Origin of the sequence: Candidatus Formimonas warabiya (genome assembly GCF_002777255.1) — a bacterium.
Classification (GTDB): domain Bacteria; phylum Bacillota; class Dehalobacteriia; order Dehalobacteriales; family Dehalobacteriaceae; genus Formimonas; species Formimonas warabiya.
On the sequence record NZ_CP017634.1, the window covers coordinates 2,537,402 to 2,595,072 of the forward strand.

Sequence of the window (57,671 nt, forward strand, 5' to 3'; positions counted from 1 at the left end):
ACAGATTGGCGATGGATTCCGACATTTCTTCCGTGGTTGTTACAGTCACTTCCAAATAATTCAAATTAAGCACCCCTCCGCAGCCTGTCGATAAACTTCGTCTACCTTGCCGGTTGCCCGTTTTTTACCTGTTGCGCCTGGTAGCCGAAGGTTTTCGAACAGGCTAAATTCGCCTCCACTTATGTATAAAAAGTAAGAAAGGGGACCGGCTGCCGAATACATTTTGTATCCGATCAAGTCCCCATCATGTTACCCCATAAATGCATCTTTTACTTTATTAAAGAATCCCTTTCCTTTGTCGGACTGCTGGTCTCCGGAAAAGTGAGAGCCAAAATCCTGGAGCATCTTTTTCTGCTCTTCCGTAAGATTGGTTGGGGTCACCACGCGTACCTTCACATGTTGATCCCCCCGGCCGTATCCCCGAAGCTTGGTAATCCCTCTGCCCCGCATGCGGAAGGAAGTTCCCGTCTGGGTCCCTTCCGGTACCGTCAGTTTGATCTTGCCGTCCAGGGTGGGCACTTCCACCTCACAACCCAGTGCGGCCTGCACAAAAGAAATAGGAAACTCGCAAATCACATCGTCATTCTCTCTCTTAAATACTTGATGGGACCGAACGGTCAGATAGACGTAAAGGTCTCCTGGAGGCCCGCCCAAAGTCCCGGCTTCCCCTTCGTTGGAAATGCGCAGCCGGGAACCGGAGTCTACGCCGGCAGGAATCTTCACGTGGATTTTGCGTTGTTTTTTCACTCTGCCGCTGCCCCCACAGTGTTTGCACACCTTTTCAATAATCGTCCCTGCGCCGTGACAGCGGTGACAAGTCTTCACGGTCTGAAACTGGCCGAAGGGTGTGGACTGGGCACTCTTTACCTTACCACTGCCCCCGCAGAGGGGACAGGTTTGGGGACGGGTACCCGGTTCGGCGCCGGAACCCCCGCAGACCTCACAGCTTTCCATACGGGGAATCTCCACATCCTTTTCCACCCCAAAAGCAGCTTCTTCAAAAGAAATGGACAAGTCCAGACGCAGATCGGCGCCCCGTTGGGCGGCAGGACGCTGGCCGGCTCCGCCGCCGCTAAAGCCGCCGCCGAAAAACATATCAAAAATATCCCCGAAACCGCCGAAATCGGCTCCCCCGCCAAAGCCACCAAAATCAAAGCCCCCGCCGTTTGCGCCCGCATGACCGAACTGATCGTAGCGGGATCTTTTCTCCGTATCGCTTAGAACCTCGTAGGCCTCATTAATTTCCTTGAATTTTTCTTCCGCGGTCCTGCTGTCCGGGTTTAGATCGGGGTGATACTTTTTGGCCAGTTTTTTATAAGCCTTTTTGACTTCGTCTTCAGATGCAGTCCGGGGTACCCCCAGGACCTCATAATAATCTCGTTTACTCATGGGACCACCTTCCTGGCGGCTTATTTTTTGTCATCGTCCATTACTTCGTAATCGGCATCAACCACGTTATCCTGAGGCCCGTGTCCCGGATTGGCTGTCTCTTGGCCCTGGGGCCCGGCCTGGGCACCGGCTTCTTTATAGATACGCTCGGATATCTTATGAAGTGCCTGAGATAAGGCGTCTGATTTTTGTTTAATTTCCTCCGTATTATCCCTGGTCAAGGCCTCTTTTAAAGCGTCTTTGGCCCGTTCCACTTCTCCTTTTTCCGCGTCCTGTACTTTGTCGCCCAGGTCTTTTAAGGTTTTCTCCACCTGGTAAACCATGGCATCGCCCTGGTTGCGGGCTTCCACAGATTCTTTTCTCTTTTCGTCTTCCTGGCGGAACTTATCCGCATCTTTCACCATGCGGTCAATTTCTTGGTCGGAAAGTCCGCTGGAGGCGGTAATGGTAATATCCTGCTGTTTCCCGGTCCCTAAATCTTTGGCACTGACGTGAACAATACCATTGGCGTCAATATCAAATTTTACTTCAATTTGGGGAATGCCCCGGGGAGCGGGAGGAATCCCGGTGAGGGTAAACCTGCCCAAAGTCTTATTATCCGCAGCCATTTGCCGTTCCCCTTGCAGGACATGAATCTCTACGGAAGTCTGACTATCTGCCGCCGTGGAGAAAATTTGGCTCTTGCTGGTGGGAATGGTCGTGTTGCGTTCAATCAGCCGGGTAGATACCCCTCCTAAAGTTTCAATGCCTAAAGACAAAGGCGTGACATCCAAGAGAAGAACATCTTTCACTTCTCCTGCCAGCACCCCGGCTTGAATGGCTGCACCGATGGCCACACATTCGTCAGGGTTAATTCCTTTATGGGGCTCTTTGCCGAGCAGCTGCTTAATGGCAATCTGTACGGCCGGAGTTCGGGTGGAACCGCCTACCAGGAGCACCTTATCGATTTTATCCGGCGAAAGACCCGCATCGGACAAAGCCTGCCGGGTGGGACCCATGGTCTTTTCCACCAAATCAGCGGTCAATTCATCAAATTTCGCCCGGGTTAAGGTGATATCCATATGTTTGGGACCTTCCGAAGTAGCGGTGATAAAGGGTAAATTGATGTTGGTGGTCAAAACACCGGACAATTCATGCTTCGCTTTTTCCGCCGCTTCCTTTAAGCGCTGGAGCGCCATGCGGTCCTTGCTTAAGTCCACGCCTTCCCCTTTTTTAAATTCTCCCACCAGGTAATCGATGATCCTCTGGTCGAAATCATCGCCGCCCAAAAAATTGTTCCCACTGGTAGCTTTTACTTCAAAAACCCCGTCGCCCAATTCCAGAATGGATACATCAAAAGTACCGCCCCCCAGGTCGAAAACCAAAATTGTCTGATCCTCTCCCTTGTCTAAGCCATAAGCCAGAGCGGCTGCCGTAGGCTCATTAATGATTCTTAATACTTCCAATCCGGCAATTTTCCCGGCATCTTTCGTGGCTTGACGCTGGCTGTCGGAAAAATAAGCGGGAACGGTGATCACGGCTTGGGTAACCGTTTCTCCCAAGTATGCTTCCGCATCCCCTTTCAATTTTTGCAGAATCATCGCGGAAATCTCTTGAGGCGTATAGGTTTTATCTCCGATCTTCACATCATGTTTCTTGCCCATTTGTCTTTTAATGGAGATGACCGTCCGGTCTGGATTCGTCACGGCCTGTCTTTTTGCCACCTGGCCGACCAGTCGCTCACCGGTATTGGAAAAAGCAACCACCGAAGGAGTCGTCCGGCCGCCTTCCGCATTGGGGATGACCACCGCTTCTCCGCCTTCCATCACGGCAACGCAAGAATTGGTCGTCCCAAGATCAATTCCTATTACTTTACCCATTGTATGTACCTCCTTTTAAAAAGTTCATATTTAAAATGCTAATTTGCTCCTATTTTACCACTTTCACCATGCTGGGCCGAATCAGTTTTCCTTTTAATCGATACCCTTTTTGCAGTTCCTCAACTATGGTATCTTTTTCCTGCTCTTCGTCCTCTATTTGCATCACCGCCTCATGGCAGTTGGGATCAAATTTGCATCCCAGGGATGCCACAGGTTCAAGTCCCTCATTGGTCAAAACCTGTTGGAGCTGGCGAAAAATCATCTCCACCCCATCTAAAAAACTTTTTACTTCTCCGCCGTCTTTGGCAGAAGTTAAAGCCCGCTCAAAATTATCCAGCACAGGGAGCAGCCGGGTAATCACACTTTCAGAAGCATATTGGAGCAGATCTTCTTTTTCCAACCGGGTGCGCCGGCGAAAATTTTCAAAATCTGCCTGGAGCCTCTGCATCACATTAACCAGTTCTTTTTTCTCCGCTTCCAGCTTTTCTACTTGGGCCTGCCAATAGGGGGAGTTTTCCCCCTCCGCACAGGTATCTTCTGCCTCTTTGCCTTGATCGTCCGGTTCAGTTTCCTGAGCGATACCCTCATTCGCTTTGGCTTCATCCGGTATGTTTTCCCCGGATATATTCAAGTTTTCCTGCATATTTTCAGATTCAATCATATCATCCACCACCTTTACGGCAAATAGTTACTACTCACGAAAGGATTCCGGAAAACCCTTTCCCTCTTCTTCTTTTTCGGCTTTCATTTTGATGATCGTATCGATGCGCAAAATGGCCTCCGCTACTTCGGACGCAGCTTTAAAAGCATGAATTTTTACTAACGCCGGGTCTATCACTCCTAAGGAAAGCATATCTGCCACCTGTCCCGTCTCACAATTTACGGCCAAAGAAAATTTCCCTGTTTCCGCTTGGGCAGCCAGCACATCGCCCAGCTTTTCCAGGGGGTTAAAACCGGCGTTCGCCACAATTTGGGTAAAGGGCTTTTTCAATGCTTCCGCCACACAGTCCATACCATAAGCAGCCATTCCCCTCAGCTGGGGCCGGTTTTTTTCCACTTCTCGCAAGGCGGCCAATTCAATCGCGCCGCCCCCGGGCAGTACCCCGCCCTGGATGGCCACCTGGACGGAAGCAGCCGCATCCTTGGCAATACGCTGTCTTTCTCCCACCACCTCTTCGGTGGCGGCTCCTACCTGAATCGTCGCCATGGGCTTTCCCCCGCCGGAAGCAATTAATACCTGGCCTAATTTTTCATCTTCATAAACCCGGCGCGCGGTGCCCAGATAATGGATCAGTTCCGCCGGCTCTTTGCGAAGTCCCGTTCGCTTCAGGGTCCTCGCTCCGGTATGTTCGGCTGCCCGCCTCAATTCTTTATGGGACACCCGCTGCACCGTTAGAATTCCCGCATCTGTGAGGAATTCCTCCGCAAAATCATCCACACCCCGGTCCACCAATATTACCCGAACCCCTATTTCAACCATCTTCCTCAGGTTCTGTTCAAATTCCTGCCGAAGTTCCAAAAACTTGGCAAACCCCGACTCCGTTCCCAATGCTTCATCTTCTACTTCTTCCGGCTCTAAAGCATCGTCCAGGACAAGGATTTTGGCATTCTCTATCTTTTTAGGCATTTGCCGGTTTATCCGTTCCTTATTGACAATGACGCCTAAAAATACCTTGTTTTCTGCTCCTACCGTGGAACAAATGGTATCCGCCAATTTAAAGCTTTTGTCCTGAAGTTTTTCCCTGCCGATGAGGGCGGCAGCCTCCACCACCAGGTCCGCAATATCCTCATGCTCCCGTCCGGCAATTAAAGCTACTTGTTTGAGGATGGGATCGTGGACATCACTGACCTGCCTTGCCTGGTCGCGGAACACAGTCAAAGCGATTTTGGCCGCAAATCTTAACCCTTCAATGACACGGGCCACAGGCACCCCTTTCATCACCTGCTCCACCCCGCAGCCGATTAAAGAACCGGCCAGTAGAGTGGCGGTGGTGGTGCCGTCACCAATTTCCTGATGTTGGGCTTTGGCAACATTAATCAGCATTTTCGCCGCCGGATGGCTGACCTCCATAAGATCCAGGATGGTAACCCCGGCATTGGTAATGACAACACTGCCAAACTTGTCAACCAGCATGGTGTCCAAACCCTTGGGACCGATTGTTCCTTCCACTGCCGAAGCAATGGCCCGGATGGCATTGGCATTGGTGATCAATGCCGCCAGACGTTCATCCACTTCCGCATTTTCGTTCACGTTTTTGAGGGACAAATTTTTCACCTATCTTTTCGCCATCTTTTCCAATATGTGAGACAGTTGGTCGGTGACAAATTCCACCAAGGCCACCGCCTTTGAATAATTCATGCGGGTAGGCCCTAAAACACCGATGGATCCCACGGTTTTCCCACCGACTTTATAGTCGGTGGTAATGACACTGCATTGCTTCACACCCTGGTACGCGTTCTCTCCCCCGATGGATATTTCCGTGCCGTCCCGTCCCTCCTTCTTGAGCAGGCTTTTTACCACCTGATCTTCTTCCAAGCTGGACAGAAGGGTCTTCAGTTTTTCTACATCACGAAATTCCGGCTGGTTAAACATATTTAAGGCGCCGCCCAAAAAGACCCGTTCCTCCCCGGATTCCAGCAGGACCTGTTCCATGAGCTCAAATGCCAAGTTCTTTAACTGCTCGTGATGATTCAGTTGATGGGTGATTTCCTGAAGAAGGGTTAAATTGACCTGTTCCATATTCAGTCCAAAAAGCTTGCCCTGCAAAAAATTATTGATGTCCTGAAGTTGTTGGAGATCAACCGGTTTAGTTAAGTCCATCACCCGGTGATTAATAAAGCCCGTATCGGATACGATCACTACCATCACCCGGAATAAACTCACGGGAATTAATTGAATACGCTCCAGTGTCCCTTCCCCGCGCTTGGGCACCAAAATAATCGCTGTATAATTGGTCAGTTGAGACATCAGCTGGCATGTCGCTTGGACGATGTGATCCAGTTCCGTGAGTTTCCGGCCAAAAACTTGCGTCACACTATTCATCTCACCAGGAGTGAGCTGTTCCTTTTCCATGAGACAGTCTACATAATACCGGTAGCCTTTGTCGGAAGGGATCCTGCCGGCAGAGGTATGGGGCTGCTCAATGTACCCCAGTTCTTCCAAATCAGACATTTCATTTCTAATCGTGGCCGAACTAACTCCCAGCCCGTACTTTTTTGAAATCGTTCGGGATCCAACAGGCTCTGCGGTAGCAACGTAATCCGTAATAATAGCATGCAATACTTGCTTTTTACGCTCATCCATATCAAGCCCTCCCCAACCTTGTTAGCACTCTAACTTGTTGAGTGCTAATTTCAAAATACCACCTAGGTTTGGTTTTGTCAACCCTTATGGAAGGAATTCCATAAACACTTCATTTGCCAGAAAAATTCCTTTTCTAGTTAATTTTATCTGATCTTCCGAGCAGGCAATCAGATCCAAAGCAATGAGTTTTTCCAGTTGTTTTTGATATTTTTTATTTATCTTAACACCAAAACGTTTCTCAAATTCATGGATATTTAAACCTTCCAGAAGCCGGAGCCCTAAAAAAATCGTTTCTCCTAGGGCAGTGTCGAAATCGACAATTTCGCTTTCCCCAACCGGGAATTTCCCTTCCTGCACTTCTTGAAGATACCTCTTTAATGCGGCTTGGTTTGTCTGCCGGAGATGCTGCCAGTGGGAAGAGGCGGCGACACCCAATCCCAGGTAGGTTCCATTATTCCAGTATACCCGGTTGTGCACGGAAAAATAACCGGGCCAAGCAAAATTTGATATTTCATATTGCCGGTAGCCGGATGCTGCCAGGATATCCATGGCAAGCTCAAACATGTCGGCGGAAGCGTCTTCATCGGGAACCTGTAACAAGCCCTTTTGGTATTGTTTTCCCCAAAAGGAATCCTCACCTAGTTTTAAGCCATACGCGGCGATATGCGGCACATGCAATTGGACAGCAGCATTAAGGGACCCTTTCCACTGGTCCAGGGTTTGGCCGGGTAACCCGTAGATCAGATCCAAATTAATATTCTCTATGCCGCACTGTTGGGCCTCATGGACGGCATTGCCAATATCTTGGGGAAGATGAATTCTGCCCATACGCTGAAGCAGTTGATCCTGAAACGCCTGTGCGCCAATGGATAACCGGTTAACTCCCCCTCTTTTCAATTTGGAAAAGTAGGCTCCGTCAACCGTTTTCGGATTACACTCCACGGTTATTTCCCCGTTCCGGGCCAGGGGAAAACAGTCCTGTACCTGATCGAGCATTTTCATCAGGTACTCTGCCGGGATACTGGTAGGAGTTCCCCCTCCTATATATATGGATTTTATGCCTCCTTGGATACTGTCCGCATGGGCGGCATATAATGCCGCTTCTGCTATGACGGCATCACAATATTCCTCTACCGGTAAACCGGCCAGGGGGTATGAAACAAAGTCACAGTAATGACACTTTTTGATACAGAAAGGTATGTGGATATAGACGGCTTCAATGGAGGGGCGATTCCCTGGAGTTAGATTCATAAATGTCATCCTTTTAATTGAGCTTGTTGATAAACGCCCATCTACGTTGTTGCAACTGCGCGTTCTTGCTCGACGTACGCCCGTGACTTTCTCGACAGTCTCATTTTAATTCTTTTTGATTTTCCTACTGTAACCTGTCGCTAGTCAAGGCTGTTCAGAAACGAGCATGGCTCAAGAACAAGCACTGCCGGCACCGGAGGCGTATCGTGAATACGCCGAGGATGCCGGCAGTGCGCAGTGACAACGCCAGGCGATGTTTATCAACAGCCAAATGAGGATGCCGGCAATGTCCGGTGACAACGCCAGACGAAGTTTATCAACAGCCTTACGCTAATCTATTTTCAACACCGCCATGAATGCTTCCTGGGGTATCTCCACACTCCCCACCTGCTTCATGCGCTTTTTACCCTCTTTTTGCTTTTCCAGAAGCTTTCTTTTCCGGGTAATATCGCCTCCGTAGCACTTTTCCAGGACGTTTTTCCGGAGGGCTTTCACACTTTCCCGGGCAATGATTTTATTGCCCAGGGCTGCCTGGATCGGCACTTCAAACAGTTGCCGGGGAATAAGCTGGCGTAATCTTTCCGTCAGAGCCCTGCCCCGGTAATAGGCTTTGTCTTTATGCACGATGCACGACAAAGCATCCACGATTTCCCCGTTCACCATCACATCTAATTTCACCAGATCCGATTCCTTATAGCCGCTTAATTCATAATCCAGTGAGGCATAACCCTTGGTGCGGGACTTCAGTTGATCAAAAAAATCATAAATAATTTCCGACAAGGGCAGGTCGTAAATCATCATCACCCGGGATTCGGAAATATACTCCATGTGGACAAAATTACCCCGTCTTTCCTGCGTAATCTCCATGACACTGCCCACAAACTCAGTGGGCACCATAATGGTCGCCTTCACATAAGGCTCTTCCATCAAAGCGATCTCCTGGGGCTTGGGAAGTTTTGTGGGATTGTCCACATGAATCACACTGTTGTCGGTCTGCGTAACCCGGTAATTTACACTGGGAGCCGTGGTAATTAACTCCAAGCCGTACTCCCGCTCCAATCTCTCCTTGATAATTTCCATGTGCAGCAGCCCCAAAAAGCCGCACCGGAAACCGAAACCCAGGGCGACGGAAGTCTCCGGTTCATACACTAAGGAAGCATCATTCAACTGAAGTTTGTCCAGGGCATCCCGGAGGTCGGCATAGTCATTGGTCTCAATGGGATATAAACCGCAATAAACCATGGGAGTGGCTTTTCTGTACCCGGGGAGAGGCTTGTCTGCCGCCCGGTTATAATCGGTAACCGTATCCCCTACCTGGGTGTCTTTCACATTTTTGATACTGGCCGCGACAAAACCCACATCTCCCGCGGCCAGGGTATCGATCAGTTTCAGGGCAGGGGTAAAAATACCTACTTCGGTAACCTCAAAGGTTTTTCCCGTCCCCATCATTTTAATATTTATCCCTTTGGTGACCATCCCATCGACCACCCGAATATAAGGAATGGCCCCTTTATAGGAATCAAAATGGGAGTCAAAAATCAGCGCCTTCAGAGGCGCCTGCCGGTCCCCTTCGGGAGGTTTAATCCGCTGGACAATTGCTTCCAGGATATCTTCCGTGCCCAAGCCTGTCTTAGCCGAACAAAGGATGGCCTCGCTGGCATCCAATCCAAGAATATCCTCAATCTGTTTCTTGACCCCGTCCGGATCGGCGCTGGGCAGGTCAATCTTATTAATCACCGGAATAATCTCCAGATCATGTTCCAAGGCAAGATAGGCATTGGCCAGGGTCTGGGCTTCAATACCCTGAGCGGCATCCACCACCAGCAGCGCCCCTTCACAGGCCGCCAGGCTGCGGGAAACTTCATAGGTAAAATCCACATGCCCCGGAGTGTCAATCAGATTCAAAGTATACATCTGCCCATCCCTGGCCTGATAGTTGATCCGTACCGCCTGCAGTTTAATGGTGATGCCCCGTTCCTTTTCCAATTCCATTTGGTCCAGAACCTGAGATTCCATTTCCCGGGCAGATAATGCCCCGGTATACTCCAGGATGCGATCGGCCAAAGTCGATTTGCCATGGTCAATATGGGCGATGATACAAAAATTTCGGGTAGTCTCCTGTTTTGTCGTCATTCCTGCCACCCTCTTCCTCCTGTCTGGTACTCATTCTTTCATATTATATCATTATACCATTGTATATTGCTCTTGTGCATTAATCATTTTCCCGTTTTTTTGCGAAACCTGCGCCCCAGGATGCCGGCCACCATTTCCGCCTCTTCCATATGAAAGATCATAGCCACCGCACCGAATACGATCACACCGACCGCAACAGCGAAAAAGACTTGGCCCAATTGGCTCATCTTGGTAGCGACGCCCCACAGCCCCATACTGAATTGGGCGGCATAAAAGCTTGCTGCGCCCATTAAAGCGGAAGCAAACAGGGTCTGGCCGAAGGATAAAAGAATGTGCCCTCCATCCATGGGGCCGATTTTTCTTCTTAACATGCCCAGGAGCACAATCATATTAATAATCCCGGCCAAGGAGTATGCCAAAGCCAATCCCCGCTCCTCCATGGGCCCGATGAGCAGCAGGCTTAACCCGATATTGGTCCCAATGGCGCACACACTGGCAAAAACAGGGGCCTTCGTATCATGAAGAGCATAAAAAGTCCTGCTCAGGACGTGAATGGAAGAGTAGGCAAAAAGTCCGATACAGTAATAAAACAGGGCATCCCCCGCCGCCAAAGCATCCTCATGGGTAAACTTGCCGTTTTCAAACATGAAGCGAAAAATAGGCACGCGCAAAACGGCCAGTCCCACAGCACAGGGCAGAGTGATAAAAATAACGGAGCGCAGCCCTAAAGAAGCCATCTTTTTAAACTCCTGCTTTTCCTGACGGGCGGCGTGCCCGGTCAGGGTCGGGAACACGGCCACCGCAATGGCCACCGCAAAAATGCCGATGGGCAGCTGCATTAAGCGCTGGGCATTCCGCAAGGCCGAAATCCCTCCGGCAGAAAGAGAGGAAGCCAGGTTCTGGTTGACAAACAGGTTTAACTCGCTGATGGAGAGACCCAGTAAGACCGGGACCATCAGTGTCCCCAATCGAATCACGCCCGGGTGAAAAATGTTAAAACTGGGACGGAACTTCAAGCCGATTTTCCATAGAGCAGGCACCTGAACCAAAAAATTTGCCGCAGCGCCCACGACCACGCCAATGGAAAAACCGGCAATTCCGTAACCCGGCCATCGTGCCTCAATCGTTCCTCCTAACAAAACCCCGAACACAATAATGCCCAAATTATATAAGATAGAACCCAGGGCAGGAGCAGTAAAATTCTTATAGGAATTTAAGATCCCCATGGAAATTCCCGACAGGGCCATGAAGATCACCTGCACAAACATGACCCGGGTCAAAAACACCGTCAGGTCCATGGCCCGGGGATCAAATCCGGGCACCAAAAGAACAATCAATTGGGGCGTAAATATGTATCCGATCATCACCCCTACACCCAGCAGGGAGAGCATCACGCTGACCACAATGCCGGCTACTTCCCAGCCCTCTTCCTCTTTACCCGTAGCAATATAGCTGGAAAAAACGGGAATGAAGGAAGAGCTCAAGGCGCCTCCCACCAGCAGCATATATAAAAAATCCGGAATGGAAAAGGCCGCATTGTAGGCATCGGTAATCCGGTTCTGTCCGAATTGGGCATAGATAATGATATCCCGCAGAAAGCCCAAAATGCGGGAAATCACCATGGCCACCATAATCAGCCCGGCAGCTTTTACCACTCTTGTATGATCCGGCATAATCGTACTTCTCCTCGCCCATACTTTCTGATTTTCATGTGATCGGAAAGAATCCCGCCTTTTGGGCGGGAATTCCAGGATGACTGCATCTATTATAACGCAACAAGAGGCAAGTGACCAGTGTTCAAGAGCCAATATTTGTTTTTTCCTGGTTGAACCTGTTCCATAAGATTTCTTGACACTGCCGGCTCCACCTGGCTAAATCATCACGTCCCTTATTCAAGAGGGCGCTGACGCCGGGAAAAAAGGATTGTTTCACTGTGTGCAGGAAAGCATCCGTTTTTTCCCCCACCTGTAAACTTCTCAGATAGGCAGGCACTTCCCGGGCTTTGGCGTCCAACGCACGGGCCAGGTCTTTCATCCCGCTCACATCCCATTGATACTGTGTGCCGATGGCCGTTACCGACCAAATGTTTTCTTCCATGGTGACGGCAAAAACATGTTGGGGAAACCCCGGGGCCATTTTTTGCAGCCCTTGAGCCGCCGCGTTTAATCCCAGAAATACTAAGCATCCGGTCAGGCATAAAATCTTTGCGTAGGAGGAAAAAATTCTCACCCAAAAACACCTCCTGACGGTAGTATTCCCCTTATTCATGACATTATTTATCCCTAGATTTCCTCTGAATTCAAATTATTATTGATCACACCGGCAAGCATTTCTGCCGCAAGCTCCGCTTCCTCCAGAGAATTTTCCGTAGAACCCATTTCAACGAGAATGGCATGGGGAGATACATGCTGGTTATATCGTCCGTCCTGTACCCGGACCCCTTTCAACAGACCAGGATACATTTTATCCATCACCCCGGACAATTTTTTCGCAAACGCTAAATTTTCCTGCCAGTGGGGATGAGGCAGGCGGGCATTACTACCCACAATAAACATAATTCTGCTCGCCTGTTTCCCTCCGATCTCAGCCGTGGTGCTGGCCCGGGGAATTTGGGCGTCTCGGTGCACATCAATAAATATTTGAATGGTGGGGTAATCTTTTTTCATTTGTTGGAGGGTGACCAAAGAATTGGCATAAGACTTTGCCCAGTCGGGATAATCATGAATGGTGCTGCTCAGCACGGAGGCAATGCCATATTTATTCTCCAAAGTATCTTTTAGATGCTGGGCAACCGAGAAGATCCCCCCGTTCTTTCCCTCCAATTTTTCCACTCCCTGGGTAGGAACATAGCTTTCCGCATTATGGGTACAGTAAATTCCTACTAAAGGACCTGCTCCCCGGGGAATCACCGGATCTTCCTTATTTTCTTCAACGGGGGGAAGCCCCGGTACCGGTTCGTCTTCAGGAATGTACTCCGGCTCCGCGGTTACCGGTACGGCATTAAAATAGGCAATTTGGGAGCTAAAAAAAGTCTGGGGATTTCTTAAGTCTGCCGCAGTAATATCCTGCATAGCCGTGACAAAAAAACCTCTAGATTCATCCTCTATATAATCGGGGAAATAGGAGGCTACAGGCAGTACCTCTCCCAGAATGCTTTTCCAGTCGTCACTGTACAAGCCTACAAAACGCCAGACCTGTAACATCTCGGATGCGCCCGTCTGGAGCTTGGGCAGGGTAAAAAAATTCCACGAAATGCGATTTCCTACTTCAAAGCCTACGAGAAGCAGGGCCAGAAAAAATATTGCCGTAATCAGAAGCTTGATCACAGGCAGATAACCGCTGTTTCCCCACCGCCTGTACCTGCGAATCTTCCATGTCATGTTGTCCGCCCCCTTTTAACGCATAATAAAAAATATGCACAAGCAGGATCGGATATGCTTAAAAAGGCAAAGGGCTTTCGGGATCCGGGTACCGGGATTCGGGATAAGACCAAGGGGAAAAAAGGAGCCCGCAAAGCAGAAGAGCGCAACCGTGGTTGCACTCTTCCAGATGAAAACAATTCACTTTTATGGGGCAGTTTACCTTAAAGCAGTGGGAACAAAAGCGTCGACGATCCCAATGACTAAGGCGGCCAGCAGCGACCCAATCAGGCTCACAGAAAGGTAATGGGGAATAATGAATTGGGATAAATAGATCACTACTGCTGCTGCGATAAAGCCCACTATTCCCCGCCCGTAAGGAGAAATGTTTTTACCCATCAGCCTTTCCGCAATATAGCCGAGTACTGCAATCACAACTGCAGCAATAAGGGCCCCGATAAAACCATTTACGGAAATTCCGGGTAAAAGCCAGCTAATCACCATCAACACTAAAGCGGAAACAATAAACCTTACGATTAGACCGAGCAATTTCTGTCATCTCCTTTTCTAAATAATAGATTCCTTAAAATAGAATAACCGTAAAATATGAAAATATTCACCCGAGTGATCAGGTTATTTTTCAGGTGTCCTTGCTTTTTTTTAACATACGTGGTAGAATATATCCTGTTTGAGATATCCTTGATTTGTCTTTATTATTTTTCATTTTTATATTTGTGAAAGCTTTATCTAAGGAGGTGACATCGTCATGCCGAATATTAAGTCTGCAGAAAAACGTGTGCAAATTGCCGAAGCCCGCAGAGTAAAAAATGCTGCCATAAAATCTACGGTGAAAACTGCGGTGAAAAAATTTACGGAAACTATTCCTTCCGGTGATAAAGAAAAAGCACAACAGCTTTTGGTGAATGCCATCAAGAATCTTGACAAGGCTGCTGGCAAAGGGATTTATCATAAAAACGCTGTAGCCAGGAAAAAATCAAAGCTTCAAAAAGCTTTTAACCAGGCAAACCAGGCGTAAAAATAACTTTACTTATCCGCTCAATATCAAGAAGTACATCAGGCAGAACACGACACCACTTTCAGGCCAAACCCTGAAAGTGGTGTTTTCGTAAAAAGATTAAACTGATGCATCTTCAGCTATCTGGAATTTCTCCAAATATCCCTTATACTTTAATCCATTGATACCTTTTTATGCTCTGCCTAATTACCGGGAGGAGTGAAAACGAAATGCCGGAGGTAGAAAACAAGTTTGTCACAGATATGGAATTAAAAGCAGGCATCAACGGCTTGTTTTTTTGGGCAAACCCCGCAGGGCAGGTTTTTTTCGGCAAAGACATCCTGAGCCATAAAATTAGCGATGTGATTGATACGGAATATTTAAGCATCAACTTTGGTTACCAGATCGATATGGAGGAAATCTTGTCTGACATCCTTCAAGGACGAAAGGATTTTTTTCAATTCAGGACCAAAACCCGAAGGTATGACGGCCAGTTTCTGCTTTTGCACTGGCAGTTGAGGCCGATCCGGTTTGAAGGTATTATTACCGGAATATCTTTTTTGGTACAAAATTTTTCCCAGGAGAGTACCTTTCCCGGTGCCGGTAATGATCATGGATTGGATCAAAATGGGGGAAACAGGGAAACCGACGACCGGGTGAAATGGCTGCAAACCCAGCTGCAGGAATCCCGGGAAGCTCTAACTAAGGCCAGCGAAAACCTGAACGCGAGCAACGAAAGATTAGAGTTGGCCCTGTTTTGTGCGGATGAAAGCTTGTGGGATTGGGAAATACAAACAGGCAATTTGCATGTTCATAATCAGCTGCCCGCTATGCTGGGCTACGATTTTTCCGGCACAATGCCCTTCAGCTTTTGGGAGGAATTGCTGCATCCGGATGACCGTCAGCGCGTATTGGAAGATGTGGCGGCCAATGTGGAGGGCCGTACGCCCTATTATGAAACGGAATACCGGCTGAGGACCAAAAAGGGGGATTGGATCTGGATTCAGGCCAAGGGAAAAGTCGTGGCCTGGGACAAGGAAGGCAGGGCGGTACGGTCCCTGGGAGTGCACCGGGACATTACGGAAAAGAAACGCCACCAAAAAGAGCAGGATGCCATTTTTAATGCCATTTCTGAAGTAGTGATGTATTTAGATTTAGACGGAAAGATACTTTGGGCCAATAAGGCTGCCGCTCAATCCCGGAATCTCCATATCAATGAAATTGTGGGTAAAGACTGCTGCTGGGTATGGCAGAATCATAGAAAACGAAAGAACACCTGCCCTGCCCTAAAATGCATCCAAACGGGAAAGAGTGTCAGTTCCGAAACCGCAGATGACCAGGGTAGAACATGGCTGAATAAAACTTATCCTTTACAGGATGAAAACGGGCATAATTATGCCGTTGTCCTGATCTCCCGGGATGTTACGGAACAAAAAAATTACCAGGAAAGAATTAAAGCCAGCGAAAAGAGCTATCGGCATCTTTTCGAAAAAAGCCCCATCGGTTTAATGAAGTGTGACAAGATGGGCAACATTACGGAAATCAACCGGTCTTTTTTGGATGTGCTCCAATGTCCTACAAAAAAACAGGTGTTAAAAATCAATCTTCTGGCGCATCCCCAGGAGCAGTTTTTCAACATCCGGGACCATTTAAAAATTGTATTGGAGACCGGACAATCTATGGAAGAAGAGATGGAATTTTCCTCCTTTTTAAACAAAAAAACCTGGGTTTATTACAAGATCGACCCGGTAAAAAATGAGAAAGGTCAAGTAACTGAGGCGATCATTGCCTGCCAGGACATTACCGACCGCAAAAAGTCCGAACTGGAAATACGCTTTCTTACCTTTCATGATTGCCTGACCGGCCTATATAACAGGACTTTTTATGAAGAAGAAAAAAGCAGGCTGGATGTGCCCCGGAACCTTCCCATCAGCGTTATTTCCGGTGATCTGAACGGTTTAAAACTGGTGAATGATGCTTTTGGCCATCAAAAAGGGGATGAACTGCTCATGAAAGCAGCCCAGGTTTTAAAGAAATCAAGCCGGGGGGATGACATGATTGCCCGGGTGGGGGGAGATGAGTTTGTGCTGGTACTGCCCCACACCAGCTACGAGGAGTCCCAAAAGATTTGCCAAAGAATCAGGAAGGCAAGCAAAGAAATGACTTATGATCCTATTGAGGTGAGTATTTCTTTGGGAACGGCCACCAAGGAAACACAAAATGAAGGCATTGATAAAGTAATTTCCCAGGCTGAAGAAATGATGTATCGCACGAAACTGCTGGAAAGTAAACATATTCATCAAGAAATTATTTCCGCTCTGGAGAAGAAGCTTCTCAAATATACCCATGAAAATCAGCCTCATATCGATCGATTGGTGGGGTTGTCTATTGATTTAGGAAAAAGAGTGGGGTTGGATGCGCAAGAGCTGGACCGGCTGAGGCTTGCGGCCCGATATCATGATATCGGCAAGGCGGCGATTCCTTTGAGCATTCTCAATAAGAAAGAAGGCTTAACAAAGGAAGAATGGCACTTAATGAAACAGCATAGCGAGATCGGTTACCGTATTGCCGTGAATTCCAAAATTTTTTCCGCTCTTGCCGAAGAAATTCTCACCCATCATGAAAAATGGGACGGTACGGGATATCCTACCAACCTGAAAGGGCAAAAGATCCCCTTGATATCCCGCATCATTGCTATTGCCGATGCTTATTGCGCCATGGTGGAGGGGAGACCGTACAGAGAACCTTTTTCCCCTGCCCAGGCACGTGAGGAAATCAGGAAATATGCCGGCATGCAATTTGATCCCGAACTGGTAAAAATTTTCCGGGATCTCTTTTGAAAAAAGTCCGAAGGGCTTTCCGGGATCCGGGTACCCGGTTACCGGGTACCTGGAAAAACCAATTAAAGTAAAATTGCTTCTTACTGATACCCATAATGAACCCTTCAGACCAAGTGGGAAGCAGAACGCAACAAGGATGATGAAAAAGTTATTTAAGTTCTATTACTATAAGCTCTAGCAAAAAATAAGAGCTTGTTCAGAAACCGGCTAAGGTCAGGGGACACACCCCAATGCATGAGAAATAATTGTGCGGGGAATGTCCCCAACTATTCTAGGCGCAACAAGCATTTGCAGCGAAGGCGTACCGGGCGTACGTCGAGCAAGAATGCACGGTTGTAACAACGTAGATGGGCGTTTATCAACAAGCTCTAATATTTTGCACACATTTTTAAAATAGCGGTCTCCAAAAGGGCCAGGGGTTCCCCTTTTCCCGTCTTGATCGCTACATCCGCATCCAGTAGATGGGCCAGTCCTTTCACCAGCTCATCAGGATAGAAGTTTTGGCTTTGCTGCATCCCTTTCTTAACCACATAAGGATGCAGCCCTAACTCGTCGGCCATGCGGGCTTCTCCCAGACCCTTTCTGCTTAAGACCTGAATTTGGAGCAAGATTCTGATCTGTCTGGCCAAGAGAGACAGTACTTTCATCTCCGGCTCCCCTGTTCTGACCAGCTCGCGCAGTTGGAAAACAGCAGAAGATGCTTCTCTCCTGCTCATGGCATCGATCAGGTTAAAAACACTTAAGGTACTGCTTTGACCGAGGGTTTGCATCACATCCCGGAGGGTGACTTCCCCGGCCGGTCCTACAAAAAGAGCCGCCTTTTCAATCTCATGTTCCAGTGTGGAAAGATTGTTTCCCCCTGCCACCGCCAAATAATCCAAAACCGGTTTTAAAGCTTTTTTCCCTTTCTCCTGAAAACGTTTTTCGATCCATCTATTTAATTCCTGCCCCTTGAGAGGAGCAAACTCCATCACCTGACCCACTTTTTTAATTAATTTGACCATTTTTCTTTTCGCGTCCACTTTTTCCCCGGCTACCAGCACCAGACAGGTTGAAGGGGACGGGTTGTCCAAGTAGGTTAATAAAGGGTCTAATTCCTGATCTTTGCTCTCTTCTCCGCCTCCTTTTGCCGTCGTAAACCAGGGGGCCCCCGTTACCACCACCAGCCTTTTCTCGGCAAAAACCGGCAGCACATTAGCGGAAGCGGCCACCTGAGCAGGTGAAACGACCGCCCCGTCCAATTTTTCATAGTTAAAATCTCCGATCCCTTCCGCCACCAGGAAATGGGTTAATTTCTCCAAAGCCTCTTTGATCAGAAGCGTTTCCGGCCCATAAAAAAGATAAACTAGGGAGAGTACCCCTCTTTTAATATCATGAAAAATCGGTAATTGTTCCATCAATCTTCCTCTTCTTCCCTATTTAGCTGCTTAAATTGTCCCAATTTATCCGGTCCTTGTCAAGTAACTTGACAAAGAAAGGGGTTTTGTCAGCCATCTTTGAATGTCTGAACCCGGATCTCTTTTCCATCGGTGGAAAAAGTGACGGCCCCATGCAGATCCGTACGGAAAAGGGGGATCTCCCGCTCCTCCCAATATTCGACTACCTCAGGACCCGGATGGCCAAAAGAATTTTTTCCCACACAGACCACAACCATGCGGGGAGAAACCTGTTCATAAAAAGAAGGCAAGAAACTGTTTTTACTGCCGTGATGGGGCAGTTTCAGCACATCTGCCTTTAAATCAAGGCCGCTGTCCAGCAAAGAAGTTAAACAGGCTATTTCCGCATCCCCTGTCAATAAAAAAGAAACATGGCCATAGGATAATTTTAGGACCAAACAATTATTGTTGGTATCCGCATCCGTTCCCGTAAAGGGCTGTCCGGGACTGCATACATATAGTTTAATCCCCCGGTCCAAAAAGATCTCTTGTCCCCGGGTCACCGGAACCGCCGGAACGTTTTTTCTCTCCGCCAGTTCTAAGAGAGGCTGAAGCTCGGGAGATGCTACAAAGGGCCGGGCAAAAACAAACTTGTCCACTTTTAATTCATCCAGGGTGGGGAAAAGGCCCAACATATGGTCCTCATCCGGATGTGTGAGCAGGACCAGATCCAATCGCTCCAGTCCCAGGCTTTTCAGGTAAGGAACAACAATTCTTTCCCCCACCTGGGAACCGGAGGCGTTAGGCTTTCCCCCGCCGTCAATGAGGCAGGTACGCCCGGAAGGGCTCTGGAGAAAAATACAATCCCCCTGCCCTACGTCGACAAAGGTCACATTGAGCCGGCCATTCCCGGAAACCGGCAGGGCCAGAAAGACGATGAAAATGCCCAGGGCGGCAGCCTGATAAAACTTGCCCCGTTTGATCTTACTTAAATAGGGCAGGCAGAATAGGATCCCATAAAAGACACATAGCCAAAACAAATTGGGGGTTTTCACGGTGTGATAGGACCCGGGAAGGTCTGAGATCACTTTGGCCGCCCGCCAGATTCCTTCCACAAGAATCCCCGCCCCGTAAGCAGGCAGGACAGCTAAAGGAACACTGATGATACTCAGAACAAGGGAAAAGAGCCCCAAAAGCACCACCACACCGACCAGACCGGAAGCAAGAATACTCACTATCACCCCGGCCACAGTCAATACATTAAAATAATAGGCGATAAGAGGCATTAACGCCAACTGGGCAGAGACAGCGGCCGCCAGTGCGTCCCACCAGACGCCGCCCTTTTGAGGAAACCAGTCTCTTACGGCAGGCATCAGATATACCACGCCCCCGGCCGCGATAAAAGAAAGCTGAAATCCGGCGTCAAAAAGCATCTGGGGATGAACGATTAATAAAGGCAAGGCAGCAAAAGCCAAGGCGGTATAAAAATCCTTTTTCTCGCCCAGGGAATAGGCAAGCAGCCCCATCACAGCCATGGCACCGGACCTTAAAACGGAGGGGGTAAATTCCGACAAAGCGGCATAAAATACCACGGCAAAAAGTACTAAGAACAGCCTGTTCCATTTATTCAGCTTAAACAGTTGGGCCAGAAGGAGGGTAAACAGCACCACGTATCCCACATGGACGCCGGATACTGCAAAGGCATCCATTAATCCTGTTTGAGAGAGGACATTCCGCTCCTCGAAAGAGAGGGTTCCTTTTTCGCCAAAGAGCATGCCCCCGATAAAGGCGCTTTGTTGGGGCGGGAGATTCCCCAGCACCCGTGCCATCTTTTCTTTCAGTCCAAATACCAGGGCTAAGAAAGCATGGCCCCGGTTCTCCCCCGTGGGAGTAATGGAACCGCCGTACAGGGTGCTCACGGTTGCCTCAATACCGTGTCTTTTCAAGTAGGCCGGATAATCAAACTGATGGGGGTTGGAGGGGGGCGTCGTATCCAGTACTTCTCCGGAAATGTGCAAAACGTCACCATAACGCACCTTTTCTCCGGCCGCGCAAAGCACCTGGATCTTTCCCTTGGTTCGGGGGGCACCGGCCCCTTGAAATACCTGAAAGGAAAATATTTTTCCCCCTGCCGTAGGGCTGGGCTCCCCGGCCGCCATGCCCAGGGCCTGGATCCGCTCTCCCGGGGTGAAAGGGATGTCCTGAAGCGCCAGGTAATGGACTTGCCCCCATAAAATCCCCACACAGCAGGAGAAAATAACCAGAAATCTCAGTTCCTGAGCGCGGCATAAAATATACCCGGAAAAAACAAGGGCGCCCAATGCCAAAGCAAAAGCTGCCCCTACCGGAATATGAAAAAAATTTCCCGCCCCAATCCCCAGGGCAAACCCTAACGTGTGCCAAAGAAGGACTCTTTTCATGGCACTCCTTTCTTAGATCGTAATCCGGTCCTTCAGTTTCTCGAAGGTAGCTGCGCCAATCCCGGAAACATTCTGGATATCCTCCAGGGAGGTAAAATAGCCGTTTTCTTCCCGGTATTGAATGATGGCCTCGGCTTTTGCGGGGCCGATGCCGGGCAAGGCGTCCAGCTCAGCGGCACCGGCCGTATTGATGTTGATCAGCTGGCCGGCTTCCCCATTTGAGGAAGAAGAGACACTGCTTCCCGTTTGAAGCCCGCTTTCTCCTGCCCCTGTCCCCCCTTGAGCAGGAACGATGACCTGTTCCTGATCCTTGAGCTTTTTCGCCAGGTTAATCCTGTTCAAATCGGCTTCCGGCAGGGGCAAGGCCAAATTTACGGCATCAATCACCCTGCTCCCTTCTTTCAGGTTAAAGACCCCGGGATTTTGTACCGCTCCCGAGACATATACCACCACTTCCGCCGGTTCCGCAGCCTTTTCTTCCTGGCCCCCTGGCAGATTTTCCCCGGGAGCCGGGGTGATCTCTACGGCCGGCGAGGCTGTCCGTTCCAGATATTTTCCATAAGTGACACCGGCTCCAAAGAAGAGTGCGATCATCAGGCCAAAAACAATGAAATGTTCTTTCTTTAGTTGCCCCAACATCAAAAACAGCCCTCCTCAGTATAGGTATTATTACTATACGTCGGAAAGCTGTCGAATTCCTGCCTAATTTGTTATTTTATAACAATATTTACAAGTTTATTGGGAACTGTCACCACTTTGACAATGGTTTTTCCCGTGGTCCATTGGGCCAGCTTTTCGCTGGCTAAAATCACCTCTTTCAAGGATTCCCCGTCCAAACCGGCCGCCACATCCAGCCTGTCCCGGATTTTCCCGTTCACCTGGACCACAATATTCACGGTATCCTGCTTTAGGGCTTCCTCTTCATAGGCGGGCCAGGATTCTTGATGAATGCTTCCCGTCTTTCCGGCTAAATGCCACAATTCTTCCGCAATGTGCGGAGCAAGAGGCGCCAGCATCAAGAGCAGTTTTTCCACCGCTTCCTTGATCACCGCAGGATTTCCCCCCTGCTCCCCCGTTTTATCCCTATAATTATACATGGCATTGACCATCTCCATGATGGCGCTGATCGCTGTATTGAAATTAAAGCGGATGGCGATGTCTTCAGTCACCTTTTTCGTGGTTTGATGAACCACCCTGCGGAAATCCCGGTCCGCCTGGCTGAGAGACCCGGTATCCATGGGCCCTTCCGCCTTTTGCACCACGTCCAGATAGGAAACCACCGCCCGCCAGACCCGGTTCAAAAAGCGGTAACATCCTTCCACCGCCGAATCATTCCATTCCAGATCCCGTTCCGGAGGCGCCGCAAACAGGATGAACATGCGGGCCGTATCCGCCCCATACTGGTGAATAATATCCTCCGGGCTGACCACATTTCCTTTTGATTTCGACATCTTACTGCCGTCTTTCAGGACCATGCCCTGGGTAAGGAGGTTTTCAAAAGGCTCCTCGACGGAAACCAACCCTAAGTCAAACAATACTTTGGTAAAGAAGCGGGCATACATCAGGTGCAGAATGGCATGCTCCACGCCGCCAATATACTGGTCCACATTCATCCAGTAATCTACCTTGTCCTTGGCAAAAGCCTGCTCACTGTTCTTGGGGTCACAGTACCGGAGAAAATACCAGGAAGAACAAACGAAAGTGTCCATGGTGTCCATTTCCCGGGTCGCCTTACCTCCGCACCGGGGACAGGTAGCTTCGCGAAAGGTGGGGCTGGTTTTCAGGGGAGACTCTCCGCTCGGCTTAAATTCTACATCCGTGGGCAGGATTACCGGCAGCTGGTCATCGGCCACCGGCTGCATACCGCATTTCTCACAGTAGACAATGGGGATCGGTGCGCCCCAATAGCGCTGGCGGGAAATCAGCCAGTCCCGCAGCCGATAGTTAATCACCCTTTTCCCCAGTCCCTGATGCTCCATAAAATCAGCGATCCCTTCCATGGCAGCTTCATTGGACATGCCGTCAAATTCCCGGGAATTGACCATGATGCCGGGTTCTTCATAGGCGTAGGTCAAGTCTTCCTTCTGCTCTTCCCCGGCGGGTTGAATCACCACTTTGATGGGCAAGCCGTATTTTTTGGCAAAATCAAAGTCCCGCTGGTCATGGGCCGGTACCCCCATCACAGCTCCGGTGCCATAATCCATAATCACATAATTTGTAATCCAGATGGGGATCTCTTCACCGGTCATGGGGTTGACGGCATAGGCGCCGGTAAACAGGCCTTCCTTTTCCAACTCGTTGGAGGTGCGGTCAATATTGCTCAACTGCTGGACCTTGCGGATAAAGGCTTTGACATCAGCCTCGTAGGCCGTTCCCGCAGTCAGCTTTTCCACCATCGGATGTTCCGGCGCCAGCACCATATAGGTGACGCCGAAAATGGTATCGTGCCGGGTGGTAAACACGGGCAAAGGCTCTCCGGTAGCTGCCGCTTTAAACCGGACTTCGACCCCTTCACTGCGCCCGATCCAGTTTTTCTGCATAATTTTTACTTTTTCCGGCCAGCCAGGCAGCTTTTCCAGATCGTCCAGCAAACGCTGGGCATAGTCGGTAATCTTAAAGAACCATTGCTCCAGATCCTTTTTTGCCACCACAGTGCCGCAGCGTTCACAGGCACCCTCTACTACCTGTTCGTTGGCCAGCACCGTAGCACAGGAGGGGCACCAGTTTACCGCCGCCTTCTTTTTGTAGGCCAGTCCGTTTTTATATAATTGAAGGAAGAGCCACTGGGTCCATTTGTAGTAATCAGGCAGGCAGGTAGTGGCTTCCCTTTCCCAATCATAGCTGATGCCCATGGACTTTAACTGCCGTTTCATATTGGCGATATTGTCTTTTGTCCATACCGAGGGGTGAATTCCTCTTTGAATGGCCGCATTTTCTGCCGGGAGTCCAAAGGAATCCCAGCCCATGGGGTGCAAAACATTATATCCCTGCATCGTCTTAAACCGGGCCACCACATCACCGATAGAATAATTGCGCACATGGCCCATGTGCAGGTTACCGGAAGGATAAGGAAACATCTCTAAACAATAGTATTCCGGGCGGTCAGAACTTTCCGTGACCCGGTAGATTCCTGCTTCTTCCCAAGCGTCCTGCCACTTTGGCTCCAGGGTCTTAAAATCATACTTTACATCCATATTAACCAATCCTCTCCTTCAGGTTCAGTGAAAAATAAAAAAACTCCCGCCCTTTGGGACGAGAGGATCTCCCGCGGTACCACCCACCTTGATAAGGTAAACAATCATCATTATCCGCTTCATATCTGTAACGGGCTTACCCGATGTGGATTACTCCATTCACCCACACAGCTCATGGACGAGTTCAACCGGGAAAAGGTTATTGCCTTGCACCGGCCGGCAACTCTCTAAAATCCTCCGCGGTCTACTGCTTCCATTCATTGCTCCTGTATGTTCAATTAGCCAAATTATATAAAAAATTTTGGGGGCTGTCAACAAAATGCGCCCAGCGGAATAAAATACTGCCCATGCATGGAATTCAACCCGTCTTTTTTTCTGCGATGGGAGAAATTAATTGCATCATGAATGCAACCGCTCTTTCTGCAGCGAATCCGGGTATGGCATGCGCTGCTGCCTCGCGCATTTTTCTCAATTCATCAGGCTTTTCTACAAGCGTTTTCACCAGGTCTACCAGCGCTTCATGACTGTCAACAATGCGCCCGGCTCCCATTCGGTTAATGAAAACAGCGTTTTGTTCCTCTTGCCCGGGGATGGGTTTAAAGATAATTAAAGGCAACTGCTTGGTCAGAGCCTCTGAAACAATCAACCCCCCGGCTTTGGTGATGATAATATCCGATGCCGCCATTAATTCCTCCACATTGTTTACATAGCCAAAACGCAGCACGGGATGGCGGGTTTGCTCCATCAAATCGTCCAGGGACTTAAACAGCCGTTGATTTTGACCACAGACAACGATAAACTGCAGCGGGATGGTGGTCTGCATCAGGGCGGCGCATACCTTTTTAATCCCGCTCAGAACCCCGTATGCGCCCCCCATCACCAGGATGGTGGGACGGTCCGGAAGCAGTCCCAAACGGGCGGCAATTTCCGACCGATTCAAACTACGTTCAAACTTGAGGCTGACCGGAATTCCGGTCACTTTAACCCGGCGGGGATCAACGCCTCTGGCCACCAGCTCTTCATAAACACCCTGACAGCCCACAATGTATAAATCCACTCCTTGATGGATCCACTGGCTGTGTACGGCATAATCCGTAACCACTGTCACCAGGGGAATATCCAGCACCCGGCTTAATCTTAGGCGGGCCAGAACGCCCGCTACGGTAGGATACGTACATACAATAAGATCGGGTTGAAAAGAACGAATGTATTTTAGAAAGCCTCTCTGCCCCAGTTTATTTAAGGAGCGCTGAAATAGGGAATCCGGATTCATTTTAGAAGTACGGGAATAAAATTTCCCCCACAGCCTGGGGGCATGCTTGATCATTTCCAAGTAAATGCCTTTCAGCATGGTATTAAATGTTTTACTCAGAAGTTGTCCACAGTCCAAATGAGTGATTTCGGCCGTGGGATACTCTTTCATCATTGCTTCGATAACGGCCTCGGCGGCTCGAAAATGTCCCGCACCGAATGTTGCCGAAAAAACCAGTATACGAAGGTTTCTCACCATGTTTTCCTCCTTTGTCCATCCTCAAGTGAATGCATTCCCTTCTCATCTTATTTTATGACATATGAGGCCATTTAACCAGCCCTGAATATCACAGGGCAAACCACGGCCTGCCGCCGGCGTCAAAAAAATCATCTCCCTTTACAGGCATACACTTATGATTATTTTTATTCTATTGAAGAAAGATGAAAAGAAAAACAAAGATTGTGTTAAAATTAATTTATGTTTTTGTAAGTACTTTTCTGCTCACTATGGGGGTGATGCTTTGAACAACAACAGTCAATTAGCGGGACAAGAAAATCTCACAGAAATGAAAGAAACTAAAATCATGGGTATGCCGGGAAACATTTTTTTTACCGGCCTGACAAGTTTTTTCACCGATACCTCAACCAAAATGGTCTATCCCGTTTTACCGGTTTTTTTGACTTCGGTCTTGGGAACTTCTATTACTTCCGTGTCCATTATCGAAGGAGTAGCAGAAAGCACGGCCAGTATACTCAAGGCCCTGTCCGGGTGGTGCTCGGACCGGCTGGGAAGAAATAAGTCTCTCATGATAACGGGGTACCTGATCACCGCAGTGATTACACCCTTCTTTGCTTTCGTGAGCGGTTGGTACCAGGTATTGGCTTTGAGATTTCTCGAGCGGATGGGCAAAGGTGTGCGCACTGCCCCCAGGGATAGCATTATTGCCGCCTCAGGAGGGAAAAAAAACCACGGAAAAAACTTCGGTTTTCATAAAGCCATGGATAATAGCGGGGCTATCATCGGCCCTCTTCTCGCCTACCTGATTTTAGAATTTTCCGTGCAGGGAAATGGCACCCCGACAGCCCATGACTATCGGCTTTTGTTTATTCTGGCAGCTATTCCGGCCTTTCTGGGCGTGTTAACCATCTGTCTCTTTGTCAAAGAAGCAAAAGGCAAAACCACCTGCCCGGACAGAATCAAATGGGATAGTTTTCGGAAAGATTACTATATCTTTCTTCTCATTGTCTTTATCTTCTCGCTGGGAAACTCCACAGATACCCTTTTACTTTTAAGATCCCAAAATATCGGCATCCCCGAGGCATCTGTCCCCTTGCTGTATTTGATTTTCAACACATGCTCCGTCTTATTCGTCATCCCCATGGGTGCGCTATCCGATAGAATCGGCAGGGAAAAAATCATTATCCTGGGATACCTGGTATACAGCCTGGTATACTTAGGCTTCGCCTGCGCAAACAGTAAAATCACCGTGGTCATGTTATTTGCCCTGTACGGCCTATATAGCGCCTCTGTGGACGGGGTCCAGAAAGCTTTGGTCGCCGACCTGATCGATAAACAGCACCGGGGTACCGGACTCGGCCTCTATAACGCCATTATCGGCATCACCCTCCTCCCGGCCAGTATCATCGGCGGAGTGCTGTGGAGCACGATCAATATTTCCGCTCCTTTCTTGTTTGGGATGTTTACAGCACTTTTAGCCTCTGTGATGCTGGTATTCTTCTACAGAAAACGGAGAACTTTACCTTGTTGAAAGCATAAGCGTCCATGTATTTGGTGCATGACAAAGCCGGCCAGGATCTATCCCAACCCGGGCCGGCTCTCTGAGCAAACTAGCAAATTATTTTCGGGAAGCCTTCTGCCTTAATCGTCCCTATTTTTTTCACCCATTTCACCATAAGCTTGGAGGAGACCGGGCAAAAACTGCTGCCATTCCCCTCGCTGCTCTTCCGGAACTCCTAAGCGGTCGCCAATTTTTTTACTGAGTTCCTTCCCCAAGGCTTCCGCTCTTTTCGGACCCACATTTTTTTGGCGGACCAAAAACTGTTGCATCAGCTCCACTTCTTCAAATTTCAACCTCTTTGAAGGTCCAACAGGCTTTCCACATCCCCACGACCATTCAATTCTGCCGGTAGGGCGGGAGACAAATGATGGATATCCATTTTTTGTTCCCTGATCACCACTGTCCCGGCGAGCAGATCACCCAAACGCTGATTCTTGGAAGAAAAAAAGACCAGCGTACCACCTAAAAGATAATTAGCGGGCAGACTATCCACTAAACGAAGAATGTTTCTGATCATGACTGCCATCACGGTAACCCCTTGGCCATTCTCCATCACCACACGAATCTTGCTCCACCGTTTACCGGGCGTCTGCCCGTTCCAGACCAGTTCAAAAAGGGCCCCATATCCGGCTAAAAAGAGTACCGTAAAGATGAGAAAAAGGGCCACTGTCCAGCCCGTAGCGGCCTCCTCCAAAGAGGCTAACCTGTCCCCCAGCGCAAAAAAAACCACCCCTAGAATACCCACGATGATCATGACCATAGCTTTAATCAGACTGTCCAGAATGCTGGCCAAAGCCCTGGACCCCAAACCGGCCAGTTCCAAAGAAATACTGACTTTATCTGGATTGATAATCTTCAGACGCTCTTCTATTTCTACCTGCATCATCTGTGCTCCTTTTTTCAGGATCATGCCGTCCCTGGTGAAAATAGATGACCAGCCCCAGTAAGGTTAGGACGGAAAAAGCTAGTTTTCCCACCGGTGGGAGGGGCAGAGGGGTAAAAAAACCTTCAATCGCCGCGGTGGCAATAAATAAAGGCACCACACCGGCCAAAAGGAGAAAAGCCTGTTTCCCCTTTATTTTTAAAGCCTCCACCCGGGCCAGATCCCCGGGCCGGACCACGGCTCCGGCCACCAGCAGGCCCCCGGCACCGGCCAGAATAATCGCCGTTAATTCCATGACGCCGTGAGGAAGAATTAAGGACCAAAAAATCGTCCCTTGCTGATATTCGGTAAAAAGGGCGGCTAAGACGCCGATGATCAGCCCGTTATACAAAAGCAGGAAAACCGTACCGATGCCAAATAGAATCCCCAAAGCAAAAGCCAGGGCCGCAACCTTGATGTTGTTGATCATGATCACACTGGACATCAAGGGTTTTTCTCCCGGGGCCAGAAGGTTCCTGGGCTGATCATTTTTCACCCCTTCCGCAACCGTTTGAATATCCATAGGGAGAATTTCCCTGCACAAGGAAAGATCTATTTGGTAGAGAAGGATGCCGAAAATAAAGCCAATGAGCAGAAAGGCTGCCGATGCTGCGATCCAAATCCGGTTCTCCCGAAAAAGCCGGGGAAACCCCTGCCGGAAAAAACGCCAGACGCTTCTTGCCTCTACCCCCCGTTTGCCATACAACTTTGCCTGGGCTTGGGTGACCAGGTTATTAAGATAAATCACCAATTTTGACTGGGGAAACCAGGCCTGGGCCTGGGCCAAATGGGACACCGCCCGGCGATAAAGGGGGGCCACATCCCGCAATTCCTCTTTGGTGAGGCTTTTTTCCTTTTTTCCCAACTTGGTTAAAATTTTTTCCAGCCGTTCCCATTCTGACCGGTGCTCGCTGACAAACTGTTCGGAATTCATCCCTTCACCTCTAAAGCCGCATCTGTCCCTTTAAGTCCAGATATTTATTCACTGCTGCCGCTGTCAATTTCTCCGGAGTTTCATCTACCACTACAACACCTACAGCCCTAAGCGCGGCAACGGCTTTTTCCCGGGCTCCCATTAATTCCACAGCCACTGCCTTTTCATAGACGTCCCGGGGTTCGGCGGGAAATACCCGGGCCTTTTCCCCCAGTCCTTGATCCCTGAGGCTGAGACAGAGCACCAGGTGCTTTCGGGCCAGCCGGGAAAGGTTCTGCACCAGTTCTCGGGAAACTTCCGGGTCTACCAGATCGGTAAAAAGACAGATCAAACTCCTTTTTTTCTGTCCCAGCAAAAATTGCTTCCATAGTTCCCGGTAATTTGCCTCTACCAATTCCGCCTGAAGCTGGTACATTCCATCCAATAATACCTGAAACTGCTTTTCTCCCTTTTGGGCCCGGACAAAACAGAGCATGCGGTCGGAAAAACCGACCATGCCCACCTGCTCTCCCCTCTGGAGAGCCACATAGGCCAACACCGCTCCGGCATTCACCGCATAGTCCAGTTTGGACAGTCTTCCCATCGTCTCTGTCATCATGCGCCCGGCATCAAAGAGAAAATACACCGGCTGGCTGCGATCCTCCCGGAACTCATTGGTCATGAAACGACCCATCCGGGCTGTGGCATGCCAATTAATTTTCCTGAACTCATCGCCGGTCTCATACTCCCGGATGCCATAGAACTCGGTGCCTGTAAGCAAATGCCGCTGCCGAAGCTGTTCCTTTTGCCAGGAACCATTTTTTATTTTTAACAAATGCTCTTCTCCCGAGAGCAAACTGGGATAGACCTTCACCTTTTCATTGGCAGGAGAATAATGGGCCTGACGGTAAAAAAGGCCCAGCGGGCTGCTGTAGCGGATGTTCACCCGGCCAAAAGAAAACTTTCCCCGCTTATAAGGCATTAAAGAATAGGTTACTTGGGTAGACCTGCGGGGAAACAGAACAGCAGGGACCGGCTTGCGCTCTCCCGTCAGTTCCAAGGGAAAATCGTCTTTTATTTTTATCTTTAACTGATGAGAGGAGTGGTTCTCAAAAAGCAAGGTAATCCATGTTTCTTGGCCGATGGGAAAGCGGTCCGGATATTCCCGTTCCACCAGGATTTGTTTCGGGGACGCCATCATACGCCGATCCAGAAGAAACAGTCCTGTCACTGCCCCCCCATAGATGATCCAGGCCGGAAAAAACCAGGCTTCCGAACCGAAAATCAGAATAAACAGTCCCCCAAATATAACAGCCAGCCCCCGTGGTGACAGCATCATTTCCCTACCTCACCTCGGTACCGCTACGGCATCCAGGATATTGCGGATGACCCGGTCCGCCTGCACTCCCTCCAGCTGGGCTTCCGGGCGCAGAACAATCCTGTGGCGCAGGACCGGATAAGAAACCCGCTTCACGTCATCCGGAATGACATATTCTCTTCCTTCCATGGCAGCCCAGGCTTTGGCCGCCTGAAGGAGGGCGATAGAGGCCCGGGGGCTGGCCCCATAAAGCAAGTTCCGGTGCGCACGAGTAGCATGGGTAATTTCCACAATGTAGGAAAATATCCCCGACTGGACCCGCACCTGCGCCACCTTTTCCTGTAAAACCTTCAGTTCCTCTCCCTTCAGAATCTTTGATACCTGATGAGAAACAAAATTATGCAGGCTTCCCCCTTCCTGAATCCTCTGCAGCATCATCGTCTCCGCCTCCATGTCGGGATATCCTACATTTAATTTAAGAAAAAAACGATCCAGTTGTGCTTCCGGGAGAGGAAAAGTTCCTTCAAATTCCAGAGGATTTTCCGTAGCCACCACCATAAAGGGCGGGGAAAGAGGCAGTGTTTGGCCGTCCAGGGTCACCTGACCTTCTTCCATGGCTTCCAGTAAAGCACTCTGGGTCTTCGGCGGGGTCCGGTTCACCTCATCCGCCAGGAGAAAATTGGTGAAAATCGGTCCCTTTTTTTGAAAAAAGGTCCCTTCCTGCAGGTTATAAACAGTGGTTCCCACCAAATCACTGGGAAGAACGTCGGGTGTAAACTGAATTCGTTTAAAGTCACAATCCACGATATGGGCGAGCAGCTTCACCATCATCGTTTTAGCCGTTCCCGGTACTCCTTCCAGAAGAATGTGCCCGCCGGCAACGAACAGGCCAACCAGAAGGCCGTCCATGACTTCATCCTGCCCCACAATGATCTGATGCAAGGCCTTGCGTATAGCATCTGCTTTTTCTTTAACTTGGTGCATCCTCAAAGTTCTCCTTTCTCCATCTCTCTAACTGCCGGGCCATATGCACCAGCCGTGCTTCCGTCCAGGACTGCTTGGTTTGAAAAGCCTCCGCATCCTGAAAAATTTTTGCCAAGCTGTCCGCGGCCTGGGGACGATCGCGTCTTAATTCTTTCAGGATCTCGTCTATTCCGGCAGAACGGGACAGGCCAAACCTTCTGGCCATAAACAGGCGCAGGTCTTCCGTCAAGATCCCCAGCACCAAATCCTTTGCTCCCAAAAAACGATAAAGTTCCGCCATGGATGAGCCGTAGTCTTTTTCAGGAGCTTCGGCCGCCTGGAGAGGAATCACCCGGCCAAACCGTTTGCCCCAGAAATGGAAAAGAAGAACCAGGCCCAGCATCAATTCGCCCAAAAATAAATATTTGCGGTCCCGCAGCCAGGCACCGACCGGACCCAGGGTTTCCGTCCCCATTTCAGGCCGGTACAAGTAAAGCGGTCCCCTTTCCCTTGCGCTGTCACCCCGGAAAAGGTTCAGCACAAAAATAAGATTATCTGCTTGGTCCAAATGACCATTGGTAAAAATCCGGGGCACGGAAAGAAAAAGGATTTCCCCCTTTCCCTCCTGCTGCCGAATCAACCAGGGGCCTAGATCGTCGGCGGCCAAAACCTCTCCCGGAGAGGCAGGAGCAAAACGTCCCTGGGGAGTAAGGGACAATTCCTGCACCTGGGAAAAATAGAACCGGTCCTTTCCAGGCTGCCCTTTGTGCGCCAGGTTCCCGAAAGGATATGGATCAACATGGATCTCTCTGTCCTGAAAAAAAATGTTTCTTTCGTCCCCTGCCACCAATAACCGGTTTCCTTTTTGAACCCATTCGATGAGAAAATTGACTTCTCTTGCCGATGTTCCTTCCCCAGGAAAGAAAAGGCCCGTACCCTTCTCTCCTTTCAGCTGACTTCCCATTATGAAAGGGTTCCCCAGCTCACGCATTAAGAGGACCAAGGCTTTGGTGCCGTTCTCCTCAGGACTGTCCGGAGAGTAAGGAGTCCGGGGTGAACCTGTGTTTCCCGCCAAAATAACAAATACCATTAATAAGAAAAGGCCGCCCGCCACCAGAGAAGGGTATCCTCTTTGCCAAAGACGATTAGCCAAGGCTGCTCCTCCCTTCCCAGAGTTCCCGCAGCAGGGCCTCACTTTCTTCATAATCATGGGGAGAAAAAGAAATACTGCCGTACCATTTCCTTTCAAAAAGCGCTACCAATCTTTCCAAATAGAAAAACTTTTGAGGGCACTCTCTTTTAAACTCTTCCAAGCATTCCCAGTCCGTTTTCCCGGGACGGTAGTGGATGGTCCTTTGTTCCCCCAAACGGACCAGAACCGCTCTGAAGTTTACCCGCACCGCCCTTTCCCAGTTTCCTGCAGCAGCCGCGGCTTTTGCCTCTTGATGCAGCTCTGAAGAAGAAGGTGCCGGGACCAGGTCTGCCCGTAGAGACGGCGCACCGGACCAGTGCATTAATTTTCCGCCCCTGAAAAGAAAGTAGCCCAGGAAAACCACCGCCAAAACAAGGAGGATAAAAAGGGCCAGGTAATCCAGTCCGGCCACCAAGTCCCACAAACGGCTAAAACCTCGGCTGTGAAAAATAAAAGATAGACGCTCAGACAGCCATTGGTCCAGTTTTTCTTTCCAGGCACTGAACCAGGGAAACCGGTCCCCTTGATGAAATTCCGGTCGTTTCAGAATTTCTGCCAATAATACCTTGGCCTTTTCATGCACAACTGCCGGATCAGCGCTAACCCAGGGATTACTCATCTTTCGTGTCGCCTTCAAGCCGGCCGATACTTTGTTCCAGATCCCATCCCTCTTTGCGGGCCCTCAGCTCAAAATAATAAAGGGTAGCGGCTATTACCGAATAAGGACTGACAATTACTGTCACCAGGGGAGTGAGGAAATTGGTCATCACAACCTCAACCTGGCCGTTTCCGGCAACAGATGCTGCTAGGCTCGATAGGACAACGACAATTCCGCTGGCCACACCGGTAATAATACCTACCACAATCACGAACCAAAAAGAACGCCACCAGTACCCTTTGACCAATTCTTTACTACGGCCCAGGGCCTTCGTTCCCGCTACATTTTCCATCATCACGGCCTGAGGATTGAGAAACCAGCGTACCATCAAAAAAATACCCGGAATGATGAAAAGAAGCAGCCCAAAAAAAATCCCCAAAATATAAAGCAACCCTGTTCCCACCAGGGCCCAAAACCGTCCCGCCCCCAAGCGAAAGGCCTTGCCCACAGTGACCTCCTCCTGATTGAGAAAACAATTGGTGGCGGAAATCAGGGCTGCCGTCATGAAAACATAAAAAATGCCCAAAGGAATTGCTCCAATCAGGGAAACCACTCCTTGGGTATTTTCATAAGCTTCGGTGGAATACGTCAAAGCGAGGATGCCCGAAATCAAATAGAACAAAATGTTGGCAATATTTCCCACCAAGGAAATCAATAAGTAGACTTTCAGTTTCTGCCGGAAAAGCTGAAAACTAATATCCAGAATCCTTCCCATCCCCATAGGCTCAATGACCACTCTGTTCATCATCCGTCTCCTTTCTCCTCTTTTATGCCATACCCCATGTCGAATCACCATGGGCAACCTTGCACAAATCTCCTTTAAAAAATATTTCTTTCCTTTCCGGGATATTCCTACTGTTTATTTGTCTTTTTTTTACATTCCGTTAACATTGTCCCATTTGTGCGATATCATGTCAATCATTTCGACAAAACTCATGGATGATTCTTACTTTACCTGCCGGATGGGTTTAACCTGCCCCAGTTTTTGCCCGCCTGGTGAGATGTTGCGGGTCAGATACGCCAGACATTGGCTGACCTGAAGGGGCGGGCTGAAAAAGTAGCCCTGAAATTCCAGGCAGCCCAGCCGTTTCAGCAGGTCAACCTGCTCTATGTTTTCCACATATTCGGCAATCACCTTTACCTGCATGGATTCGGCAAGATAGGTAATAGACGAAATAATATCCTGACAGCTTTTATTCATGACCACATCTTTCGTCAAAGAACCGTCAATTTTAATTTTGTCCAGGTTGAAATAGCGCATGCAGTACAGGGATGCATGACCCATGCCGAAATCATCCATGGCAATGGTGACCCCCAGCTTTTTCAAGGCAGTCAATGTGCCCATGGTCTTTTGATCCGTGGCGAAGGCCATCGTTTCCGTAATTTCCAACTCCAGGTCCCTGGGATTCAAACGGTTTTTCTGAATGGCTTCCGCTAAAACATGGGTGATAGATTCATCCTGGAGCTGGGTGGGAGAAATATTGATCGCCATGCGCAAACCGGAAATACCCTGATTATTCCATTTTCCCAGTTCGGCACAGGCTTCGGCAATTACCCACCGGCCCAGATCCCGGATCATCCCTTTCTCTTCGGCCAGAGCTACCACCAGCTGGGGAGGCACCCGGCCATATCTTGTGTGCTCCCAGCGCAGAAGAGCCTCTACGCCGGAGACGATGCCTTTTTCATCCACCTGAGGCTGATATTCAAGAAAGAACGTTCCCTTTTTCAGTGCTTCCCGAATTTCGCAAGCGAGGGAATTTGCCATGTTTCCCACTTGATCATTTCTCGACAAGAGCTTGGTAAGGTTACTGTATTCAGGATGGAGAACGGTTTTTACCAGCCTGTTGTATGCATGAAGGACATCCTTTTCTTTTTTCTGTTCATGAAGGACCACAAAGGGGTAATAGATCCCAACCCCAACGAGGATATTGCACACCTGCATCATCATCCCCCTCCAGGAACCCGTGGCCATCCATCCCCCTAAGAGGGGCGGAGTTGTCCAGTTCACCGGAGCGATGGTTACAGGTACCAGGCCAAGAGCAGTAGCGGCATAGGACAGGAGGGTCAGGATCAGCGGGGTAAGGATAAAAGGAATGAGAAAGAGGGGATTGAGCACAATAGGCAGGCCAAATACCATAATCTCATTAATATTGAAAAGTGCCGGAAGCAGTGAGATTTTTGCCAGTTTCATGGTATTGCTTTTTTTCGCCGCTAAAAATATGGCGATCAATAAACACAGGGTAGATCCTGAGCCGCCGATCAGCACAAACACATCCAGGAAAGGCTTGGTCAGAATATGGGAAGGAACTCCTCCTGTGGCCAGAGCAGCTCCATTCAGGTCTACCGCTCTCATATAAATATCCTGGGCAACCGAGTACAGCACATTGTTTCCATGCACGCCAAAAAACCAAAAAACCTGATTCAAAAGCACAAACAGGAGGGCCGAATAAAAAGGGCTGTCGATGCCGTTAAATAGTCTTTTGGTTAAATCGATCAACACCTGGTTGATATCCTGGATACCTAAATAGGAAAGCATCCAGCGAAACAAGAAAAAGAGAAATAGGGTTAAACAGAAAGGAATAATAGAGAATAAAGCTTGGGGGATCACCGGGTCCGCATCCATCAGCAAAGACTTGTACGGAATATTTAGATAGTGATGGAAACGGATAAACAACTCTACGGATAAAACGGCGACAACAATGGACAGGAAGATCCCGGTTACCCCTGCGTGCGTGGTCTGAAGACCTGATCCTTCCTGATGGATGATGATCAAAAGGGATAAAACAGATACCAGGGCCGCGATCACCGGATGAATTCTGCTGTGCTGTTCCTGAGCATAGGACCAAGCCCGGGAATAGGCGATGGTAATCGATAGGGCAAGGCCCATGACGCCAAAGGTCAGGTTCCAGACTGTTTCCCCAAATGATTTCCACCCATCTCCGAATATCAGGGCCATGCCGTTTTGGTATTGGGGCAGAGGAAAGTTGTTGATCACTAATGCCGCGGACCCCATGATAATCAAAGGAACAATCAGCATCAGTCCTCTATTGATTGATTTAACGAGAGGATTCTCTGCAATCCGGAAGGACAGATTTAAAATCATTTTGTAAAACGGCACCGGGACCACTCCACATATTGTTCATGATTCTTTCCTATATCATCCTGTCAAATCATACTTCGCCTTTTGGATGCGGTATTTTTACTACCAATTCCATACATGAAACATGATTATTATACTCATTATGACATCATCTTTCAATAAATGATCTTTAGGCATTTTTATTTGACCATTTAGGGGATGATGAGAAGGGCTTCCTGCCATTAAAAAAATCACATTTTTTGTAGTAAAGAAGATCTTCCCTCCACACCCGGCCATATTCCCGGTCCTTCATAAAACCGGCGGCAAGATGCCAGGGAGATCGAAAGAAGTCTAAAACGGGACCAAATAATTCTGAAGGATCCCGAAAACATTCCCAGTCACATTTCCGGCACGCATCCCCGGTATTGCACCGCCTGAGATCAAGATCCCAAAACCTGCCCAGGTTCTCATGGCCCCGGTAACCGCAGGGATAAGTACAGCCGTCCTTGGCATCCACATAGAAAAAATCCCTTCCGCCCCGGCAAGGCTTGCCATAATTGGCGTTGCCTTGATACTGGCGCATGAGAGCATAGAGGGAAGACCGGGGGGTAAAAATACGGATCACCTGCCGGTATTCCGGGATCACATCAAACAGGGCCTGAAACAACAAAAGCTTTTCCCCCGGGGAAAACCTGATCACCTGATCCACGGAGTTAGCCCCGTAAACCGCGGAAAGGCCTGCTTCTCCCTGGGATTCCATACTCATGGGGTAGCAGGCATTGACCATGGTAAAACCCAGATTGAGGATAAAGCGATAAAACTTGCGCAAGGCCTGCCGGACCTGGAGACGATACTCTTCCGGGTCCTGTTCCGCCTGACCGGGGGTAAATTTTTCATTCTCACCCCCCAGGTTTCGGTTGATGCCTAGATTGGCTGCGGGATAAATGCCGTATTCATGGAAAATGGGCAGAGCCTTTTCAATGCCTTTGATCACGCCGGGGAGACCCCGCATCCTTTCATGGAGGGACGGATCCGCTGAATCCAGACTGATCCAGAAGTTGCGCAGGGGTGTGCCGGCCAGTTGCTCCGCCAGCCTGTGCACCCGTCCGGAAAAGGCCTGACTGTCCGCATGCATAAAGAGGAAACCGTTTGTTCCCGTTCTAAGATAAGGAATGCCCGCTTCTCCCGCGTACTTAAGGAGTCCGATCAATTCCTCAGCAAAAAGAAGGGGTTCTCCTCCCGTAAAAGAAAGGGCTTGTACTCCTTTGGCCGCAGCGGCGTCGATGATTCTTTTGGCTGCGCCGGTATCCAGCTTGGAACGGGGAAAGCTGGCCGTCACGCGCATGCCGCACTGGGGACAGGTGGCGTTGCACCGGTCTGTATACTGGATCACGACCTGCCCGGGAACCCGGCCCCGAAGCAAGGCCAGCACAGGGGAGCAGTTTAGGGAACCACGGCTCTTGCCCATGATTATACCACCATTTGGGCGGACAGGGGGACTTCCGGTTCCGGCTTGAGGCCTCTCCCCACACCGATATAGCGCATCTGCCCGGCAAAGAGCCGGGGATCCAGGCAATTGCGCCCGTCTACCACCACATTTCCCCTCATTTTCTCCTTCAGCACTTCCGGGGTCAGTTTTTGATACAAGGGCCATTCAGTGACAATGAACACGGCGTCGGCCCCTTCCAAAGTATCCTGTACCTCGGCGCAGAGTTTCACCTTGTGGGGCAGCACAAATCTGGCTTGATCCCCGGCCACCGGATCATGGGCACGGATGTTGGCCCCTTCCAGCAGCAGGTGATAAATCATGGGGATGCTGGGCGCCTCCCGCAGGTCATCGGTCCCTGGTTTAAAAGTCAAACCCAGCACCGCTATTGTTTTACCCCTTAATTCTCCCAGGGCATCGCGCAGTTTCTCCACCACCCGGATACACTGGGCGTTGTTGACCTCAATCACTGCCGAGAGCAGCTTGAAGTGATAGCCGTGGGTGTCCGCCATATGACGCAGGGCAAGGGTATCCTTGGGAAAACAGGACCCGCCGTACCCGATTCCGGCATTCAAAAAGGCCCGGCCAATGCGCACGTCGGCACCGATAATATCCGCTACTTGGATCACGTCGGCTTCCACTAGATCGGCCATATTCGCCACTTCATTGATAAAGCTGATTTTCATGGCTAAAAAGGCGTTGGCCGCATATTTGGCCAATTCTGCCGTTCGGGTATTGACGAGAAAAGCGGGGACTTGCTGCAACCCCTGGGGACGGGGCAAATGGGCGGGAAGGTGAAAGGTCTGGTTGATAATGGGCGCGTATAAACGCAGCAGCGTCTCGTGGGCTGGGGCATTTCCCCCCAAAACCAGCCTGTTGGGGTAAAGATTATCTGAAAGGGCACATCCCTGTCGTAAAAACTCCGGATTAGAAGCCAGGTTGATCTGATCAGACAGGCCTCTGGCAGCGATTTCTTGTGATAAGCTCTCCGTAGTCCCTACCGGAGCCGTGCATTTATTCACCAGCAGCGTGGAAGATGCCTTTTTCTCCAGCACAGACAGGGCACTGGCAAAGGCCTGGTGCAGATAAGTCAGATTGGCTGAGCCGTTGGGGTTTTGTGGTGTACCGACGGCCAGGAAAGCCACATCCCCATGAACCAATCCTTCCTTGATACTGGTGGTATAGTACAGTCTGCTCCGATTAGCATCAAGGGCATCTGCTAAAAAGGGTTCAAAAAAAGGGGCTTTCCCCTGGCGTAAAGAGGCAATTTTTCGTTCATCTACATCGATGCAGACTACGTCATGCCCTATTTGAGCCAGGGCAACACCGGTGGTAAGACCCACGTATCCCGTACCGATTACGGCAACTTTCATCTATCATTCACTCCCTTTCATATTTTATAGGCCTGATGCGCCCGGGGATGATCAAGGGGATAGGTATCAATCACTTTCTGATAGCTCTCCAGCAGGGAATTCAGGACTTGATCCCATTTCCTTTCCCGGGCGTACTGAAGAGCCTGGCCGCCCAGCTTCTTTCTCAGTCCGTCGTCCTGGGCTATTTTGATCATGGCCGAGGCCAGATCCAGGTAATTACGGGGACGGCAGGAAAGACCATTGCTGCCGTCGATCAGTAGGTTCTTCACCCCACCGGCTGCTGCAGCGATGACGGGAAGTCCGCTGGCCATTGCCTCCAGCACGACATTTCCAAAGGTTTCGGTGGTGGACGGGAAGACAAAAACATCACTGGACGCATAAACAGCAGCCAGTTCTTCCCCGTGCAGGTAACCGGTAAAGATCACTTCAGGACCGGCTGTCTCCTTTAATTCCCCTATGATGGGCCCGTTGCCGGTAACAATTAGTTGGGCCTCAGGGATTGTTTTCTGCACAATTTTCCAGGCTTTTAACAGCACATCCAAGTCCTTTTCCGGGGCCAGCCGCCCTACGTAAAGGAAATGCAGTTTTTTTCCCGGAGCCAGCCTGTTTCTCAGGGTGACGCTTCTTTTTTCCGGAGAAAAAAGCGCCGTATCGATGCCGCGGCCCCAGGTATCCAGGTTCAGAAAACCTTTTTTGGTCAGGAGGGATTTAATGGCCGGTGACGGGCAGTATGTGACCTGGCATTGATTATGGAACCAGCGCAAATACTGCCACACCCATCCCTCTAGAAAGCCTGCCTTATAATAATTGAGATACTGGGGGAAATTGGTTGTGTATGAGGCTACCACGGGCAGGCCATGATCCCGGGCATATTTTAAGCCGCAGAAACCCAGGGAGAACTCCGTAACAACATGAATAATGTGGGGCTGAAAAGAACTGAGCACGTCTTTCACCTGGGAGATATTGGGCAGCCCAATCCTACACTCGGGATAAAAAGGCAGGTCGAAGCCGGGAAAAGTATGAACATTTTCTTTCTTTGCCTGAGCAGCACCGCCCTCGGGCGCAAAGACCAGACAAGGCAAGTTCCGGCTGTCTAAAAAAGAAGTAATCCGGCCCACCGTTCTGGCCACCCCATTCACCTGGGGCTGGAACGTATCTGTAAAAATGGCTACTTTCATGTGAAACATCCTCCCTCCCTGTCTATCCGTCGGTATAGATTAACCCACCCTTAACACCTCTAGATCCCCAGGGTGGGGGATATCCATGCCGACTTGCCGGAAAAAATTATAGAAAAAACCGGCCGTAATGCGTTGCGTAAGGGGCAGTAAGTATTCTGTTGCCTGCCGGTAGTGATAAATACTTGATTTCTCCGTGACCAAATCCAGGAGTTCGTAACTTTTCCGGGCCCATTCCCTGAGACACCGGTCCGGCTCCTGGTAACTCCGGTAAATGCCTTCACTTTGAACGGTATACTCATTCCTGTGTTCCGCCGCCCAATCCTCATAGCGGCGGTGGCCCATGCCGATGTAGCAGTTGGCGTGATGAGGCTCGCAAATGTCTTGGATAAAGTGGGAAGCCGCGCCTAGAAAGAACATGGCCTTTTTGTAATTTCCCTGCCGCCAGTATTTTACCGCCCGCAAAAAATATCGCCTACAAAAAACATCTGCAGGCGTTCTCCCCAATAAACCGATCCCTGTTTTGCCATGATAAAAATGGTGCACACATCCTAGTCCGCCCAAATCACTATCCGGCCAACAAACGCCCAGATCCAGATCATTGCCGTGTGCTTCCAGTAACCGGGCCATCACGGTGTAACCGTCTGCCGCCAATATGCGCCTGGCCTGTATGGTGCACATCACATGTGTGGAACATAGTCCCAGTTCTACCGGAGAGGACACTCGGCCCACGACCAGCAGATGCTTACTAATACTTTCCACAGACCCAGCTACTTTTTGCAGCATCGATTTCAAATTGCCTTCCCCCTCAGTAGTCCTCTTTTATTCTTTAATGTCATTTTAGCGAAGCAATTTGAAGGAAAAGCAAAGATTATGTTAAAAATAGCTTATTTTTCCCCAAGAAGGCTAAGAAAGCCCAAAGACTTTTCGGGATCCGGTTCCCGGTTAACCGGGAACCGGGTAAACCAATTAAATCCATATCACCTTACTTTGCTGATACCCATAAAAGCTTATAAGTAAAAAAGCTCGCGTTTTCGCGAGCTTTCGTATCTTAAGGTCTCTTCTTTCATCCGGAACGGCAAGTATCCCCCAGGCAGGAGATTTTACACCAGGGCCCATGAACTGACTTACTCGCTTTTGTCCGTTGTATTGACGACAAATTTCTCCCTCGGTAAGAGCCGTCCTATGCTATCAAAATCCAGGCGGGCTTTTGTGATATTTTCTGTCCGGAGAGGAAAAACGATTACATTGGGCTTTTCCCGGTCAAAGTAAAGCTCTTCCTGTTTCTCCTGGTCCTGATCATTTTTTAGGGTAAAATGAGGCACATAGGTCTCCGGACCGTCCCTTGTCTCCAGCTTGTAACTCAGATATACCCTGTCTTTTTCCCGCCAAGCCTCTTCTATGACTACTTTACCGCCTGGAAAAGAAAGCTCCCGTCCCAAATGAAGCACCCCTTCTCCGGTAAGGTCAAGGGCTATTTCTTCCTGATCCCGGACTGTTTGATAGAGATAGACCGGAGGCAAGAGAAGCTCCAACTCTCCCGTATCCTGTTTCACCGGGGCAAAATCCAATGTGGCAACTACCTGACAAGGAAATTGGGTCGTTCGGTACTCTCCCCTTTGGACCTCTATTTCCTGTCGTCCTGTTAAATCATAAAGGACGGGACGGTTTTCCGGGGGATCTGCCGCCCGATAGAATACGCCCATGGTGGCCGCATAACCGGACATGAGACCACCGGGAGGAGGAGCACCCGATCCCGGAGGGGGCGGTGTATCCGGAGCTTTGGTCACTGAGGTGGGAAAATAGGCAATCCCTTTGCCTAAGGAGATTCCGGCCACCGAGCCATCCACGGGCCAATCAAGCTGTACCTTAAATTCCGATTCACTCACACCCAGGACCACTTTTTCCAGGGTCATCTGAAGCTGGGATAATTTTTTCTCCTGGTTGGGATAAATAATGGTGGTATATTGGGCTGTCTTCAGCACATCCACGGGAAAACTAAATTCCACCTGCTCATTTTCCCGGCCCTCCATCGCCAGAAAGACATGGGCCTGTTGGGTCTCCAGAGCCAGGGGTTCAAACTCAAACATAAAGAATTTGTTCTGCCAGCCCTTACCGCTTTTTTGTTCGTATTGCTGCCCGTTTTCATCGGTCAGGCTGACCTGGGGTATGGTTTTTCCCGGCTGGGAAAGCCGGATAAAAAGAACGCTGCGCGTACTGTCAAAAAGTCCTGTATCGATCGTTACCTGTAGGTCGTCTAAGGTTTTGGTTTCCTTAATTTCCGTGAAAAGACCCAGTTCCTGGGCATACTGGTAGATGGGATCATCCATGCCAAACTGTTTCCCCGCGTTGTAGGAGGCGTAGGCCAGCCCGGTTCCCCCCATCATGAGCAGGAGCAGGGCGACGATAATAGTTTTCCTGAGCCTGCCGAAAAGCCTGTTTTCCACACTTTTGCGTGGAGATAATTCCTCTGGGATGGGGTCCGGAAGGGGCCAGCTAAACATCTCCCATTCCCGGGCGCAATCGGCACACCCGGCTAAATGGGTTTTAATATAGTCCCTTGTTTCCTCGCTCACCAGACTTTCCGCGTATAAGGGTAACAACTCGCGGATAAGATTACATTCTTTGATCATCATCTGTCATCACCCTCCAGTTCACGATAAACCTGGCCTAACTGCCGCTTGGCCCGAAAAAAGGTGACCCGGGCCCAGTTTACGGTCTGACCGAAAACCTCTGCAATTTCCTCGTAAGTAAGCTGCTCATATTCTTTCAGGATTAAAATGGTCCTGGTATTTTCCGGGAGCCGGGCTAACGCTTCCTGTATCCTTTGCCGTTGTTCCTTGATGATGAAGCTTTCCCCAAGGGTGTCCGCCTCCCGGGTCATGCGGTCGCACCAGGGTACGCCTTCTTCCCAGGGCAAGGTATTGTGCTTGTGTTTATCACGAAGGCTTTTCAAATAAACATTTCGGGCAATAGAGAAAAGCCAGGTTTTGAGAGAAGATTCATTTCGAAAACGAAAGATAGACAGGCAGGCCTGGTAAAAAACTTCCTGGGTTAATTCCCCTGCCTCTTCCCAATTCCCGCTCATGCGCAAAAAATAACGAAAAATGGCTTCTTTATGGAGTTCATAGAGTTTTTTAATTCTATCCATGGTTTCCCTCCGCCTATTCATTTCGGCAAAGGGAAATCCAAATCCTATCTGGTGCCCACAAAAATATTTTTAGAGGTCTTGCTAGCTTTTTCCCAAACCCCGTCTACCTTTTGAAATCAGGTGCGCTACCTCTGTTTCAGACTTATCCAGGATGAGAGAAATCTCTTGATAGGAACAGCCCAGGACATCCCGGAGAATTACCGCGCAGCGTAATTCCGGGTCCAAGGCAAGGAGAGCTTGCTGGACCCGGTCTTCTCCCGTAGACTCAAGACAACCATCATATTTAAGAAAATCTTCCCAGGCATGTTTTAACAGGAAGACATCATCTTCCTGATGGGCCAGATGCATTAAAAGCACCTCTTCCGTTACGCCTTCAGCAACTTTCCGATCCCCGGACAGCCGGTAGGAAAAGTTATAGATCGTGCGAATGCATAGAGAATCTAAAACTGGATGGATCGTTTCACCGTGCTGTAATAAACCCACAGTTATCTCCTCCAAGTTTGCCGTACTATTTTATTAGTACCGCAGACATGGGATTCATTACAGCACAGGACTTTATTTTTTCCTTTTTCTTTGTGACCTTTATGACCGGCAAAATCATGTCACACAATTTTAAAACGAAACATAAAATAAAACGGAGTATCCTTGCAAAGGAAGGGATTAAAGGAAAATGAGGCCCCCTTTTTTAAGCTATGTGACCTTTAACAGACTGGGATTGACGGCCCGAAATATATTGAGACTGTTGGAATCGACGGATGACTTCGAGCTAAATATCATTGACAGCAGTTCCAAAGATGATACCTGGCAATTTCTTCAGGATCTGACGGACAGCCGGATTAAATCCCGCACCCGCTTGGACCGGAACAGGGGCCCGGTATATGCCTACAATTTCAACCTGGCCCAAAGGAAACCGGACCAGTTTTTTATTACGGTGGACAGTGACGTTTATATCTATCCCCAAGATTGGATTTCCCGTTTTTTAGAGGTTTTTGATACCTTTTCCGAAATCGGCATGCTGGGGATTCCCCGGTCCAAGCCCTACCCGGAAATTTTACCCCCTGTTGTGCCCAGGCTTCGGGATGGCGTGTACTGCCTGGTCTTGAAAAATGCTTCCATTTCAAAGAATTTGGATTTTATTCCCAGGTGCTGTCTCATGTTCCGCCCGGAGGTTTTCAATTATATCGGTTACTGGAGCGAGGAAAACGGCATGACCGATGCGGAAATCTCCGCCCGCATTACCCACTACACCCCTTATCGCGTGGGCTTTGCCACCAATATCAAAATAGACCAGAAACAATCGATTCCCTGCGCGGAATGCCCGGCCCAAAAGTGGTGTTCATTAAAAAAAGAACCCGGCAATACTTGTTTTGACATCTGGATGAGGGTTTACAAAAATCCCCTTTTTGTCAAGAAGAACAAGTGGAAAAATGGGCAATTTTTCAAAGAATTAAAGTCCGACCTGAGGACTGCATACTGTCCCAGCATTCACGACCCCTCTTCCTTTGAGCTTATGGAAGACAACATCTACCATGCAGACTGGTCGGAAGAAAATTTCCAGTTCTATCTGGATCACGCAAATTACTAGCATTATGTAGGTGATTAGATGTATAAGGTATTGGTCTGCTGTTTTAACCCCAGAAGTGTGGATACGATTCACTATGGTTTTATAGATGCAGGCTGTGTAGTAAAAAACCTGCCCATCGACTGGACATATGCGGATAAAACCGACTTATTGAAACAGCACTTAATCGATGCCATCGAGGAAATCAAGCCCGACTTTGTCTATTCCTACGGCTGGTGGGACATCGGCATTGATCTGGACGCATTCATAGGCATCATCAAAGAGAAAGGGCTTTTCCACATTTATTGGGCTTATGATGATCCTGTTTGTTTTGAAAACATCTCTCTTCCTGTTGCTTTAAAGTCCGATTTGGTTTTCACCACTGTTGAGGAGTGTATCCCGGAGTACAAAAAAAGAGGCATTTCTGCCCATCTGATGCTCCACGGCTGCTATCCGCCCCGGCATCGGCCGGTGCCCCCGTGTCCGGAATTTTCCCATGATATTGTACTGCTTGCCAACAACTATAATATTGAAGAATCCCCTATCTACCAGGAATACCGGCTCCATGGGGCAAACAGTATGATCAAGTCCTTGGCCGATCATGGTTTTGATCTTAAGGTCTGGGGCCTGTGGTGGACCCATCCAGACCGGTGGTTTATCCTTCCGGAAAAATTCTGTGGAGAATTTTTGCCCAAAGGCACGGAACCTTTTGTCTATGCATCGGCAAAAATCACCTTGGGCCTGCAAACGGTGGGCACATCAAAAACCCATTTTTCTGTGCGCACCTTTGAAGCTATGGGCTGTGGCGCTTTTCACCTTTCTCAGTATTCTCCCGCCCTGGAAAGCTTTTTTCAGAAAGGCATTCACCTGGAATGGTCCAAGTCTGCCGAGGAGACCTTGGAGATTGCAAAGTTTTATCTGAAAAAAGAGGCGGCCCGAAAAAGGGTCGCCTTAAAGGGACAGCAGGAGGTCTATGAGAAACACACTCTGCTGCACCGGACAAAATATGGCTTAGATGTGATCAAACAATATCTCTGAGTGCCCCCTGCTTATAAGTCTATCACTTCAAAACCGTATTTTTCCGCTTCCGATTTATTGATGACGCCCTTGGTATCAAAAATCACCGGGTTCTCACGCATCAGGGATTTAAAAAGTTTAAATTGTTGATAGTTGACATCCCGCTGCAGGGCGCCGATCAATAAACCGTCGGCCTTCAAGAGGCACAGGTGAAGATCTTTTTCCTGAAAAGGATAATTTGTCCCCACCCAGTTGTCATAAGCGGACACCACCATCCCAGAGCCCGTCAAATCCTCAATGATGTGCACGATCGGGCTGTCCCGGTCATCGCTGCAGTAATCCTTCATGGCAATGCCCAAGACGGCTAGCTTTGACGGGGTGCCGCTTTGCCGCTTATCCCTGAAATAAAGCTTGATTTTGCCGGCTATTTTTTTCGGTACCTCCCGGTTAATCTGCCTGGACAGGGTGAGCAAAGAAATATCCGTCCCGGTCTCGGAGGCTTTAGGCGCCAGGTAGTGCAAGGCGTTGGGGATGCAATACCCCCCAACGCCCGGGCCGGGCTGCAATAAATGAACCCGGGGGTGGGTATTGGCTCCTTTCATGAGCTCGCATACATCGATGCCCAGTTTTGCGCAGAATTCCGAAACTTGTTGCATCAGCGCGATGTTGACATCCCGCTGGATATTTTCTACCACCTTGGCGGTTTCCGCCGTCTTGATCCGGGAGACCGGCACCGGGTCCACACGGGAAATCATTTTGATGATTTTTGTGCCCTGCTCCATACTTCTTTGATCAATACCGGAGATGAGCACAGGGATATTTTCCAACTCATCAAAGGCTTTTCCTTCACTGATTCTTTCCGGGCAATAGATAAGGGAAAAATCCTCCCCTCCTTTTAAGCCTGAGTTTTCCAGAATGGGGAGGACGATTTCTTCTGTGGTACCCGGTACTACCGTGCTCCGGATCATCACCGTATCTCCTTTTTTTAAACCTCGGGAAATGGTCCGGCATACTCTTTCCAGAGGGGCAAAATCAGGCCGGTCACCCTTTACCGGCATGCCCACCGTGACGATGAAATTGCTGCTTGCAGCCCATACTTGATCGGGATGGGAGGTAGGAATAAAACTCCCCGAACTCAGGCATTCCCCCAGAACATCCCGAATCGGCCTCCCCCGATAGCTTTCCAGGTGACCGGTGATTCCGGCCCTCAGGTCACGGACCAGCTCTGCCGAGATATCCACCCCATATACCGGATAACCCTTGACGGCATAAATCAATGCCAGAGGCAACCCCACATATCCTAAGCCAAAAATAGTCAATCTGTTTGCTGATAGATTCATGATGTCAGTCACTCCGTACGTAATGCAGTTTTTTCACACAGTAACTCTCGTTCACATGATAAATATTTTTCCGGAATATCCCGTTCCTGCAGGTCTTTTTTATTTCGTCCGCACCCTTCCCTGGGTGGGATCTGTTACGATCCATGCGCTTTTTTCATACTATGGTATTAAGGATGATTAATTTTTGAAAAATCGAGGAGCAGTGCTATGTATAAAGTTTTAATTTGCTGTTTTAATCCCTTGAGCATTCACAATATTTACCTTGGTTTTCAGGAAGCAGGCTGTACGGTTAGGGTTTGTTACTTAGACCAGGACTATCTCGGTGACTGTGCGAAGCTAAAATCTCACTTATTCAAGGCCATCGACGAGCTCAGGCCGGATTTTGTCTATTCCTTCGGCTGGTGGAAGGTGGCCCTAAACAATGTAAGAGAATTTACCGATATTCTAAAACAAAAAGGCCTTTTTCATATCTATTGGGCCTATGATGATCCGGACTGCCTGCAAAGCATTTCTCTGCCCATGGCATTGACATCCGACCTGGTTTTTACCACCGCCGCAGAATGCATTCCCGTATATCAAAAATCCGGTATCCCGGCTTTTTTATTGCCCCACGGCTGCTGCCCCAGTGAGCATAAAAAAATTTCACCCCAGAAAGAATATGCCCATGACATTACGCTCCTTGCCCATAACTACAATGTTTCCTATGACCCGGCCTATTTTTCCTACCGGTTTCACGGCATCACCAATATCATCAGGCCTTTGGCGGACCATGATTTTGACTTAAAAATCTGGGGCTTGTGGTGGACAGATCCGGCCAGAATGTATCAATTGCCTGACAAAAATTATGGAGGCATACTGCCTCCAGGAAACGAAGCCAAGGTCCATTCATCCACTAAGATTGCTCTGGGGCTGCAAACCGTAGGCACTTCCCTCACCCAGACCTCGGTAAGAACTTTTGAAATCCTGGGGTGCGGTGCCTTTCACCTTTCTCAGTATTCCCCCGCCCTGGAACATTACTTTAAAAAAGGGATTCACATGGAATGGTCCAAGTCGCCTGCGGAAACACTGGAGCTGGCAAATTTCTATCTTTCCCATGACCGGGCAAGAGAAAAAGTCTCTTCAAAGGGTCAGCAAGAGGTCTACGAAAAACATACTCTTTTGCATCGGGTCCAATCCATCCTGGACACCGTCAAAGAATTCCTCTAAACCCGGTAGTTTGCGTTTATAATATAGAAGCTAAAATTTTCCGAAGCCCAATCCGGATGGTAAAGATGACCTACCATGGATTGGGGATCCAATTGGGACGCGCAATAAGCCGTCCTTCTTCCGTCTTGGAGCTCTCTAAAGGTCTCAAGATATTTCCAATGGAAGGAGCTGGCAAATGCCTCATTCTTATAACTGCTGAGTCGAATGGTAAAACAGTGGGAAGTTCCCGGAGCTCTGCACCATCTTTGGGCTTGGCACAGCTCACAGCCTAACTGCTGCGTCATGTCTATTTGAATGGCAGGGACAAAGCCGACCTTAAAGGAAGTATAATGAGCCACCCGGGGAGAAAGCTCCGCATCCCCATAGCCATTTTCTTCGCTCCAGTAACCGATTTCCCGGATCAGCTCCGGCCTCAGACACTGGCAGCACCCGGGCACAAAATCCAAAGGCGTATCGATAAATGCATTTTGCAGTTGCAGATAAGAAGCAGTATTTCTTACTTGGGGAACCACCGGCGGATAATAAGGAGGATACGGCGTCCCCCTTTGCACCCCTAAAAGGCCTACCTCAGGGAAATTATTAAAAACATCCATAAAACAGGAGATCCAATTCGGAGTTTTTATGAGTACATCCGCATCAATCGTAATAAAATATTGATCCGGTCTTCTTTTCATGAGATTAAAATTCACGGCATAAATGGGGCCGTAATTGAGATCAAATCTGGTTTTTGACTTGATGCGAGGATCAGATAGCTCCTGAAGAAATTCCCAGGTGCCATCCTGTGAGTTGTTGTCGATTATATGCATTTCAAAATCTTCCGCTGTCTGAAATAAAGCCTTCAAGTTCCTCTCCGTCAAGCCCAACCGGTTAAAAGTAACGTAACTGATAAAAGGAGATGTCAATAGCCTCAAACCTTTCAAGAAAAATTTATGAATACTGCTTCTAATTTATTTTATGTTTATCCGCCTATTTTGTGACAGATTTCCTAGATACCTAAAAATTTAAGGGACATGCATATTGCTCCAGAGGGTGATGATAGATACCTGAGACGAGTTTTTTAAATATATTCCTTCACTTTATCAATCAGCATCCCCGCCCTCTGCCCATAATTGTGTTTGCCGCATACTTCTCGTTGCCCCTCTGCTGCCACCTGGTTTCTCGCCTCTTCGTGCTTTAAATAATAGTCTACAACCTGCACTGTCTCATCAGCCGAGTGGGATAAGGCCAGATGGGTGCGGTCGATAAACAGGTTTGAAATCGCCTTGGTCCGGTAGGTGAGCAAAAAAGCTTTGCTGGCTAAGGCCTCGAAGGGTATCTCCGTGGTCTGGGTTTCGGAAAGATGGTCCCATTCCAGGCCCAGGACGATTTTCGCAGAGCTATAAAGCCGGGGGATTTTTTCATAGCTGATTTTGCCCCGGATGTACCGGTCGGGAATGCGCCCCTCCCATCCGTTCCCCCATACGCTTAAGTTGTACGGGTGTCTCGTTAAAGGAAACAGCAGCGTCTCCAGGCAATACTGCCTAAAGTACCTTTCACTGCTCTCGGCGCCATCTGCGCCACAGGCATGGACATAATCGGCAGCCAGGGCAATATCACAGGTCAATCCGGGATCGGGTGAATAGGGGTGATGATGTTCAGGAGAACATCCATATATCAATATCTCAGCGGGTTTTTTCATCTGCCGGTAATCTTCCAGGCATTCTGCCGCGGGAGTGAAGATCAGGTCACAGGAAGAAGCTATTTTCATACTGCACGCATGGTGAAACACCCTGTCGCCGGTTGCCCAGTATACATGAAAGATGCCTTTCTCCCGGCATATCCTGTCCAGCACGGCAAAATTGGCATAACTCCCGGGGTGGCCGGCGGTAAGAACCAAGTCCGGTTTGGCTTCATCGACTGCTTTGATCAGATGCGCTTCATGATCCTGCCCGGGAATTGAGGTCAAATCAACAGGCGTCACACGATGCCCTGCACCGGCCAACGCCCGCCATAGATTCATATAGAGGGGACTGACACAAAAGGTTAACATTTTTAACATCAGAATTCCTCCCCATTTTTCATAACACTTACCTGATCCTATGCCATCTGCAACTTCCTGACGGCGCATATCCAGCCTTTTAGCAACTTTGTCCCCGGTCCGTCATATGCTATAAATAGGATACAGGCCTAAGGAGAAAGCACTATGTATAAAATCCTGTTTTTCAATTTCAATCCGGCTGCCTCCCTCCATCTTCATTCCGGTTTCCGGGAGGCTGGGTGTGAGGTTTATCATTCTAGTTCTCAGCCTGGCGACACCGACGGCGAGATTCTGGAGGACAGGCTGCTTGCCATGATCAACCTCTATAAGCCCGCCATCATCTTCTCATACGGGTATTGGATCAATACCGTCAACATGGAGCATTTTTGCCAAGTGGTAAAGAATGCCGGACTGTTTCATATCCACTGGGCCATTGATGACCCGGACTGTTTCAGAACACTTTCCCTGCCTGTGGCTAAAAAAGCAGACTTGGTTTTTACCACAGCCCGCGAATGGATTGAGAAATACCAAGCAGAGGGGATCAATGCCCACCTGCTGCAATTTGGCTGCTATCCCCCGCTGCTCCGGAAAGTGCCCCCCGAGGACAGGTTCAGGCATGATATCGTCTTACTGGCCCACAACTATAACCTCCAATGGAACCCCTCCTATTTTGCTTATCGATTAAACGGCATCCGCAACATCCTGCAGCCCATTGTGGCCCATGGTGACGATATCATGGTTTGGGGCCTCTGGTGGCAGGATGCGGACCGCATTTACAACCTGCCGGGAGAAAACTACGGTGGGGTCCTGCCCCCGGGAAATGAGGCCGGGGTTTATTCCGCCGCGAAGATCGTCTTAGGCCTGCAGACGGTGGGAAATTCCCTCAGCACCCTCTCGGCGAGGACTTATGAAGTCTTATGCTGCGGCGCTTTCCACCTTTCTCAGTACTCACCTGCTCTGGAAAGCCATTTTCAAAAAGGGATCCACCTGGAGTGGTCCACTTCACCGCTGGAGACCCTCGAATTAGTGGAATTCTACCTGAGACACGACGCCGTAAGACAAAAAATTGCCGCACAAGGTCAGAAAGAGGTTCTGAAAAAGCATACCTATATGCATAGAGCTTTATCGGCTCTAAAGGTCATCAAAAAGATTATTTAAGAAAGGTTGAACAACATGCCCGAAGACAACAAGATACCTTGGATCGAAGCCATCCATGAAGTACAGGAGGAAGTAAGCAAATTTGCCAACCCTTATTACGGCGGTCCCTACAGGAGGGAAGAAATAAACTATTGGGAATGCATTCTGGAATGGCTGTACCAGGACCGGGAAGAACGCAAAATCGGCAGTTGCCTGGATATTGGCTGTGCTTACGGAACCCTTGCCGTCTTTTGCCGAGAATTTTATCAATGCGATGTCTACTGTACCGACTTTATGTCTCACCTTTTAAGTGCTCCTCTGGCGGATAAACACGGTCTGAAGTTCCGTGTCAACAATATCGAACTGGACCCCTTTCCCTGGGATCAAAAATTTGACACCATTATTTTTACCGAGATCCTGGAGCACCTTAATTTTCACCCTCTGCCCACCTTGAGAAAAATAAAAGGACTGTTGGGGGCAAAGGGAAGGCTTTATTTAAGTACGCCGGATGCCAAATATTATGGAAAAGTGACCAAATATTATCAAAGGCTGGCGGACATGCCCCAACCCCAAAAGGGCCTGCCCATAGTCGATGCCCACGTCTACGTATATCCTGAGAACGAGCTGCTGGACCTGTTGGGAGAAGCCGGTTTTACCGTGGAAAAATTTCAGTACACGCCTGCCCATCATTTTAACCTGATGCTCTCCGGCCGGGAATAAAGAGGAGAAGGCACAGAGGAGACCCTTTTGCATAGATGTCTCCTCTGTGCACATCTGATCAGACTGCACCATGGACAGATGCCGTAAAATTGCCGGTTATTTTATTTGGCCAGGGCCCGGATGTCATTTTTCAATTCCAGGAGGCAGCGCATACTCTCCTGTTCTAAAGAGGTAATCCAATCCTTGACCTGGTTCATTTTTTCCTTCCCCTGGCCCAAAAACCAGTTCACTTTTGCTTTGATCTCATCTGCCGGTAAATCAGGATTGCATAAAAACTCGGCCAAACCCAGCATTTCCAAAAGACTGGATACTTTGTTCATTTTGCTGAAGGCCAAGACCGGCACACCCCCACGCACGGCGGCGATAATGGGATGCATCTTAAAAGTGAGCAAATAATCAACGGATTGAAGATAATTATAGGTCATCTCCAAATCGTACTGGCCCCACAATACCGTAACCGCAGCCTGAGGGTGCCGTTTTTTAATCTCCTCCCCCACAGCAAGACACATCTTAGAATCGGCATAAGCGCTGTCAAATTGATTAACCACCGGGATCAAGACCAGGTGGAATCCCTGCCTGGTTAGATCTGAGAAGACCTCCCCCATCTTCTCAATGGGAAAAGATTCGTAGGCATAGACGCAAATGCCGATGCTGGGTTTCGTGCGGGAAAACCCGGCCAGAGGATATTTGGGCTCCCGGTAGGCGAATGCGATATCAGGAACCACCCGAATCTGGTCGTTAAATTGATACTTTTTCGCGATTGATGCCGACCGCTGATCTCTCAGAGATAATTGTTTGGCCCGGGACAGGTAGTCCCTGTTTCTGGCGATCTCCTCAACCGGCCAGGTTTCTTCCGGATACCAGTCGATTACGCCCACGCCGTATATCCAAATCGGATGGTCCTTTAAAGGCGCCGGAAAATAGTATTCATAGATGCGGTAAGGAATAATCAAATCGCCGCCGCCGATGATCACGGCATCAATTTTGCTTAAATCCAGATAGGCACTGTAATAAAAGACCTGATCCTCGGAAAAAATTTGCTTAAATGTCTTTAAAAACAGTTCGTCGCCAAAATTCCCCATGCCAAAGTAACCGCAAGAACAGATATTTATGATCATCACCCCCCGTTCTCAGATCGCGAACTCTTTCTTTAAGATGCCGTCAATATCCTGAAAGCGTCTCTCCCAGGTATGGGCGGAAAGCCATTGATTTACCGCATCCTGATCAAAGTGAAAAGGATGGGACAAGATGCCGTCAAGATGGGAAATAAATTCCCGATCATGTTTGCTCACATAAACATGAGGAACATTCCTCACTTCAGGCAGGTCGGTTGCTACCACAGGTTTGCCGGCGGCAAGGTACTCATACATTTTAATGGGATTTGTCGATATTGTGACCTGATTGATCCTGAAAGGAATCAGACAAACATCACAATAATAAGCATATTGGGGCAGAAACTCATAGGGCTTGAGACCGGCATGAACCACATTGACTACGGATTGAATGGGAGTTTCCATAAATTCCGCCCCGACGATAGCAACCAGGGCCCTGGGAAAAGTATAGGCAATTTGCTCGACCAGGTCTTTGTCCACCCAGGGTGCCCATGCCCCAATATAGCCGATAATGGGGCCGGCATGGCCGCGGAATTCTGCCGGCTTGTCCGGGGGAGGGGTATGCCTGTACCGCTGGAAGTGCTTGATATCGCATCCATTGGGAATCAAGTAACAGGCCTTGCCGGGAAAATCCTGAACAATATGATTTTTCAATTTCCCTGCCGTGCTAACCACCAGGTCCGCCCGGTGCACCATTTTGCTCAGATAAGGCGCCCAGGAGGGAAAATCATCCAGATAATCATAGATGACAAAATCAGGAAAATATTGATCGACCAGGAGGGCTAATTTGGACCAGGAGGTCCAGACCAGGATCTTTTTTCCCTCACTTTTGATCACAGGAACGATTTCCCTGAGAAATTTTTTATGATCATGCACCACAGTCAAATTTTGCTGCACCTGCTCCGGCGCCCGATCTGCGCATTGGGTCATGTTGCAGTAATATACCTCGTACCCGTGCAGGGCAAACTGCTCCATCAATTGCTGGGGCCTTTGTTTCATCCAGTGCCAATCAATGGTAGGGGGATAAATCACTACCACCTTTTGACGGGGCCGGGCAAATAGATTTTTAATTTGAAAAGATTTTTTCACTTTCGGTTTTTCCATGGCTGTTTTAAGCCCTTGATATTGGGAGAAAGAATTAAAAAGATAAAGAATATCATGATATTCCTCAGGGTATTCTGTCATTACTTGCTCTTCCATTGCATGCACCTCGAATTTATTTCATCGAATATAGCTCTTTCATCCAGGCAACGGTTTTTGGGATACCTTCCGCCAGTGCCACTTTGGGGCGATAATTCAGATCCCTTACGGCTTTGGAAATGTCGCACTTTTTATACTTTGTCGTAAAACTCTCTTGCTGGACATAGTTCACGTTGCGGTCGTCCATGTCCAGGCATTTGAGAATCATATCGGATACGGTTTTCATGTCATGCTCTTCCACGCCCCCAATATTGTATACTTCACCGGCCTGAAAATGATCGACGGCATTGGCCATACCCGACACACAATCATCAATATAAACGGATGTCCTGGTATGGTTCAGGTATACCGTATAAGGCCGGTGATGTAAGGCATGATAGATAAAAACACAGATGGCGCTTCGATAAGGCGTATAATATTCTCCGGGTCCATAGGTATTGAAAATTCTGATGCGCAGGGTTTCCGTGCCGGACATTTCACGGGAATTCAGGATCTGCAATTCGTTGACCCATTTGCTGACGGCATAATCATTTTTTTGCCTGATTTCCAACTTGTCCAGCACTGCTTCAGACATCGCCTCTTCGTAATCTCCGTAGACCTCTGAGCTGCTTGTAAAGATCATGCGAAAGCCCAGCTTTTCCTGGAGCCGGATCATATTCTTGGTCCCCACCGCATTGGTGGTCCAAAGGTCCTCATAATAATGCTCACCGTTCCACCTGCCAAATTCTGCCGCCAGGTGGTATACGTAATCAAACTTGTTCTTTTCAAATATCTCCAGCAACTGCCGGTAGTTTCTGATATCACAGCGGTAATGCCTCTCTTCAGAGCTATGTATCAGATCGCAGGTCCAAACGTCATAGCCCCTGGAGATCAGCTCTTTTACCAGTCGGGTACCTACAACACCCTTTCCTCCTGTAACAAATATTTTCATACCGATCCCTCGATTTTTACTTAACTGTTTTTGGCAGCTTGATTTGGCAGCTTGACATAAGTCTTTGATTTAACACAATGCCACCGGCCCAAAGGGCCTGTTAATATATCATATGTAAATAACCGAAATCGGTTACTTTGCCAAGCAGATGATAAACCCAAATGGAAATCGGCCATGTAATTTAGCATTGCAGGTGACAATGATCCACTGATTTAGTAATGATCACAATAAAACCGCCTCAGGGTAAAGAGGACGATGCTGCATAATTTTATGATAAAAGTGTCACCAAACATACTTGCCAATCATAATATAATTCAGGACAAGTTGTCCCGATACCCATGGGAAAGGGGGAAATCTAAATGCCATATGAAAATGAGCGATTTATTGATAAAGGTAAAGATGACGACAAGAAAAAGGAATGCAATTGCTGCATCAAGATTGAAGACAGCATTGTTGTACTGATTTGCGGCGACATTGAGATTGAAAAGGTAAAGAAATGTCTTGATTCCGTGTTAGAGGTAAAAGGCAGTAAAAAGATTGAATTATAGTGTAAAAGAGTAGTCTAGGGACCTTACAGAACTCTTACCGGCCGGAAATAGGAGCGACCCCTAAGCAAAAAGCTTAGGGGTCGCTCCCTTCACAAACAAGAATTTTCTCCTTATCCACAACACTACTCCGCATAATATGCTGATTCTGCCTTTTCCAAAGCCCCATAAAACTCATCCAGAACTTCCTTGTCTGTTTCTTTGGTGATCAGGCTGACCACAATCATTAGAATCGCTGAAATAGCCATGCCAAATACCCCGTACCAGGCATCCCCATAACCATACTCATAAGTTAAAAGAACCCCAATGGTTCCTGCCACAGAGGCAATAATCGCCGCCGGTTTCGTAGCTCTTCTCCAATACAAGGCAGCCACCAAAACAGGAAAGATGGGCATCACCAGGGCAATGGCAAACATAATCAAAGTCCAGATTAAAGGGGGCGGATTCATGGCCAGCCACATAGCCGCTACCCCTAAGGTAAACACTGCCAGTCTGGCAAGGAGTACATGAACTTTCGGGGAGACATTTAATTTCAATAACTGGTTGAGAATATCTTCGGAGATAATAGACCCGGCTACCAAAAGATGGGAAGTAGCGGCAGACAATCCTTTAGCCAAAACACCCCAAACAAAGATTCCCATTAAAAGGGCCGCAAAACCTAACCCATGGACAGCAATAACTTTTTCAATCAGATAAGGTATCACAAGCTCCGTATCGCTTCCGCTTAATCCGGGTACCAGAGCAATCGCTATAAAACCGATAAAGCAGGTGCCGGTCCAGACGATAAATTGTAATACTGGCTGAAACATCATCAATTTTCTTTGGGCGGCCATATCTTTCCCAAAATATCCGGCCCGGATGAAAACATCGGGCAGCATAATGGTCCACCCAATGGCACAGGCGATGGGATAGCCAAACCGGGCGGAATAGGGAACCCATTTTTCCGGTCCGGGATAGGAAAACCAGGAATTTGAGTTCTGCCAAACATTGGCAAAGGCAGCGGAAAGTGATCCCTCGTATCCGTAGTACAATGCGCTGAGGCCAATTAGCCACAGAGCACCCATAAAAATCCAGCCCTGAACCGTTGCCGCCCAAGCCACGGATTTCACGCCCCCAAAGGGAACAAACAGTAAAGCAGTCAGTCCTACGAACAATACTACGGCCGATTGGGAGACTTTGCCTCCGCTGGCCACATGGGCCGCGATCCCACAGGCATTATAGATGGCAGCGGCATAAGGTAATGATACACAAAAAAATATAATTGCCAAAATCAGTCTCAATAAAGGACTGCGGAAGCGATCATCATAAATGTCTGCCGGTGTGGTGTAATGTCTTTGGGTGTTGAGCAACCATACCTTATTCATGACAAAATAAGTCAAAACCGGGAATAAAGGCATATAGCTTAACTCCGACATCCAGTATCCAAATCCTCCCCGGTAGTAGCCTCCCGGTCCCGCAAAGAACA

At 48.9% G+C, this 57,671-nt stretch carries 50 protein-coding genes and 1 other annotated feature (2 of these 51 running past the window's edge); of the genes, 10 read left to right on the forward strand and 40 right to left on the reverse strand.

What is annotated here, in order from left to right; genetic code table 11:
* The 11 genes from prmA to spoIIP all read right to left on the reverse strand — a co-directional run.
* Positions 1 to 64: the start of a 50S ribosomal protein L11 methyltransferase gene (gene prmA / locus DCMF_RS11775; RefSeq protein WP_148134610.1), read on the reverse strand. Its footprint begins 869 nt before the window's first position; 64 of the gene's 933 nt are visible here — the first part of the coding sequence; it begins with the start codon at positions 62 to 64; its stop codon lies beyond the left edge, outside the window.
* Positions 65 to 249: 185 nt separating this feature from the next.
* Positions 250 to 1,389: a molecular chaperone DnaJ gene (gene dnaJ / locus DCMF_RS11780; RefSeq protein ID WP_148134611.1), complete on the reverse strand. Its 1,140-nt coding sequence runs from the start codon at positions 1,387 to 1,389 to the stop codon at positions 250 to 252.
* A gap of 20 nt (positions 1,390 to 1,409) precedes the next feature.
* On the reverse strand, positions 1,410 to 3,248 hold the full coding sequence (gene dnaK / locus DCMF_RS11785) for a molecular chaperone DnaK (protein WP_148134612.1): 1,839 nt from the start codon (positions 3,246 to 3,248) through the stop codon (positions 1,410 to 1,412).
* Positions 3,249 to 3,297: 49 nt separating this feature from the next.
* On the reverse strand, positions 3,298 to 3,909 hold the full coding sequence (grpE, locus tag DCMF_RS11790; RefSeq protein WP_148134613.1) for a nucleotide exchange factor GrpE: 612 nt from the start codon (positions 3,907 to 3,909) through the stop codon (positions 3,298 to 3,300).
* 30 nt (positions 3,910 to 3,939) lie between these two features.
* On the reverse strand, positions 3,940 to 5,514 hold the full coding sequence (locus DCMF_RS11795; protein WP_148137862.1) for a TCP-1/cpn60 chaperonin family protein: 1,575 nt from the start codon (positions 5,512 to 5,514) through the stop codon (positions 3,940 to 3,942).
* 9 nt (positions 5,515 to 5,523) lie between these two features.
* The gene (gene hrcA, locus DCMF_RS11800; RefSeq protein ID WP_148134614.1) at positions 5,524 to 6,552 is read right to left on the reverse strand and encodes a heat-inducible transcriptional repressor HrcA; all 1,029 of its coding nucleotides are present in this window, start codon (positions 6,550 to 6,552) and stop codon (positions 5,524 to 5,526) included.
* Positions 6,553 to 6,636: 84 nt separating this feature from the next.
* The gene (gene hemW / locus DCMF_RS11805; RefSeq protein WP_214659285.1) at positions 6,637 to 7,803 is read right to left on the reverse strand and encodes a radical SAM family heme chaperone HemW; all 1,167 of its coding nucleotides are present in this window, start codon (positions 7,801 to 7,803) and stop codon (positions 6,637 to 6,639) included.
* Between the two features lie 330 nt (positions 7,804 to 8,133).
* Positions 8,134 to 9,936, reverse strand: coding sequence for a translation elongation factor 4 (gene lepA / locus DCMF_RS11810; protein ID WP_148137863.1), 1,803 nt, complete (start codon positions 9,934 to 9,936; stop codon positions 8,134 to 8,136).
* An 83-nt stretch (positions 9,937 to 10,019) separates the two neighbouring features.
* Positions 10,020 to 11,609, reverse strand: coding sequence for a murein biosynthesis integral membrane protein MurJ (gene murJ / locus DCMF_RS11815; protein ID WP_148134616.1), 1,590 nt, complete (start codon positions 11,607 to 11,609; stop codon positions 10,020 to 10,022).
* A 124-nt stretch (positions 11,610 to 11,733) separates the two neighbouring features.
* Complete coding sequence (locus DCMF_RS11820; RefSeq protein WP_148134617.1) at positions 11,734 to 12,165, reverse strand: hypothetical protein; 432 nt, start codon at positions 12,163 to 12,165, stop codon at positions 11,734 to 11,736.
* Between the two features lie 53 nt (positions 12,166 to 12,218).
* On the reverse strand, positions 12,219 to 13,316 hold the full coding sequence (spoIIP, locus tag DCMF_RS11825; protein ID WP_148134618.1) for a stage II sporulation protein P: 1,098 nt from the start codon (positions 13,314 to 13,316) through the stop codon (positions 12,219 to 12,221).
* A gap of 54 nt (positions 13,317 to 13,370) precedes the next feature.
* Here spoIIP and DCMF_RS29215 point away from each other — a divergent pair, with 54 nt between their 5' ends.
* Entirely contained in the window at positions 13,371 to 13,523 is a 153-nt protein-coding gene (locus DCMF_RS29215; protein ID WP_214659286.1) for a hypothetical protein, read from the forward strand.
* Here the strand turns inward: DCMF_RS29215 and DCMF_RS11830 are convergent.
* Positions 13,515 to 13,844 carry a phage holin family protein gene (locus tag DCMF_RS11830; RefSeq protein WP_148134619.1) on the reverse strand — a complete coding sequence of 110 codons (330 nt, stop codon included), beginning with the start codon at positions 13,842 to 13,844 and terminating at the stop codon, positions 13,515 to 13,517. The genes DCMF_RS29215 and DCMF_RS11830 overlap by 9 nt on opposite strands.
* A 217-nt stretch (positions 13,845 to 14,061) precedes the next feature.
* On the opposite strand from DCMF_RS11830, the gene rpsT reads away from it, so the two are divergent.
* Together rpsT and DCMF_RS11840 are read left to right on the forward strand one after the other, a co-directional pair.
* On the forward strand, positions 14,062 to 14,331 hold the full coding sequence (gene rpsT / locus DCMF_RS11835) for a 30S ribosomal protein S20 (protein WP_148134620.1): 270 nt from the start codon (positions 14,062 to 14,064) through the stop codon (positions 14,329 to 14,331).
* 209 nt (positions 14,332 to 14,540) lie between these two features.
* Positions 14,541 to 17,150, forward strand: coding sequence for a diguanylate cyclase (locus tag DCMF_RS11840; protein ID WP_214659287.1), 2,610 nt, complete (start codon positions 14,541 to 14,543; stop codon positions 17,148 to 17,150).
* A 368-nt stretch (positions 17,151 to 17,518) separates the two neighbouring features.
* Here the strand turns inward: DCMF_RS11840 and holA are convergent, their stop codons facing one another.
* From holA to DCMF_RS11865, 5 genes are all read right to left on the reverse strand, one after another.
* Positions 17,519 to 18,547 carry a DNA polymerase III subunit delta gene (holA, locus tag DCMF_RS11845; protein WP_148134622.1) on the reverse strand — a complete coding sequence of 343 codons (1,029 nt, stop codon included), beginning with the start codon at positions 18,545 to 18,547 and terminating at the stop codon, positions 17,519 to 17,521.
* Positions 18,548 to 18,636: 89 nt separating this feature from the next.
* On the reverse strand, positions 18,637 to 20,946 hold the full coding sequence (locus DCMF_RS11850; protein WP_148134623.1) for a DNA internalization-related competence protein ComEC/Rec2: 2,310 nt from the start codon (positions 20,944 to 20,946) through the stop codon (positions 18,637 to 18,639).
* Positions 20,947 to 20,958: 12 nt separating this feature from the next.
* Positions 20,959 to 21,585 (reverse strand): helix-hairpin-helix domain-containing protein, encoded by a 627-nt coding sequence (locus DCMF_RS11855; RefSeq protein WP_148134624.1) that lies wholly within the window; start codon positions 21,583 to 21,585, stop codon positions 20,959 to 20,961.
* 71 nt (positions 21,586 to 21,656) lie between these two features.
* Complete coding sequence (leuS, locus tag DCMF_RS11860; RefSeq protein ID WP_148134625.1) at positions 21,657 to 24,140, reverse strand: leucine--tRNA ligase; 2,484 nt, start codon at positions 24,138 to 24,140, stop codon at positions 21,657 to 21,659.
* A gap of 51 nt (positions 24,141 to 24,191) precedes the next feature.
* Positions 24,192 to 24,410 (reverse strand) — a binding site (T-box leader).
* A gap of 88 nt (positions 24,411 to 24,498) precedes the next feature.
* Entirely contained in the window at positions 24,499 to 25,647 is a 1,149-nt protein-coding gene (locus DCMF_RS11865) for an MGDG synthase family glycosyltransferase (RefSeq protein WP_148137864.1), read from the reverse strand.
* A gap of 265 nt (positions 25,648 to 25,912) precedes the next feature.
* Between DCMF_RS11865 and DCMF_RS11870 the strand changes: the two genes are divergently transcribed.
* Positions 25,913 to 27,160, forward strand: a complete 1,248-nt coding sequence (locus DCMF_RS11870) for an MFS transporter (RefSeq protein WP_236860255.1) — start codon at positions 25,913 to 25,915, stop codon at positions 27,158 to 27,160.
* A gap of 110 nt (positions 27,161 to 27,270) precedes the next feature.
* On the opposite strand, the gene DCMF_RS11875 is transcribed toward DCMF_RS11870, so the two are convergent.
* The 16 genes from DCMF_RS11875 to DCMF_RS11950 form a co-directional block, all read right to left on the reverse strand.
* Complete coding sequence (locus tag DCMF_RS11875) at positions 27,271 to 27,483, reverse strand: hypothetical protein (protein ID WP_148134626.1); 213 nt, start codon at positions 27,481 to 27,483, stop codon at positions 27,271 to 27,273.
* Entirely contained in the window at positions 27,480 to 28,076 is a 597-nt protein-coding gene (locus tag DCMF_RS11880) for an RDD family protein (protein ID WP_214659288.1), read from the reverse strand. Before DCMF_RS11880 ends, DCMF_RS11875 begins: the two co-directional genes overlap by 4 nt.
* Positions 28,027 to 29,046, reverse strand: coding sequence for a stage II sporulation protein M (locus tag DCMF_RS11885; RefSeq protein WP_148134628.1), 1,020 nt, complete (start codon positions 29,044 to 29,046; stop codon positions 28,027 to 28,029). Before DCMF_RS11885 ends, DCMF_RS11880 begins: the two co-directional genes overlap by 50 nt.
* 10 nt (positions 29,047 to 29,056) lie before the next feature.
* Positions 29,057 to 30,364, reverse strand: coding sequence for a DUF58 domain-containing protein (locus tag DCMF_RS11890; RefSeq protein ID WP_148134629.1), 1,308 nt, complete (start codon positions 30,362 to 30,364; stop codon positions 29,057 to 29,059).
* Positions 30,365 to 30,373: 9 nt separating this feature from the next.
* Positions 30,374 to 31,327, reverse strand: coding sequence for an AAA family ATPase (locus DCMF_RS11895; protein ID WP_148134630.1), 954 nt, complete (start codon positions 31,325 to 31,327; stop codon positions 30,374 to 30,376).
* A complete protein-coding gene (locus DCMF_RS11900; protein WP_148134631.1) occupies positions 31,314 to 32,459 on the reverse strand; it encodes a DUF4350 domain-containing protein in 1,146 nt (381 codons plus the stop codon). The genes DCMF_RS11895 and DCMF_RS11900 overlap by 14 nt, the downstream gene beginning before the upstream one ends.
* On the reverse strand, positions 32,452 to 33,117 hold the full coding sequence (locus DCMF_RS11905; protein WP_148134632.1) for a DUF4129 domain-containing protein: 666 nt from the start codon (positions 33,115 to 33,117) through the stop codon (positions 32,452 to 32,454). Before DCMF_RS11905 ends, DCMF_RS11900 begins: the two co-directional genes overlap by 8 nt.
* Positions 33,110 to 33,904: a hypothetical protein gene (locus DCMF_RS11910; RefSeq protein WP_148134633.1), complete on the reverse strand. Its 795-nt coding sequence runs from the start codon at positions 33,902 to 33,904 to the stop codon at positions 33,110 to 33,112. Before DCMF_RS11910 ends, DCMF_RS11905 begins: the two co-directional genes overlap by 8 nt.
* 198 nt (positions 33,905 to 34,102) lie before the next feature.
* Positions 34,103 to 36,274 carry an EAL domain-containing protein gene (locus DCMF_RS11915; RefSeq protein ID WP_236860256.1) on the reverse strand — a complete coding sequence of 724 codons (2,172 nt, stop codon included), beginning with the start codon at positions 36,272 to 36,274 and terminating at the stop codon, positions 34,103 to 34,105.
* 151 nt (positions 36,275 to 36,425) lie between these two features.
* On the reverse strand, positions 36,426 to 37,703 hold the full coding sequence (locus DCMF_RS11920) for a radical SAM protein (RefSeq protein ID WP_148134634.1): 1,278 nt from the start codon (positions 37,701 to 37,703) through the stop codon (positions 36,426 to 36,428).
* A 2-nt stretch (positions 37,704 to 37,705) separates the two neighbouring features.
* Complete coding sequence (locus DCMF_RS11925) at positions 37,706 to 39,094, reverse strand: UDP-glucose dehydrogenase family protein (RefSeq protein ID WP_148134635.1); 1,389 nt, start codon at positions 39,092 to 39,094, stop codon at positions 37,706 to 37,708.
* Between the two features lie 17 nt (positions 39,095 to 39,111).
* The gene (locus DCMF_RS11930; protein ID WP_214659289.1) at positions 39,112 to 40,272 is read right to left on the reverse strand and encodes a glycosyltransferase family 4 protein; all 1,161 of its coding nucleotides are present in this window, start codon (positions 40,270 to 40,272) and stop codon (positions 39,112 to 39,114) included.
* Between the two features lie 39 nt (positions 40,273 to 40,311).
* The gene (locus DCMF_RS11935) at positions 40,312 to 41,055 is read right to left on the reverse strand and encodes a zinc dependent phospholipase C family protein (protein ID WP_236860328.1); all 744 of its coding nucleotides are present in this window, start codon (positions 41,053 to 41,055) and stop codon (positions 40,312 to 40,314) included.
* A gap of 341 nt (positions 41,056 to 41,396) precedes the next feature.
* Positions 41,397 to 42,905, reverse strand: coding sequence for a zf-HC2 domain-containing protein (locus tag DCMF_RS11940; RefSeq protein WP_148134638.1), 1,509 nt, complete (start codon positions 42,903 to 42,905; stop codon positions 41,397 to 41,399).
* Positions 42,902 to 43,420 carry an RNA polymerase sigma factor gene (locus tag DCMF_RS11945; RefSeq protein ID WP_214659290.1) on the reverse strand — a complete coding sequence of 173 codons (519 nt, stop codon included), beginning with the start codon at positions 43,418 to 43,420 and terminating at the stop codon, positions 42,902 to 42,904. The genes DCMF_RS11940 and DCMF_RS11945 overlap by 4 nt, the downstream gene beginning before the upstream one ends.
* Before the next feature lie 81 nt (positions 43,421 to 43,501).
* A complete protein-coding gene (locus tag DCMF_RS11950) occupies positions 43,502 to 43,903 on the reverse strand; it encodes a sigma factor-like helix-turn-helix DNA-binding protein (RefSeq protein ID WP_148134640.1) in 402 nt (133 codons plus the stop codon).
* Between the two features lie 187 nt (positions 43,904 to 44,090).
* Here DCMF_RS11950 and DCMF_RS11955 point away from each other — a divergent pair, with 187 nt between their 5' ends.
* Positions 44,091 to 45,005 carry a glycosyltransferase family 2 protein gene (locus DCMF_RS11955; RefSeq protein ID WP_148134641.1) on the forward strand — a complete coding sequence of 305 codons (915 nt, stop codon included), beginning with the start codon at positions 44,091 to 44,093 and terminating at the stop codon, positions 45,003 to 45,005.
* A gap of 18 nt (positions 45,006 to 45,023) precedes the next feature.
* On the forward strand, positions 45,024 to 46,019 hold the full coding sequence (locus DCMF_RS11960; RefSeq protein ID WP_148134642.1) for a CgeB family protein: 996 nt from the start codon (positions 45,024 to 45,026) through the stop codon (positions 46,017 to 46,019).
* A gap of 11 nt (positions 46,020 to 46,030) precedes the next feature.
* On the opposite strand, the gene DCMF_RS11965 is transcribed toward DCMF_RS11960, so the two are convergent.
* A complete protein-coding gene (locus DCMF_RS11965; RefSeq protein WP_148134643.1) occupies positions 46,031 to 47,338 on the reverse strand; it encodes a nucleotide sugar dehydrogenase in 1,308 nt (435 codons plus the stop codon).
* Between the two features lie 207 nt (positions 47,339 to 47,545).
* Between DCMF_RS11965 and DCMF_RS11970 the strand changes: the two genes are divergently transcribed.
* Positions 47,546 to 48,544, forward strand: a complete 999-nt coding sequence (locus DCMF_RS11970; RefSeq protein ID WP_148134644.1) for a CgeB family protein — start codon at positions 47,546 to 47,548, stop codon at positions 48,542 to 48,544.
* On the opposite strand, the gene DCMF_RS11975 is transcribed toward DCMF_RS11970, so the two are convergent.
* Complete coding sequence (locus DCMF_RS11975) at positions 48,541 to 49,464, reverse strand: glycosyltransferase family 2 protein (RefSeq protein WP_418219634.1); 924 nt, start codon at positions 49,462 to 49,464, stop codon at positions 48,541 to 48,543. The two genes, DCMF_RS11970 and DCMF_RS11975, sit on opposite strands and share 4 nt — an antisense overlap.
* A 137-nt stretch (positions 49,465 to 49,601) precedes the next feature.
* Positions 49,602 to 50,582, reverse strand: a complete 981-nt coding sequence (locus DCMF_RS11980) for a CgeB family protein (RefSeq protein ID WP_214659291.1) — start codon at positions 50,580 to 50,582, stop codon at positions 49,602 to 49,604.
* Between the two features lie 144 nt (positions 50,583 to 50,726).
* Between DCMF_RS11980 and DCMF_RS11985 the strand changes: the two genes are divergently transcribed.
* Positions 50,727 to 51,719 carry a CgeB family protein gene (locus DCMF_RS11985; protein WP_148134646.1) on the forward strand — a complete coding sequence of 331 codons (993 nt, stop codon included), beginning with the start codon at positions 50,727 to 50,729 and terminating at the stop codon, positions 51,717 to 51,719.
* Positions 51,720 to 51,734: 15 nt separating this feature from the next.
* Positions 51,735 to 52,418 carry a class I SAM-dependent methyltransferase gene (locus tag DCMF_RS11990; RefSeq protein WP_148134647.1) on the forward strand — a complete coding sequence of 228 codons (684 nt, stop codon included), beginning with the start codon at positions 51,735 to 51,737 and terminating at the stop codon, positions 52,416 to 52,418.
* 101 nt (positions 52,419 to 52,519) lie between these two features.
* Here the strand turns inward: DCMF_RS11990 and DCMF_RS11995 are convergent, their stop codons facing one another.
* Genes DCMF_RS11995 through DCMF_RS12005 form a run of 3 tightly spaced genes read right to left on the reverse strand, consistent with a single transcriptional unit; the run spans position 52,520 to position 55,661 of the window.
* Entirely contained in the window at positions 52,520 to 53,536 is a 1,017-nt protein-coding gene (locus DCMF_RS11995) for a polysaccharide pyruvyl transferase family protein (protein WP_148134648.1), read from the reverse strand.
* Positions 53,537 to 53,548: 12 nt separating this feature from the next.
* Positions 53,549 to 54,730 (reverse strand): glycosyltransferase family protein, encoded by a 1,182-nt coding sequence (locus tag DCMF_RS12000; protein ID WP_148134649.1) that lies wholly within the window; start codon positions 54,728 to 54,730, stop codon positions 53,549 to 53,551.
* 16 nt (positions 54,731 to 54,746) lie between these two features.
* On the reverse strand, positions 54,747 to 55,661 hold the full coding sequence (locus tag DCMF_RS12005) for an NAD-dependent epimerase/dehydratase family protein (RefSeq protein ID WP_148134650.1): 915 nt from the start codon (positions 55,659 to 55,661) through the stop codon (positions 54,747 to 54,749).
* A 359-nt stretch (positions 55,662 to 56,020) separates the two neighbouring features.
* Here DCMF_RS12005 and DCMF_RS12010 point away from each other — a divergent pair, with 359 nt between their 5' ends.
* Positions 56,021 to 56,209 carry a hypothetical protein gene (locus DCMF_RS12010; RefSeq protein ID WP_148134651.1) on the forward strand — a complete coding sequence of 63 codons (189 nt, stop codon included), beginning with the start codon at positions 56,021 to 56,023 and terminating at the stop codon, positions 56,207 to 56,209.
* 122 nt (positions 56,210 to 56,331) lie between these two features.
* On the opposite strand, the gene DCMF_RS12015 is transcribed toward DCMF_RS12010, so the two are convergent.
* Positions 56,332 to 57,671 carry the 3' portion of a sodium:solute symporter family protein gene (locus DCMF_RS12015; RefSeq protein WP_148134652.1) on the reverse strand. Its footprint extends 184 nt past the window's final position, so 1,340 of the gene's 1,524 nt are visible here — the last part of the coding sequence; its start codon lies off the right edge, out of view — the gene reads right to left on this strand; the stop codon is at positions 56,332 to 56,334.

What these genes read in the sequence shown, in the direction of transcription:
- murJ (WP_148134616.1), bottom strand. Translation starts at nt 11,609, where the DNA reads ATGCCGGATCATACAAGAGTGGTAAAAGCTGCCGGGCTGATTATGGTG.
- DCMF_RS11960 (WP_148134642.1), top strand. Translation starts at nt 45,024, where the DNA reads ATGTATAAGGTATTGGTCTGCTGTTTTAACCCCAGAAGTGTGGATACG.
- DCMF_RS11910 (WP_148134633.1), bottom strand. Translation starts at nt 33,904, where the DNA reads ATGATGAACAGAGTGGTCATTGAGCCTATGGGGATGGGAAGGATTCTG.
- DCMF_RS11850 (WP_148134623.1), bottom strand. Translation starts at nt 20,946, where the DNA reads ATGAAAAGAGTCCTTCTTTGGCACACGTTAGGGTTTGCCCTGGGGATT.
- DCMF_RS11990 (WP_148134647.1), top strand. Translation starts at nt 51,735, where the DNA reads ATGCCCGAAGACAACAAGATACCTTGGATCGAAGCCATCCATGAAGTA.
- DCMF_RS11885 (WP_148134628.1), bottom strand. Translation starts at nt 29,046, where the DNA reads ATGAATTCCGAACAGTTTGTCAGCGAGCACCGGTCAGAATGGGAACGG.
- DCMF_RS11880 (WP_214659288.1), bottom strand. Translation starts at nt 28,076, where the DNA reads ATGATGCAGGTAGAAATAGAAGAGCGTCTGAAGATTATCAATCCAGAT.
- DCMF_RS11920 (WP_148134634.1), bottom strand. Translation starts at nt 37,703, where the DNA reads ATGGGCAAGAGCCGTGGTTCCCTAAACTGCTCCCCTGTGCTGGCCTTG.
- dnaJ (WP_148134611.1), bottom strand. Translation starts at nt 1,389, where the DNA reads ATGAGTAAACGAGATTATTATGAGGTCCTGGGGGTACCCCGGACTGCA.
- DCMF_RS12000 (WP_148134649.1), bottom strand. Translation starts at nt 54,730, where the DNA reads ATGGAAGAGCAAGTAATGACAGAATACCCTGAGGAATATCATGATATT.
- grpE (WP_148134613.1), bottom strand. Translation starts at nt 3,909, where the DNA reads ATGATTGAATCTGAAAATATGCAGGAAAACTTGAATATATCCGGGGAA.
- DCMF_RS11930 (WP_214659289.1), bottom strand. Translation starts at nt 40,272, where the DNA reads ATGAAAGTAGCCATTTTTACAGATACGTTCCAGCCCCAGGTGAATGGG.
- DCMF_RS11840 (WP_214659287.1), top strand. Translation starts at nt 14,541, where the DNA reads ATGCCGGAGGTAGAAAACAAGTTTGTCACAGATATGGAATTAAAAGCA.
- DCMF_RS11925 (WP_148134635.1), bottom strand. Translation starts at nt 39,094, where the DNA reads ATGAAAGTTGCCGTAATCGGTACGGGATACGTGGGTCTTACCACCGGT.
- DCMF_RS11935 (WP_236860328.1), bottom strand. Translation starts at nt 41,055, where the DNA reads ATGCTGCAAAAAGTAGCTGGGTCTGTGGAAAGTATTAGTAAGCATCTG.
- leuS (WP_148134625.1), bottom strand. Translation starts at nt 24,140, where the DNA reads ATGGATGTAAAGTATGATTTTAAGACCCTGGAGCCAAAGTGGCAGGAC.
- DCMF_RS12005 (WP_148134650.1), bottom strand. Translation starts at nt 55,661, where the DNA reads ATGAAAATATTTGTTACAGGAGGAAAGGGTGTTGTAGGTACCCGACTG.
- DCMF_RS11945 (WP_214659290.1), bottom strand. Translation starts at nt 43,420, where the DNA reads ATGGATAGAATTAAAAAACTCTATGAACTCCATAAAGAAGCCATTTTT.
- DCMF_RS11985 (WP_148134646.1), top strand. Translation starts at nt 50,727, where the DNA reads ATGTATAAAATCCTGTTTTTCAATTTCAATCCGGCTGCCTCCCTCCAT.
- hemW (WP_214659285.1), bottom strand. Translation starts at nt 7,803, where the DNA reads ATGAATCTAACTCCAGGGAATCGCCCCTCCATTGAAGCCGTCTATATC.
- spoIIP (WP_148134618.1), bottom strand. Translation starts at nt 13,316, where the DNA reads ATGACATGGAAGATTCGCAGGTACAGGCGGTGGGGAAACAGCGGTTAT.
- DCMF_RS11980 (WP_214659291.1), bottom strand. Translation starts at nt 50,582, where the DNA reads ATGTTAAAAATGTTAACCTTTTGTGTCAGTCCCCTCTATATGAATCTA.
- DCMF_RS11965 (WP_148134643.1), bottom strand. Translation starts at nt 47,338, where the DNA reads ATGAATCTATCAGCAAACAGATTGACTATTTTTGGCTTAGGATATGTG.
- lepA (WP_148137863.1), bottom strand. Translation starts at nt 9,936, where the DNA reads ATGACGACAAAACAGGAGACTACCCGAAATTTTTGTATCATCGCCCAT.
- DCMF_RS11995 (WP_148134648.1), bottom strand. Translation starts at nt 53,536, where the DNA reads ATGATCATAAATATCTGTTCTTGCGGTTACTTTGGCATGGGGAATTTT.
- holA (WP_148134622.1), bottom strand. Translation starts at nt 18,547, where the DNA reads ATGGAACAATTACCGATTTTTCATGATATTAAAAGAGGGGTACTCTCC.
- DCMF_RS29215 (WP_214659286.1), top strand. Translation starts at nt 13,371, where the DNA reads ATGCTTAAAAAGGCAAAGGGCTTTCGGGATCCGGGTACCGGGATTCGG.
- DCMF_RS11905 (WP_148134632.1), bottom strand. Translation starts at nt 33,117, where the DNA reads ATGAGTAATCCCTGGGTTAGCGCTGATCCGGCAGTTGTGCATGAAAAG.
- DCMF_RS11940 (WP_148134638.1), bottom strand. Translation starts at nt 42,905, where the DNA reads ATGATGATCAAAGAATGTAATCTTATCCGCGAGTTGTTACCCTTATAC.
- DCMF_RS12010 (WP_148134651.1), top strand. Translation starts at nt 56,021, where the DNA reads ATGCCATATGAAAATGAGCGATTTATTGATAAAGGTAAAGATGACGAC.
- DCMF_RS11895 (WP_148134630.1), bottom strand. Translation starts at nt 31,327, where the DNA reads ATGCACCAAGTTAAAGAAAAAGCAGATGCTATACGCAAGGCCTTGCAT.
- DCMF_RS11855 (WP_148134624.1), bottom strand. Translation starts at nt 21,585, where the DNA reads ATGTTGGGGCAACTAAAGAAAGAACATTTCATTGTTTTTGGCCTGATG.
- DCMF_RS11970 (WP_148134644.1), top strand. Translation starts at nt 47,546, where the DNA reads ATGTATAAAGTTTTAATTTGCTGTTTTAATCCCTTGAGCATTCACAAT.
- DCMF_RS11890 (WP_148134629.1), bottom strand. Translation starts at nt 30,364, where the DNA reads ATGATGCTGTCACCACGGGGGCTGGCTGTTATATTTGGGGGACTGTTT.
- rpsT (WP_148134620.1), top strand. Translation starts at nt 14,062, where the DNA reads ATGCCGAATATTAAGTCTGCAGAAAAACGTGTGCAAATTGCCGAAGCC.
- hrcA (WP_148134614.1), bottom strand. Translation starts at nt 6,552, where the DNA reads ATGGATGAGCGTAAAAAGCAAGTATTGCATGCTATTATTACGGATTAC.
- dnaK (WP_148134612.1), bottom strand. Translation starts at nt 3,248, where the DNA reads ATGGGTAAAGTAATAGGAATTGATCTTGGGACGACCAATTCTTGCGTT.
- DCMF_RS11955 (WP_148134641.1), top strand. Translation starts at nt 44,091, where the DNA reads ATGAGGCCCCCTTTTTTAAGCTATGTGACCTTTAACAGACTGGGATTG.